This window comes from Shewanella sp. MBTL60-112-B2, assembly GCF_019655055.1.
Taxonomy (GTDB): Bacteria; Pseudomonadota; Gammaproteobacteria; order Enterobacterales; family Shewanellaceae; genus Shewanella.
Window position 1 is genome coordinate 57,672 of record NZ_BPFA01000006.1, and the last position, 57,671, is coordinate 115,342.

Genomic DNA, 57,671 nt, shown 5'->3' on the forward strand with positions numbered 1-57,671 from the left:
TAAAAAGATAAAATCAGTTAAAGCTAACTAAATGTAGTATTACTTGTCAGTAAATGCTGCTGGATAACGGCAAAACTTGCAGTTTACACTGATGGGGATGACTGGAGATGAGATGGATATTAAAACAATAGCGATTGTTGGTGGTGGTACAGCGGGCTGGCTAGCGGCAAACCATCTTGGTAAAGCGTTGCTCGAAAATGAGCAGTTATCAATTACGCTAATCGAGTCTCCGGATATTCCAACTATTGGGGTCGGAGAGGGTACGGTACCGGCAATACGTCAGTCGCTGCAAAGCTTTGGCATTAGTGAGACCGAGTTTATTCGTCGCTGTGATGTCACCTTCAAGCAATCAATAAAGTTCGTTAACTGGCTTGATAAAGACACCCATGGCCAGCAGAACTTTTATCACCACCTATTTGATATGCCAGGCTCAGCGCTGCAAGATTTAACTGCTCGTTGGTTAGCGAACAAAAATAGTTATTACGCTGGTGCAGTATCGCCGCAGCATGAAGTTTGCGAAGGTTTTAGGGCACCAAAGAATATAAGCGATCCGGAATATGCCGGAAAGCTTGGCTATGCCTATCACCTTAATGCGGCTAAGTTTGCAGAGTTGCTCAGCGAGAATGCTAAACAGCGATTTCGAGTTGAGCATGTTCGGGCTAATGTGCAGGAAGTGATTCTTGGGCAAAACGATGAGATAGAATCTCTAGTTACAGATAGTGCTGGCAAACTGGATTTCGATTTCTACATCGATTGCAGTGGCTTTGCTGCGTTACTTATAGATAAGGCGCTTAAGGTTCCTTTTATTAGTAAGGCTGAGCAGTTGTTCGTCGACAAAGCTGTTGTCGTACAAGTTCCCACAGCCAATGACGCTGTTATTCCCCCCTTTACTATTTCTACCGCCCATCAGGCTGGATGGATTTGGGATATCGCTTTGAGCAACCGTCGTGGTGTAGGCTTTGTCTATTCTTCTAAATATATGGATGATGAGACCGCAATCAGTAAACTCGATACTTATCTAGGCGGCAGGCTTACTGAGCATCAGCATAGGGTCATTCCAATGACTGTCGGCTACCGTGAGCGCTCATGGGAGAAGAACTGCGTGGCATTGGGTTTGGCGCAAGGATTTTTAGAGCCATTAGAGGCTACATCAATTCTTTTGACCGACTTTGCCGCTGAGTTTTTAGCTCAACGCTTCCCAAGTTCAACAGCTCAAGTAGCCGCAATACAGCAGCGTTTTAACCATGTGATGGATTATGCCTGGGAGCGAGTCGTAGACTTTATTAAGCTACATTATTGTCTGTCAGATCGCGACGATTCACCATTTTGGACCGATAACCGGGATCCGGAAACTATGTCTGAAGAGCTAAAAAGGCGGTTAGGCCAATGGCAGGATTTTGTGCCCAGCAGAGAAGACTTCTTTAGTAAGTTTGAGGTATTTGATTTAGAAAATTACCTCTATGTTCTGTACGGTATGCAGCATACCCCGAAGCAGAAGCAAACGAGCATTGATTTAGAGCCTCAATCGAGTGCATTACAACAGCGGCTCAATATTGTCGCCAAACAGCTTGCAGGCGAGTTACCGCAGCATAGAGACTTGTTAGATAAAATAAAGCGTTACGGTTTACAGAAGGTATAGCTAATAGGTTTAGCCAAGTTCGGTAATCATGAACCTGGCTATTACTATGATTTATGCTGATTGCTATTAATGAGTCAAATCATAGTTATTTTGCTTTTCAATTAGGCGTGAGATCTGCTGTAGTGATAGCAGGTGAGCATAGATGAGTGGCAGTAAGCCGTTTTCTTTTAAAGATAAGAACTCTTCATTGCTTAGCTGATTTAATGCCTGCTCATCAACCACATATATACCGTCGATATTAATGGGCTGCTGGCTTTCGGCTAGCTTAATTGTTAGCTGTTTTGCGGTGAATAAACTTTTCGATGCTAACAACTGACAAATGTTGCCTGTTTGCTCATTAAATGCGGCGATTTCAAGCAGTGCTTGAGTACGCTTCTTAAGGTACTCACTCTGTTCTTTGTCATCGTTAAATAAGCGCTGTGCATTCTCGCTGACTTCAGTCACTAATGGACTCGCGGTATCGACGCAGATAAGCACATTATCACTTTCCTGACTGGTTTTAACTAAAGATAACGGCGCATTGTTAAAGCCTTTAGGCTTTACCATTGCTGGCCAATTACTCGTTTGGCAGTAGAGGTTTAAGTCGTTTTTAACGCCCATCATAGCAACAGGAATAAACTGGCCTGTTTCACTGTTCTTAACAAACACCAACGGAAACTCGGTCGCTAATTGATGAAATTCGTGGAAAACAACAGGAATAAGTTGTTGAGCGGCAAAGCGACGATAGTCTTGAGACTCGCTAACGCACATTTGAAGGTGGCTATCAGAGTTAAGTGGGACGATATTATTTTTCATTGTTATAGGGTCCTTGAGCGTAATCTTATTTGAGCATTAATAAGCGAGCACTTGTATGTTGCTATGAGTGAGGCTTGTTGTGTTTAGGTATACTTTTATGTGACAACGTTGTCAATTAAACCCTTGAGGGGGAAATTGCCTTAGAGCTAAGTACTGCTAATGAGAACGGCAGCTAGTTAATGCCAAGCTTGTTAACTAATTGTTTTGTCTGGGTTGTAGTTTGATGCTCAATACACTTTAAATTGAAATGTAAAAATAGGGACAAGTAAAGATGGGCAAATAGGTAAATTATATTTATGCCACCAGCTCACTGCTCTCACTTTCAATGTGTTGTTTTAATTATCATTTACCCGCTATTATCTAGGTGGGTAAATATAAACAAAGCCAAATGTCAGATAAATGTAGCTGTTTTGTACTTATTTATGTATATTCTTAATGACAGCGTTGTCATCTGCTTGTGTGACAAGGTGTTTGTAAGGTCAGCATGAACGGGAAGAGGTCTCCCGACTCATGCTTTTGGCAAACAGTTATGTTTGTTACTCCTATATAGTCTCTCCCCAGAAACTAGCGTGGGCCGAGTACTTTTAGAGTACTCGGCCATTTTTTTATCTGGCACAATAGGACTGTCTAAATCTAGGCATTGAGAGGCAAGCGTATTGAAACACAAGCGCATTAAGAGACAAGCGTATTAGAACCTAACAAAGGTTAAGCTCTCGTTTATTTCCATCAGGGGGAGAAATAACGGGGCAAGTTAAAGCTCTTCACCTTAAAAACAATATAAATCAAAGGGAATATAATGAAGATTAAAGTGATAGCCTCAGCTGTATCGTTAGCATTAACTCTGGGGGCTTGCTCAGATGAAGACCAGGCTAAAGAGGTGGTGAGCGCCATATCCCCCACAGAACAAACCTCACAAACTGCGACTCCAATAGCCACCGAAACAGACTTGGCTCAAGCTCCACTGACACAAGCTTTGCTAAACCAGATTGGCGAAACTCTTGATATTCGTTACCGGGTGGTGACCAATGTTCCCGATGAGCACTGTGACAAAGACGCGGCAGATGCTCGCTGTTTTCTCGCTGAAATCGACCTGACACCTCAAGTTGATATCGACAATAAAGACTGGTCTATCTACTACTCTCAAATGCGACCAATTCAAAGCATAGTGGGTGATGAATTTAGTATTTCTCGTATTCAGGGAGACTTACATAAAATCGAACCCGCAGCGGGATTTAGCGGCATTAAAAAGGGCGAAACTAAAACGATTCAGTTTCGTGGTGAGCTGTGGCAGTTATCTGAAATTGACGCCATGCCAAATTACTACATAGTTGCAGACGGTCTCGAACCTGTTGTTATCCGCAGTACACAGTTATCGCTTGATCCGGAAACGGGGATGGAGCTACGTCCCTATGTCAGCGCGTTTACCGACGGCGAAACTCAATATAAGCGACGTGAGACCGATAAGCTTGAGTGGGCGACAACCCAAGTCTTATATCGCAGCAACTTAGATACACCTAATGATGCAAAGTTAGCCGAAAATGCGATTTTGCCAACACCTAGCAAGGTTTCCCTTAAGAGCGATGCACAGCCTATCTCACTAAAAGCTGGGTTAAATCTAAGCCTCAACGGAGTAGGGCCAGAGGTAGTCGATGCCGCGCTACAGCGCCTAGCACGACTAGGTGTAGGGCAAAGTATCAAGGGAGTCAAAACGCGACTATTACCTTTATCAGCCCCCGGAGTCGTGGGCGAGTATCGTCTCGATATCGCTAGCGATGAGATTAAGGTTTTTGCGGCGGATGATGCTGGGTTTTCCTATGGTTTAGCATCACTGGCAGCACTTATTGATAGCAACACTTTGCAAGTTAATCCTATGCTGGTGGAAGATGCGCCTCGCTATGATTTTCGTGGTATGCATATCGATGTATCGCGTAACTTCCATAGTAAACAGCTTATTTTAGACCTGTTAGATCAGATGGCAGCTTATAAGTTAAATAAATTACACCTGCATATGGCCGACGATGAAGGCTGGCGCTTAGAGATAGCAGGATTGCCTGAATTGACAGAGGTTGGCAGCAAGCGTTGCCATGATCTCAATGAAGATACTTGCCTGCTACCTCAGTTAGGAAGTGGCCCTTTTAGCGATGCTAAGGTCAATGGTTACTACAGCAAAGCGGATTATATTGAAATCCTGCAATATGCCAATGCCAGACAAATTCAGGTGATCCCATCGATGGATATGCCGGGGCATTCTCGCGCCGCAATTAAATCAATGGAAGCGAGATATCGCAGCTTAATGGCTGCCGATAAAGCCGAAGAAGCTAAACAATATCTATTGTCTGACAGCGAAGATAAAACGGTTTACTCATCAATCCAGTACTACAGCGACAACACGTTGAACGTGTGTATGGAATCAACCTTTACCTTTATAGATAAGGTTATCGATGAAATCGCAGCCCTGCATAAGCAAGCCGGTGTACCGCTGGATCTATATCATATCGGTGCCGATGAAACTGCAGGTGCTTGGATAGAGTCACCCGCATGCAAAGCCTTTATTGCTAACAATGATAAAGGTGTAACTAACATGGAAGAGCTTGGCGCTTACTTTATTGAAAGGACTTCTAAGCTGCTTGCAGACAAAGGCATTGAAGCCGCTGGCTGGAGTGACGGTATGAGTCATACCCGTCCAGAGAACATGCCAAAGCAGGTCCAGTCAAATATTTGGGATGTAGTGGCGCATGGTGGGCACGTACGTGCGCATCAGCAAGCTAACCTTGGTTGGCAGGCGGTGCTAGGTCAGCCAGAAGTACTGTATTTTGATTTTCCCCATGAGGCCGACCCTAAAGAACACGGTTATTATTGGGCTAGCCGCAATACCAACTCTAAGAAAATCCATAGCTTTATGCCTGGTAACTTGCCCGCTAATGCTGAGCAGTGGACCGATATCGAAAATTTACCTTTTGAAGCCGATGACACATTAAAAACAGATGCAGCTGGCAAGGTTATCAGTGGGCCTTTAAAAACATCTTATAGCTTTGCAGGGATCCAAGGTCAGCTATGGAGTGAAACGGTACGCAGTGATGAGGTGGCTGAGTATATGATGTTTCCTCGACTAATGATGCTGGCCGAGCGTGCATGGCACCAGCCAAGCTGGGAGGTGCCATACCAGCATCAAGGCGCTGTCTATAATCAAAATAGTGGCTATTTCACCAAAGAGATGCGCCAAGCCCAAGCCAATGATTGGCACCGAGTAGCTAACACTTTAGGAGCGAAAGAGTTACTAAAACTCGATAAGGCCAACATTGCCTATCGGGTGCCAACGCCAGGAGCAGTCATTAAAGAAGGTAAGCTGTTTGCCAATGTTATTTTTCCTGGGCTGGAAATTGAGTATCGCGATGCTGGGGGGCAGTGGCTGGCATACGCTGAGGGCGTAAAGGTGACTACGCCAGTAGAGGTACGAATTATTGCCGCTGATGGTAAGCGTAAAGGACGGACTTTAGTTGTTAACTAACAAATGCTTAACAGGTGCAAACGCTGGAAATCTAAGTAGCAACTAACTCAGAACGTAGTAATACTCATGGTGTTGCTGCGTTTTGTCAATTTAATTGGCGAGTTTAAAAAATAAATGACAACGCTGTCATTCTTGTTGTAACATGCAGTTAACTTAGTGGGCTTTAATCGCGAATTCACGCATAAAGTCCAGACCCATTCCGAATCAATAGAATGTGAACCATAAAGAGGTCTGTCATGGGCATGAGCCAGACGAAAGAAGAGTCCCTATATATTGGAATCGATGGTGGCGGCAGTAAGTGTCGAGCAACAATCTACACTCACGATTATTGCATTCTAGGCACTGGAGTTGCTGGTCGTGCAAATCCACTTCATGGTTTAGCTCAAACATTTCAATCAATTGAAGAGTCGACTCAATTGGCTCTAGCTGACGCGGGTCTTAAGCCTTCTGATAGTAGGCGTTTAATCGCCGGTCTAGGCCTCGCTGGGGTCAACGTACCTCGTCTTTATCAAGATATTGCAAAGTGGCAGCATCCTTTTGCCTGTATGCACTTAACCACAGATCTGCATACGGCTTGTATTGGCGCCCATCAAGGCGAAGAGGGCGCAGTGACCATTACTGGTACAGGCTCTTGCGGCTATGCTCGAGTGGGTGATAAAGAGTTATTTCTCGGTGGGCACGGTTTCGCATTAGGTGATAAGGGCAGTGGTGCCTGGCTGGGGTTAAAGGCGAGTGAGTCGGCATTATTGGACTTAGATGGCTTCGGTGAGAAGACTTTGCTGACCCAGAGATTACTGCAACACTTTGAAGTCAGTAATGCCCTTGGCATTGTTGAGAATTTAGCTGGCCAGTCTTCTAGCTCCTATGCCAAGCTCGCTCATATAGTGTTTGAGTGTGCTCGACTTGATGATGGCGTAGCATTGGATATTGTTCGAGAAGGTGCTAACTATATCAGCGAGTTGGTGAGAAAGTTATTTGAAATTAATCCGCCTCGATTCTCTATGATAGGTGGCTTAGCTGAACCATTAGCCCCTTGGTTAGCTGAAGATATACTTGCGAAAGTATCTCCAAGCTTACAGCCACCAGAGTGGGGCGCTGCATTCTTTGCTCAGCAGCAGTATACAAGAGCATAGCTGGGTCACTATTTTACTAAGTGGGAACAAGATGAAGCAGACGATAATTGCCGAGCGCGTATTTGATGGACAAACTTTTCATTCAGATTTAGCCATCACTTTTGAAGATGGTCATATCCTTGCATTTGATACCGCTCAAGGCGCGCGTGAATCTCGCGTTAGCGGGCTAATTGCACCGGGATTTATTGATGTGCAGGTCAATGGTGGTGGTGGAGTCTTGTTTAACTCTTCACCGAATGTTGAGGGCATCGAAGCGATAGGTAAAGCCCATGCTAAGTTTGGCACAACAGCTTACTTGCCTACACTCATCACCGATGCTGTCGATGTGATGCATAAAGCCGCCGATGCAGTAGCATTAGCGCTAGAGTCAAACAGCGCTGGTGTGGTTGGAGTTCATTTTGAAGGGCCACACCTTAGCGTGCCTAAAAAAGGGGTACATCCGCAACCCTATATCAGACGGATCTCCGATGCAGAACTTGCCATTTTTAGCCGTCAAGACATAGGCATAAAAGTGGTGACCCTTGCGCCTGAAAATGTCTCTGCAGATGTCATCAAAGCCTTAGTTAAGGCGGGGGTGAAAGTGTGCTTAGGTCATTCGAATGCTGATTATGACACGGTCAAAGCCGCTCTTGCTGCTGGGGCGATAGGCTTTACCCATCTTTATAATGCGATGTCAGCACTAGATTCTAGAAATCCAGGCATGGTAGGTGCAGCGCTTGAAAGTGCTGATGCTTGGTGTGGCTTGATTGTCGATGGTCATCATGTTCATCCAGCTTCTGCACGGGTTGCGATTAATGCCAAGCCTAAGGGGAAAGTCATGTTAGTGACTGACGCTATGCCTCCAGTTGGTGTTGATGAGGAAGTGAGCTTTGAGTTATTTGGCACACAGGTATTAAGGGTGGGTGATAGACTCAATGCGGTAACTGGCGAGCTTGCTGGTTGCGTACTGGATATGGCTGGAGCCGTGGCAAATACCGTCAATATGCTAGGGATTGAAGCGGATGAGGCATTAAGAATGGCCTCCTTGTATCCTGCGGAGTTTCTTGGCTTAAGTGATAAAATGGGGATGCTACAAGTTGGAGGGCGTGCCGACATGGTGCTACTCGATAACAAATACCGTGTTGAGCAAACCTACATTGGCGGTGAGTTGGTTTTTCAAGGCTAATCAATAGTGTTTGTTCAACTCAATCTGAGCCTCTGCAGTGATTACTAAATTAAATGACTGCGGAGGCTTTGCTTTATATAGCTGTAGTAAAAAGTGATAGAAAGGGCTGTTTAGATGACAATAATAATAGATAAACCCCAATCCAGCATAGAAAAAACTAACATAGCGAAAATCGCTCCGGGTTCGGGAGCCCAATCTGCAGTTGCTGTTGAATCCACAGCAAAAGAGGAAGAAAAACCACTCGCAAAACCACTCGTAAAAGCTAGGCTAAAGTCATTAGATGCGCTGCGTGGCTTCGATATGTTTTGGATCTTGGGTGGTGAAGCTATATTTGCAGCTTTGCTACTTATATCTGGCTGGGCGGGGTTTAAGTGGCTCGATGGGCAAATGCATCATAGTGTTTGGCATGGCTTTACTTTTTACGATCTAATTTTCCCTTTGTTTATTTTCCTTTCTGGCGTAGCGCTAGGCTTATCACCCAAACGCTTGGATAAGTTACCTTTGCCTCAGCGCATGCCGTTATACCAACATGCAATTAAACGATTGTTTCTATTACTGCTATTTGGGGTTATCTATAACCATGGTTGGGGCACTGGAGCACCGTTTGCTTTAGGTGAAGTACGTTATGCCAGCGTGCTAGGTAGAATTGCCTTTGCATGGTTTTTCTGCGCCTTGTTAGTGTGGCACACCAGTCTAAGAACTCAGATAGTTACTGCCATAGTGATATTAGTCGGTTACGCCTTACTACAAACTTTCCCTTTTATGACGCTAGATAATAGTGGCGCTTTTAGTGCTACAGGATCAATTAATGCCGCGGTCGATACACTATTATTACCCGGCATTACTTATCAAAATGCTGCTGTAGATCCAGAGGGGATACTGTCGACTATTCCTGCCGTTGTAAATGGCTTATTTGGTGTGTTTGTCGGACATTTCATTGTAAAGCCACAAGTAAAAGGGGAGTGGTTTAAAGTTGCGATTTTGGCATTGTCGGGCTTAGGTTTATTGCTATTAGGTTGGGCGGTTTCCCCTTGGAATCCCGTGAATAAAACCCTGTGGACCAGTAGCTTTACCTTAGTGACTTCAGGTTGGAGCATACTTTTCTTAGCCTTGTTTTACAGCATTATCGATGTGTTAAAAGTGCAGCGGTGGGCGTTTTTCTTTACGGTTATTGGCTGTAATTCAATCGTTATCTACATTGCGAGTAGCATAGTCAATTGGAAGTACACAGCAACGAGTTTATTTGGTGCAGGCATATCAAGTTTACCTAATCATGTTCAGGCACTTGGCAGCGTTATCGCCTTGTTGTTAGTGCAGTGGCTTGTGTTGTACTGGATGTATAAGCGAAACATCTTCATTAAGGTTTAAGCTGGCCAGTTTACACTTGGGTTTTATTTGACTCTGTTACCTCAGTTGTTCAGCTGGAGGATAATGTGAGCTCAATTGAGCCGTAAAAGTAAAAAATGACAGCGTTGTCTTTTTTGCCATAATGTTTTAACATCGGTGAAACATTAGGCTTGAAATGAGCCAGAGATAGAAAGTGAAGGTCGAGAATATAAGCAGACAGTTGTCTGCATAAGCTAAGTGGTAACAATGAAGGATGGGGTAGCAGTTTAATCTGGTATCATAAAATTAATTACTATAAGAAGCAGGTTTAATACATGACAGCAACGACTCAGGCTCAAGCTAGCCCCAAGAGCAGTTTACTGCCTATGACCATTATTGGTGTGTTATTTTTCATCTTCGGATTTGTGACTTGGCTTAACGGCTCGCTGATCCCTTTCCTTAAAATCATTTGTGAGCTAAACGAATTCCAAGCTTTATTTGTGACGTTTGCTTTCTATATTGCCTATACGGTGATGGCGCTGCCGATGTCATCGATATTAAAGAAAACAGGCTATAAGAATGGCATGGCAATTGGCCTAGCGATTATGGTGGTTGGTTCTTTACTATTTATCCCTGCGGCACAAAGCGCCAATTATACTCTGTTCTTAGGTGCCTTGTTTGTTCTCGGTACCGGTCTAACTATTTTACAAACTGCATCTAATCCCTATGTTGTGCATATTGGCCCTAAAGAAAGTGCCGCTATGCGTATTAGTATCATGGGGCTTATCAATAAAGGCGCAGGCGTGATTGTGCCTATCTTGTTTACTGCATTGGTACTTTCAGGCTTTGAAAACTTCACTGCAGATCATTTAGCAGCATTAAGTGAAGCTGACCGATTAGCGCAGATCAATGAGCTATCTTCAAGACTGGTTATGCCATACATCTATATGGCTGTCGCGCTGACTTTCCTTATCGGTTTAGTTAAGTTTTCATCGCTTCCAGAATTAGAGTTTGAAGCTGCTGAAGATCATCAAGAAAAGGGTAGCATTACTCATTTTCCACAGGTAGTACTAGGCGCGGTAGCCCTGTTTGCCTACGTTGGTGTTGAGGTTATTGCTGGTGACACTATTGGTTTATATGGCGAAAGTTTAGGGGTGAACAACTTTGCTTCGCTGACCTCTTATACAATGGTGTTTATGGTATTTGGCTACATTATTGGTGTGACTTGTATTCCTAGGTTTATCAGCCAAGAAAAGGCGTTGCTTGGATCCGCGCTTGCTGGTATCGCCTGTATTATTGGTGCGGCGCTAGGCTCACGTGAAAGTACTATGATTGCCGACGTGCTTTGGGGCTGGAGTGGTATTCCAGTGATCCCTGATACGGTCACTTTTGTGGCTATGATGGGGCTGGCACACGCACTTGTATGGCCATCAATTTGGCCATTAGCACTAGAAGGTTTAGGTAAGTATACGGCTCAAGGTTCAGCATTGTTAATTATGGGGATCTCGGGTGGTGCAATATTACCTTTGGTGTTTGGTAAGGTAGCACACTTTGCTGATAACACTCAGGTTGCTTATTGGGTTGGCCTACCTTGCTATCTATTCATCTTATTCTACGCCCTCAAAGGCCATAAGATGCGTAGCTGGTAAACAGATTATTAATTAGCTCCTTATAGAATGGAGCTGCTAAGAAGGAGCCTAAGGGCTCCTTTTTTGTTTTCGTATTTACAGCGGAAAAATCTAAGACGGTAAAGGCCGGAAAAAGCGAAGATGGAAAAGATAAGATCTCTGTCGGTCGGCATTTATGCCGTCGTTGGTCTTAAAAAGGTGATGGGTAGCTAACAAGTGGTGAGACGGTAAAAGCCGGATAAGAGTCGGGTAGAAGCCGAAAAAGCACAGATAGAAAACCGGAAGAGCACAGACGAAAAGATAAGAGCTTTGTAGGTCGGCATTTATGCCGTCATTGGTTTATAAAAAAGAGACTAGGTACGAGTAAATTGAAGATACAAAAAAGCCACTCATTGAGTGGCTTTTTTGTTTTTATGGTGCCGGCACCAAGAGTCGAACTCGGGACCTACTGATTACAAGTCAGTTGCTCTACCAACTGAGCTATGCCGGCTTATTTGTTTAACAAGTTACCTAATCAAGTTAGTGAACTCATTAATAAATGTTGGTGCCCGAACCCGGAATCGAACCAGGGACACGAGGATTTTCAATCCTCTGCTCTACCGACTGAGCTATTCGGGCAACTAATCGCTACTAATCGTATGCGTTAGGTTTGCTACTTCAAACTAAGCTTTAAAAGCCCGTCTCGTTTGGAGTGCGCGTATCTTATAGCGGTGTAAAAAATCTCGCAAGGGCTTTTTTAATTAATATTGGTTGTTCGCTTAGTTTGTGTGCATAGCGATAAAAAATGAACAATCATTGTCATAGTAGTGACTGAAAAACTAGCTATAACCTCTGGTGTAGGGCGCTTATCGCTCTTGGCTGGAAGAATAACCCTAGTTTTTTACACATAAAAAGAGATGGGGCTTTGTTACTAACTCATTTTATCAAGGTTATGACTCTAGAAGTGTCTATGAGTGCTTGTTTTTAAACTGGCGCAGCGCGTAAAACAGAAAGGCGTCGCTTAAATTAAGTTTAAGCGACGCCTTTATCGGTTCATTTTAGACGTTTGGAATATTACTCGTCATCTTTTTGAGGCACGTAACCCTCAATCTCAACGTCTTTGCCTTCAAACAGAAAGTTTACCATCTGCTCTTCAAGAAATTTACGGTCATCAACATTCATCATGTTAAGTTTCTTTTCGTTGATCAACATGGTTTGCTTTGACTGCCAAAGTGCCCAGGCTTCTTTACTTACATTGTCGAAAATACGCTTTCCCAAATCGCCAGGATAAAGCTGAAAACCTAGGCCTTCTGCTTCTTTGTTTAAATACACGCAGTTTACTGTGCGAGCCATGATTACTCCTTATTTAATACGGAACCTAAGTCGGCCAAAATTCGCTCGGTGGCCGATGCTAAACCAACTTTAGGTGGATGAGTTAAGTTATACCAGACAGTGGATGTTTGTTCCATGATCTGGTTATCGCTATGCCCTGTTGCCCGGATGAGTACCGGCTGGACATCAAGGTGAAAGTGGCTAAAGGTGTGTCTAAAGCCTGTTAGTTCACGCTCAGAGATCACCTTTAGCTGCTTGTCTTTTATATAAGTATCTAATTCTTGGCGTTGACTAAACTGCGGGAAGCACCATAGCCCGCCCCAAATCCCCGCCGGAGGACGCTTTTCTAGGTGCACTTGATGATTTTCTTCAATAACGAGTAACCAAGCAGATTTTTCTGGAATGGTTTTCTTTGGTTTTTTACCAGGAAACTCGCTCTGACGACCGCTTAATTGAGCCTTACAATCAATGGCGACAGGACATTGAGCACAGTTAGGTTTTGAGCGGGTACACACAGTCGCACCGATATCCATCATGGCCTGATTATATTTTTGAATATCTTTTGCTGGCGTTAGCTTTTCAGTTAATAGCCAAAGTTGTTGCTCTACAGGTTTTTTACCCGGCCAACCTTCGATTGCGCCGTGGCGAGCCAAAACACGCTTAACGTTACCGTCGAGAATGGGGAAATTAAGCCCAAGAGATAAAGACAATACCGCGCCGGCCGTAGAACGACCTATACCGGGTAGCGCTAAAACGTCATCAAAGTCGGTTGGAAACTCACTTTTATATTGTGATTTTATTGTTTGGGCGGCTTTATGTAGGTTTCTTGCACGGGCGTAATACCCAAGCCCCGTCCAATAATGCAGCACTTCATCTTGCTCGGCGCTAGCGAGAGTATCGATATCAGGAAATCGCGCGATGAACTTTTCGAAATAGGGAATAACAGTAGCAACCTGAGTTTGTTGCAGCATGATCTCTGAAATCCATACTTTATATGGGGTTTTAGCGATTTGCCAAGGAAGCTGTTTACGACCGAAGTTGTCGTACCAAGTAATAATTCGTGTTGAAAATGAGGCGGTAGTTTTCATCGGCGCAGTGTAACTTTAGCCTTGGCGATTAACAAGCCAACACTTGTGCTTTATTAAGGTAAAAATGATGTAAATTTCTAATGTGTAACTCTAGTGTTTGAAGGCTAAAGCAAGTTATTTGCGGGCAAACTAAAGCTGTCGCTCGCACAAACTGAGATTCTTGGTATAATTTCGCCACAATAAGGCTTGCACTGAAGGTTTAACTTTGGATAATGCCTTTCTTTTTTAAATAATAGCTGTCTAATGCTAGCGCAGCCTTAAGCGAGGGCGAAAATGAGCGACGTAACAACCGCTGAATTCAATGAAGAAGGTAAATACCTTCGCAAAGTCAGAAGCTTTGTATTGAGAGAGGGCCGCCTAACTAAAGGCCAAGCTCAAGCAATGGAGCAGCAGTGGCCTATCATAGGTCTTGATTATACTCCTGAGTCAATCGACTTAGTTGAAGTATTCGGCCGTGAAGCGGATACCGTTCTAGAGATCGGTTTTGGTATGGGTGCGTCATTAGTTGAAATGGCTAAAGCCTCTCCAGAGCTTAACTTCATTGGTATTGAAGTACATAAACCTGGTGTTGGTGCATGTTTAGCGGAAGCTGCAGAAGCTGGCGTGACTAATCTACGTGTTTATCACCATGATGCAATAGAAGTACTTGAGAACAGCATTGCCGAAGGCAGCTTGTCTCGTGTACAACTATTCTTCCCAGATCCTTGGCATAAGAAGCGTCACCATAAGCGCCGTATCGTTCAAGCTCCTTTTGCTGAATTGATCCGTAGCAAACTTAAGGTTGGCGGTGTATTCCATTTGGCAACAGATTGGGAAAACTACAGCGAACATATGCTGGAAGTGATGACTGCAGCACCTGGTTATAAAAATCAGTCTGCTACAGGTGACGTTGTAGAACGTCCTGATCACCGTCCACTAACTAAATTCGAAGCGCGTGGCCACCGTTTAGGTCATGGTGTTTGGGATCTTATGTTTGAGCGCGTTTAATCGCCGAACAAAACATATACTTTAAAAATAAGTTATCTAGGAGAACAACCATGGCAGCAAACCGTAGCCGTCGCTTACGTAAAAAATTACGCGTTGATGAGTTCCAAGAGTTTGGATTTGACGTTAACTGGACATTCAATGAGTCAGTAACTGAAGAGCAAATTGATGCAATCGTTGATCAGTTTATCGATGAAGTCATTGAGCCAGCAGGTCTTGGCTATCATGGTGGCGGACATAAAGAGTGGGAAGGTATTATTGCCACTCAAGATATTGGTAAGTGTACTGAAGAGAACCGTGCTGCAGTTAAAGCATTCTTCGATGCTCAGCCTGTATCAGATCTAGAAATTGGTGAGCTTTTCGATATTTGGTGGGGCTAATGCCTGAATTGGCATTACTTGAAGAGATTGTCGAAAAAGTTCGGCCTCTTCTTGGACAGGGCAAGGTTGCTGATTATATTCCAGCACTTGCCCAGGTTGATGCTAATAAATTAGGTATTGCGGTGACAACCTCTGACGGTGTCACAATAGGGGCTGGAGATTATCTCGAGCCCTTTTCAATTCAGAGTATCTCTAAGGTGTTCAGCCTTACCTTAGCGCTTATGCTGTATGAAGAAGATGAGATTTGGTGTCGAGTCGGCAAAGAGCCGTCCGGCCACTCTTTTAACTCTTTAGTACAGGTAGAATTGGAAAAAGGCGTTCCTAGAAATCCATTCATCAACGCTGGCGCGCTTGTCATCGCCGATCTCTTACAGAGTCGACTCGGTGCACCAAAGCATCGTATGCTGGAGATTGTTCGCGATTTGAGTGAAAACCATCGCATCGGTTACGATAAAGTGGTTGCAGCATCTGAGTACCAACACAGTGCAAGAAACGCCGCGATTGCTTACCTGATGAAATCATTTGGTAACTTTAATAACGACGTCGATACCGTACTGCACAGTTACTTTCACTATTGCTCACTTCGCATGAGCTGCGCTGATCTGTCCCGTGCTATGTTTTACTTAGCAAATTCAGGAAAGAGTCTTGCGGGTAAGCAACTTATTACCCCTGTGCAAAATCGGCAGTTAAATGCCTTATTGGCTACGTCAGGTCTTTATGATGGTGCTGGCGAGTTTGCCTATCGTGTTGGTATGCCGGGCAAGAGTGGTGTCGGCGGCGGCATCATTGCTGTTATTCCTGGTGATATGTCTGTGTGCGTATGGTCTCCAGAGCTAGACGCTAACGGGAACTCCTTGGCTGGCACGGCAGTGCTTGAGGCATTAAGCCAAACTCTAGGCCGATCAATTTTCTAGTTTCCTTATCGATTTATATCAATATCAGCGATTTGTGATATTTGGCCAATAGTTAGTTTAATTGGCCAAATATATTATCGCTATACATCTTCGACATCCTGCTTAATAGCTATAACCCTTTCAAAACAGTTGTTTATATGTGTTGGCACAGTCTGTGCTTTATCTCAGTCAATATAAAGATTTAGATAATAGCGATAAAGGATTGAAGCGATGAAAAAATTACTTACCTCAGTTGGGATCTCAGCAGTATTACTTTCAGCAACTAGCCTACAAACGGTTTCAGCTCATAGTGACCATGATATGGCCAATGAGTGTGAAGTCTCACTTAATTATGATGTTACCGTTGAGCCTAAGAAACTTATCGTGAGCGAGGTTGGCGACGAAAAGTATCGCATCGAAATGAATAAGCTGTTTGTTAATGGCAAGCAAGTTTCACTCAATAGTGAACAGCAAGCATTAGTAAATCAGTATTCGCAGGAGGTTTCAACGCAGGTCCCTGAAGTTATTTCACTGGTTAACGATGCTGTAGAGATGGCATCAACGGCAGTGAGCTTAGCCTTGACGCCACTATTAGGTGATAGCGCGGGCGCTAAGATTGACAAGATGATGGCAGGCCTTGAGGAGCGTATCGAAACTGTGGCTTATCAGCATGGTGATACATTTTACCTGGGCTCAACTGAGTCTTCTTTAGAAGATGCTTTTGGTGATGAGTTTGAGCAAGAGATGGAAGAGTTAGTACAAAACTCACTAGGCAGCATGATGATGACTCTTGGGGCGCAGATGATGTCAGGTGACGGTGATAGCTTTGAACAAAAGATGGACTCATTCTCACATAAAATGGATTCAATCGGCGAAGAGATAGAGCTGCAGATGGAGCAACAAGCCGAAGATCTGGAGGCTCGTGGTGAGAAGCTATGTGAAAGATTTAAAACCTTATTAGTGCTTGAGCAGCAATTGCGTAGTGAAATTCCTGAACTTGCTAATTATCCCCTAGTTGAATCAGCAAATACGACTTTGTTGGAGTAAATACTGTTTCACTGGACTCTTTGACTGATCAAATATAATCAGTACTTCCGTTGCTTCTGACTGTCTTGCAACATCCCCTGCATCCCACCTTTATGCAGGGGCTTTTCCGTTTTAAGCCCCGCTAGACTTTTGTACTATCTCTGAGCTGAGAAGTTAGCCCAAACTACATATTTGATGAGTTATGGGGATTTTTTGGTATACTTCTAAAAATAAAAGCAAAAACCAAATATTGGTAAATAATAAAAACTCTACTCTAGCGTACGCATATTCACTTAAGATATTGTTTTTATACTAAATAACATGTCTTAGCGATGGAAGTACTATTACTGTCGTAAACACCTTAAGGCGATTTACATGTTAGAACTTTTAGAACCAATCGCAATTTTTACTCATGTGGCTCGAGCGGGGAGTTTTAGCTCTGCGGCGAGAAAGTTAGGCATATCAAAGTCTAAAGTAAGTACCCAAGTGGCCGATCTGGAGCACAAACTTGGTGTTCAATTAATTCAACGTACCACTAGAAGCTTGAGTTTAACTGAGGCAGGCCAGCTACTATATACCCAAGGTGAAGAGCTATTAAGGGATGCCGACCAAGCTGTTGCTAGCGTTCATAATCTTAATGATGCTACCCGCGGCGTATTAAAAGTGGGTATTTCTCAGTCGTTCGGAACCATGCATATCATTCCTGCTTTACCCGAGTTTATGGCTAAGCATCCGGAACTTGAACTTCAAGTTAGCCTACTAGACCATAAAGTCGACGTGGTTAGCGAAGGTTTAGATCTGCTGCTAACTATGTCTGAGCAATTGCCTCTAGGTATGGTTGCCAGACCTTTGATGAAGTGTCAGTTCTTGTTAGCCGCATCTCCCTCATACGTAGCCAAGCATGGCGTTCCTAGCCGTCCTGAGCAGCTGGTGGATCATAATTGCTTGGTTTACCAAGGTGAGTGGCATGAGCATAGCGTATGGCAATTTAAACAGGGTGAAGACTACTGTGAAATTGGTGTAACGGGTAATTTCAGAGTCGATAATGCCCCAGCACTTAAGTCTGCTGCAGTTAGCGGTTTAGGTGTGGTTTATCTTGCGAGCTATCTGCTTGAAGATGAGCTTGAGAAGGGCACATTAGTTCCTATTCTTGAAGACTGGCAGTTGACTCATAATTTACCTTTGCAGGCCGTTTACCCAAGACGTAAACATTTAGCTCCTAAGGTGAGCGCCTTTATTGATTTTATAAAGGATCATATTGGCACCCCGCCATATTGGGACGCTCCATTAAAAGAACTATATGCAAAACGAAAGTAAAATGGGGAAACATTGTTCTATATTTTGGACGATGTAAGCCTAATTGGGTGTGGCTGATTATTGTCTCTTTGAATTCAAATACTTAAGCTGTATTCGAAAGTTGTTTAGTCAAGCTGTATAAGGTTGTGGCTAAACAACTTTAAATCATTTCATTTGCAGTTTGTTTTCATTTCAATACAATTAGAACCAGTTGATTCGAAATGTTCTGAGTCCTATAGCATAATCGAGAATGACCCCTCTCAATTGTGCTATACAGAGCCGCTATAAGCAGTTTTGTTTCAATGCTGGTAGACTTTATAACTAAAACAATACCAGCCTTAAAACCATCATCCTAGTTTGGTTTACCCCGGTTATTTATAGCCGGGGTATTTTTCTTTTCGGCTTTGCTCAAACTTCAAACCTCATAGATTGTTATTGGCTGTTCTATTGATGAAACAGTTCATGGTTAACTCTAGTTATCATTAAAGAGCTTACAGCGGCGTACTTGCTGCGTCCTTAACAAGTGGGACTTTCAGTTAAAGTCAGTTACACCAGTTACATCTGCAACAAGCCGAGCTAGGTCAGTGTTCTGGAGTAAAACACTTGAAAGTAGGGGCTAAACCACCTTAAGCTGCCGATTATATTAAACAAATCCCCCTCTGCGTCGTAGCGCCATTTATTTTATGAGACATGTATTACATTGAATAAATTTATTAAGTCACTTTTTTCTCGCTCGGCTGATCCAAAAGCCGCTGCAGCTACCTCAAAACCAGCTTGCCAACATGAGTACTCTTTTCAGCATTATCGTTTGTATTACGATGGGCTTATTCAGCTACAAGTTGTTAAGCAGGGGGATTTCCATGTTGAGCTACACAGTCAATTTGAACTGCTTGGCAGCCATAATTGCGAACTAATATTGGCTCAATGGCTTGATGATGAGCGCTTTATCGCTGTGGACTCAACAGGGCAGATTTATAGTGCATTATTTAATGCCGCCGACTCGAGCAAGGTCAGCTTGTCAGCTATCACGTCGCTAGAACTCTACCCGACAGAGAGTGCTTGCATCAGCAATGGTCAACTATGGATTGTTGGCGCTAAGCAAGGCGGGCGACGCAGCGCAAAGTCATTATTTTGTGTCGATATTGCGTCAGCACTACTGCGAGCTAACAAGCGACTAGAAAAGAGTAACGATTTTGAGCTGAAGACGGCAGCTATCACGCGCTACGAAATGCCGTTTAACTTTGTTAAAGGCAGTATGGTGTGTGTCCAAGGTACTGAGTTTGTATTTTATCAGCGTGAAAAGCGCCGAATGCATCAGCTCGTGAGTTTTAACCCTATAACTGCTGAGACTCAGGTATATCCGCTTCAAGGTAAGCCTGCGCCCGAAGAGATCTCAGTGCGAAGTACCTTCTTCATGGATAAAAATCACGGCGTTGCATTACTTGCAAATACCGAGACACTTAGTTTACTAGAGGCTAGCGACGAAAATTACCAGTTTGATTTTGAGTTGCAGCTTATCGACTTTAATCAGAAAAAAATGATGTGGAGCCGTAAAGTTAGAGCGCTTGAACCATCACAAATCTGCGCGAATTACCAGGTTGAAGAACTGATAGAGTCATTGACTGCTATTGCTGCAGGTAGCACCAGTTCGAGTCATCATGATGAGCTGCAAACTTTCATAGAGTGTCTTACGTCAGCCACTATCTCTGCCGATGGCAACAGTATCTGGCTTGGTTGGCAAGATGGAGTGATACAGCAGCTGTCGTTAACCGGCGAGTCGATATTACCCTTATATAAATTGATGCAAGATAGCAGCAATGGCAAGCAGCGCTCCTTACAAGTTTTTGCTCATGAGCCCGTTGTGATTAAAGGTCAAGTTGATCAGCAATTAATAGTGGCTGTGGGTGAAGATGAAGATGCCCGTATTTGGCAGATGGAGCTGGCAGATAAACAGAGGGCTTGCTCTATAAAGCAGGCCGAGAGTCACCCTATCACCGCTAGCGAATATCAGAACTCGAATGAAAGCCTGAACGCAAGCCAAGAAGGTAGCCCTGCTAACAGTCTTGTTTCAGTGACCTGTCAACAGGTGGATTTCAGCTTAGTTATGCCTAGTAGGCTAACAGAAGTACCGACTTCGAATGGCCAGATCGATATCTGCCTGGAAGATGTAAACGATACTGCAGCAAAGGTTGGCTCGCTTGAAAAGCTCAATGCTCTAATGCCAAAACTTGAGGCCCACTACCTTAAAAGTGGCCAAACGTCGCTATTCTTTAGCTTTGTTAATCAGCAGCTTAATGACTGCGTAACTCAAAGTGAATATGATCTGTTTGCCTCGGCAGCTTACAACGAAAAAGGTGTAGAGCTATTAGCGAGTATTATTAAGCAGTTTGCGAGTTGGAAATGCGCCGCCGATTTGTCTGGATTGAAAGGCGCGCCAATAATGGCCGATGCGGTGCTTGGTTTAGCAGATAAGCGGCAGTATTTAGCGACTCTAGCCGAGTACTTTATTGCCATTGGTGCTCAAGAGCCGATTCATCCATTTCATGTAAACAGAACCATGAAGGTGATCCGTGAAGTGCATGCTGGTACACCTGAACTCGCAGACTTTATGGCAAAAGTGCCATGGCCTTGGAATGATGACAGCTTTACAGTACCGAATGTCGGTGACTATGACTAAATGCTAGCAGGGGGCAGGCTTTTAGTGACAGAAGTAAGGTTTTACGACCTTACTCCTGTCAGTTGATAGCTAGTGTTTGTAAGGCGTGATTAAAGCTGACCTTTCTTAGATATAACATGGGATGCTGTGGTCGGATTTTTGATAATATGGCCAGTTTTCAAGCCTTTTATTGTACCAATCGCAGCAATAATCCAAGTGCAAATTAAACCGGCAAATAACATAATCGCCGCCCACTCAAATGCGGGAAGCCCAGTATGTAATGCCAGCTGGCTTGTGCCTGTAACACAAGTGCCAACGGGGAACGTAAACGCCCACCAAGTCAGTGCGAACGGCATATTTTTACGCAGAGCACTTAAGGTCAGCAAGCTTGCTAATATTGACCAGAAAAAAGCAAAGCCCCAAACAGGTACACCATAGAGAATTGCCATCGTATTCATGGCTGTAGCTATCGGTTCGTCGACCACTAGTACAGCTACTGCCCCTAGAGCCCCTGCCGCGGTAATCGACTGACCTAAAGGCCCCAAGATTATCCATAGGGTGGGAACTCGCGCTCCCCCTGATGTTCCTGAGTGAACAAGGCGGCTCCATATCATGGTGATAATAATAAGGGCACTTAATAAGCTCACGCCAAACATGGCATAGCAGACATAAATTAGTGTCTGTTGCATAGCGATAGAGGGAGCATAGGGGATTAGCATGGCACCTATCGCGGCCGAGACCATAGGTGGGACGACAGGCATAAGCCAACCGCCAAAAGCCGCGTCACTACGGATTTTATAATGGGTGAAAAGGCGAAATGTGATAATCACGGCTGTTGCTATCCCGCCTAGAGTACCAATAAACCAGAGTGTCCAAGCTATGGTTATTGACGTCTCTGGAGCCATGATTTGCGGCCCAAACAAGATGGTTCCTCCTGCCACCGTAAGCATAGCCATTGGTGGTGCCCCGAAAAACTGAGCCATTACAGGATCATTAAACTGTCGCTTGATAATATGAGGTCTGATAATCGTTTGAATAATCTTTATCAGTAACATGGCTACAAGCATCAAGGCTGCGAGTAACCAAATAATCAAGCCTATGCTGCTTAGGTCTTTACCGACTAGAGGCAAACCTACTGCGGCGTTGGCTATGATCCCGGTGCCCATCACTGAAGCAAACCAGTTAGGTCCTATCTCTGTACTTAGCTCTGGAGTTAGCTCTGGATTTAGCTCTGGATCTGTACTGGGTTTGACTTGAGTATTGTCAGACATATGCCCCCTTAACTGCTAAGTTTTAACTAATGTTTAAACCTTAATGACAAAACCTTAACTATCTAAAAATATGTTGTTTGTGAGTATAAGTACAATTTTGAATGACTGCGGCTAAACATATTGAACTAACAACAGCTGCTAAATGTCTATTTATACTTTTTGACTCGTTTAAAGTGAGTGGCACTTTGAAAAGAAATATTTCAGATCTTAACCAAATCAAACTGTTACTGGATTTAGTTCATACAAAAAACATGAGCCGCACCGCACAGCGTCTAGGTAAAACGACCAGCGCTATATCTAAAAACTTACAGCGATTACGTGAGGAGCTTTGCGATCCGCTTTTTATCAGACAGTCATCAGGTCTGGAGCCGACGACATACGCTTTAACGCTTGCCGCCAAATTGACAAAGATTCAAAAGGATATAGACGCAGCCTTCGATTCTGAATCATTCGAGCCTAGGCTATTTAAAGGTAAAATAACTTTAGCCGCGAATGCGGCGTTAATACACCAGTATCAGGGCGAACTACTGTTAGCGTTAACAGAGCAAGCGCCGCTGGCCAATATTGAAATAGTTCAATGGCAAGAGGATAGTTACCAGAGAATACTCGATGGCAGTATCAATGCTGGGCTACATTTTTTGAATGAGAATTGCACTCAATCTATTATGCAGTATGTTTTCCAACGGCATGAGATTGTGTTAGTAGCACGTGCCAAGCACAGTGCATCAAGTGTAACAGAGGCATTATCCAGCCCTTTAGCAGTGCTTAAAATCCATGGTTGGAACACTGACACAGTTCGCTTTTCTCGCTACCTCTATCAGAAGGGGATTGAGCATAATGTTCGTTTGCAGTGCGAAGATTTTCCTAGCTTATTATCATGCCTCGAGCGCAGTAATTTTGTCTCTCCTTTACCGAGCTTCCTATGCTCAGACGGCTTAAAAGCGCTTCCCTTGGACGAGCCGGGTAATGAGATAAGCTCAGTGGTATGTATTCCCTCTACCCATAGAAACGAGCCATTGTATCAATGGCTCGTTGGACTCATAAAATCACTTATTCCCGTAAAGTCATGAATATAGAAAAGTTAGCTTATTGCCTAACAAGTTTATTAGCGATAAACGCCGCCGCGATAGCTACAAAAATGACAGAGAAATAGATCATAGTGACTCCGGTTTTATGCTTGTTGATGTAGCTGTAGATGCTGCTTTTGAAGACTCAACGTCTAAAGCTGCCGACTCAAAATTCTCTTCCTGTAAGCAGACTTCTTGAGCTGAAATTGCAGGCTTAGGACCTTGCTTTATCCAGCGAGCCAATATAGCTGCCAAGACCAGAAACAGAGCGGCATAGCTCACCAGTAAGGTCGGGATTTGAAACCCATGGGTTTGCCCTGTTGCAAACGAACCCGCGCCCTGTAATGTTGGCATTACTCCGTAAACTACCCAAGGTTGACGTCCATATTCTGACAATAACCAGCCCGATAAATAAGCGATGAATGGGAGCGGCAGGGCATAGGTGCTAAGCTTAAGTAATCTAGTGCTAACACTGTTAATTCTTCCTTTTAAGGCTAGATAAATCCAGTAACTACTCAGTAGTAAAATGAATATTCCAGAGCCGACCATCACACGGAAACTAAAAAATAGTACGCTCACATTGTTAACCGTATCATCGGCCGCAAGGCGGATCTGCTCTTCGGTGACATCGATTAATTCTGGATTGTATTTGCGAACTAGTTCGGCATAGCCAAGATCATGCTGGTGGGCTTGTATAAGCTCTCTATCGGCCTGTTTGTTTACCGAAGAAGAGTAAGCAGCAATGGCTTGGTGGGCTAATAAACCGCTGCGAATACGCTGCATATTTTCAGCTCTTAGCTGCTTGATCCCTTTCACTTCTGTTTCATCTGTCCCCGACAGCATCCAGCCAAGTACTTTAGGAATTTTAATCTCGAAGTGATTTCTCTCTGCCTGCTGATCCGGTAGTGCAAATAACACTAGATCTGCACCATCTTGCTCTGTCTCCCATAAGGCTTCGAGTTGCGCTAACTTCATCGGCTGCGCCTGATGAACGTCGCGGCCGTGAATATCTCCGCTAAACATAGCAAATAATGAGAAACATAAGCCGATACTGGCACCTACCACTACCCCAGCTTGGCCAAAGGCTTGCTGTCTATTTTTTTGCAGGTAATAGCAAGACAAAGAGATAAGTGTCACACCGCCGATTAAGAAGGCACCGGTAAACATATGGGCAAAGCGTGTACTTGCCATAGGTGTGTTAACTATCTCAAGTAGCGAGCTTGCCTGATACGTCATGGTGTTGATATCAAACTGCATTGCTGAGCTTGGATCATGCATCCAGCCATTGAGGACGATGACAGGTAGCTCGGTATAGGCACAGATAAAGGGGAGTAACCAAGTGATAAACAGGTGAAGCTTAGGAGGAAGGTGTCGCCAACCGACATAGAACAGGGTCACAGCGGTAAGCCAGATTAGCATGCCGGTAGACACTATAGTGCCAAGCAGTCCGACATATTCACTGAACACTGTGTTGATAAAGAGATCGAGCTTCTGCCAGTCTTCTGGCATAGGCGGGGTGAGTATTCCGGTGATAATGAGTATGAAGACAATTGGTAAGCATAGCTTGCCAATAAATTGGGCTGCCGATTTATATTCAGCATTTGATTTGGTGACGTATAAGGTTTCAAAAATTGCCGTGACTAGCATCAGGCCGATAAACAGAGGCACAAAAATTTGATGCACCATCATACTGAGCGCAAATTCGAGTCTGGCGCTATCGGTTAAAGCGTGTTCAATCATGAGTATTTACCTATCCATATAGTTGGCTAGACCATATCAGGATTGGCTTTCCTATAAGTTGAATCTGTTTTTCCTACGGGGATAGCTAGCGGAGAAATCAATGAGTCTGAAGTTGATTCGTTTACTTTAGGAACACATTGTCATGATGAGGGGTAAAATAAAAAATCGGCCACGTTAGCAGTGACCGATTTGTGGTTTCATTAAGGCCTAAGGTTCGGACTTATTTAACTGTTTTGCTCAATCCATAGGTCGATTTCGCTTTCTAGTACATCTAATGGTACCGGGCCATTTTTCAGCACTATGGTATGAAAATCGCGAATATCAAATTTATCGCCCAGGGCTTGCTGAGCCTTATCTCTAAGCGCTAATAACTTAAGCATGCCCACTTTATAAGCGGTGGCTTGTGATGGCATCACCACATGACGCTCAACCATCTTTATGGCATCAGACTTAGCATTTGGCGTATTCGTGACGTAGTACTCGATAGATTCTTCACGAGTCCACTTCTTGGCATGAATACCGGTATCGACCACTAAGCGACATGCACGCCACAGCTCCATGGCTAAGCGACCAAAGTCTGAATACGGATCAGAATACATGCCCATCTCTTTCGGGAAGTATTCGCTATATAGCCCCCAACCTTCAATGTAGGCAGTGTAACCGCCGAACTTACGAAACTTAGGTACAGCCTCAAGCTCCTGAGCAATCGCTATCTGCATATGGTGCCCCGGTGTGCCTTCATGGTAAGCCAGAGCTTCCATTTGATACTTTGGCATCGCCTTCATGTCATACAGGTTAGCGTAGTAAGTGCCTGGGCGGCTGCCATCGGGAGAAGGGTTACTATAAAATGCTTTACCGGCAGACTTTTCCCTAAAGGCCTCGACCTGTTTTACTATCATTGGCGCCTTAGGTTTAACCTTAAACACCTCGTCTAGGCGGCCACTCATGGTGTCGATAAGTGCAGTGGCTTCAGTTAAGTATGCTTGGCGTCCTTTATCGTCATTGGCATAGTAAAACTGCTCATCATCACGCATAAACTTAAAGAACTCAGCGAGTGAGCCTTCGAAGTTAACCTTTTTCATAATGGCGCGCATCTCACTGTGAATTCGGGCAACTTCCGATAAGCCAAGTTCATGGATTTCATTGGCACTCATATCGGTTGTCGTCGTGCGCGCCAGAGCGTTGTTGTAGTAAGTGTCACCTTGAGGGAACTTCCAGGCGCCATCACGGGTATCGGCTTTAGTTTCAAGCTTAGTCATATAGGCAATTAGCTTGTCATAAGCCGGTTTTACATTGTTAATTAATGCTGTTTTGGCTTCTCTAAGTAAGCTCTCTTTGTCGCTATCGCTTATTTCAAGTTTGGATACTTTACGTTTAAAGTCGCTCCATAGTGCACTGTCGTCACTGTTTGGACTTGTGCTAAATGGCGCGCCAGCCACGATGTTCTTGCTGTCGTTTATCACGTAAGGAAACACGAATTTAGGCGCGATAATCCCTTTGCTTGCACGCACTTCTAAGGCTGTTTGTAGCTGAGATAAACGCTTAGGCACGCCTTGTAAGCGGCTTATATAAGCTTTGGCATCTTCGACACTGCCAATTTGGTGCTGATTAATTAGAAACGAGGCTATTTGCGAATGGCCGCCATACATTTGGTTAACTGGGTAGCTATGGTATCGCCATTTATCATCTTTAATGGCTTGCTCAAGCTTTTGCGTTAGTAGTTGGTAGCTAAGTAGAGTCTGCCTATCCAGCTTACTCGAATTGATTGTTTGAAGTTGAGCCAAATGTTTTTTGTCACGGGCAAGGGCGGCATCATCAGCGTCATCACCCATTTCATCCCATTTATCGTAATCGGTTTTAATGCCAAGGTGGGTTTGGGAGATAGGGCTTGCCATGACATTTTCCATGAAAATGCTTTCGAATAAGGCATTGGCTTTTTCTGACTCAGTCTCAGCCTTATGGACAACGGGCTCACTTGGACTCGATAGTGAAGCAGAAGCAGAAGCAGAAGCAGAAGCAGGGGCAGGGGCGGCAACGGCGGAGGCGCCAATCATAGTGCTGGCGCTGAGCCCAAATGAGAGCGAGAGGGCTATAAGGCTAACTTTTGTTTTTATAGGCATTTTTAGGCTTCCTTAGAATTATGATTGTTATCCTAAAGAAGCCGGCGGTTAATTTTTTGATCTAAGTGTTAGCAAATATTTCTAAATAAATAGATGGTATGATGTTAATCAATCAATTCAATTGCTTAATCAGCATTAGCAAATAGTTATGCTGACTATAGGAATTGTGACAGCAGCTCATTGACGAACATGTGGCCTTTGCTAGTCAGCTGCCAGTGTTCATCCGATTCAGTCATTAAGCCTTTAGCACAGCCTTGCTTAACTCCGTCACTAATGGTGTCTCTACTTAGGCCTGTTCGCTGCTCAAATTCCAGCTTAGGAATGGGGCTCATTAGGCGCAAGCGGTTCATCAGATACTCTAAGGCTCTGTCTTCCTCTACCACCTCTGTAGTTTCATAGGTGTAGTTATCCGCCGCTAAATAGCCTTTAGGGTGTTTAATCTTGACGGTACGGACAATTTTATTGTCATCAAGTTGGGTTATTTTGCCATGAGCGCCACAACCTATCCCTAAGTAGTCACCAAACTGCCAATAGTTAAGGTTATGTCGGCACTGAAAACCTTCTTTGGCATACGCCGAGATCTCATACTGCTGGTAACCCAGTGCAGCTAAACGCTTTTGCCCTTGCTCGTAGATCTGCCAGAGGTTTTCATCATCAGGAAGCTGTGGCGGCTTTGAGTGAAACAGAGTATTAGGCTCAATAGTTAGCTGATACCAAGACAGGTGAGGCGGAGCAAGCTCTGCGGCGGTCTCAATGTCGCTAAGGGCTTCATCAAAACTTTGGTTTGGCAGGCCGTGCATCAAGTCTAAGTTAAAGCTCTGGTAGCCAGAGGTTTTAGCCTTTTGAGCGGCAATATGAGCTTCATCTTTATTGTGAATACGCCCGAGTAGGTTGAGCTTATCACTTGAGAAACTCTGAACTCCGATTGAAAGACGGGTCACACCCGCCAGGCAATAGGCCTCGAAATCATCATGCTCTAGAGTGCCAGGGTTGGCCTCCATGGTGATTTCGATATTGTCGCTAAAGGGAATAAGTTTATCGACTTCAGCTAATAAGCGGCCAATCTGCGCTGCATCGAACAGAGAAGGTGTACCGCCACCGATAAAAATCGTATGTAAACGTCTACCTTGCACATAAGCGAGATCTTGCTTGAGATCTTTTATCAGTGCATCGACATATTCTGTTTGCGGCAATTCACCATGTTGGCCATGGGAATTGAAGTCACAATAAGGGCACTTTTGGACGCACCAAGGAATATGAATATAAAGGCTTAACGGTGGCATGGTTAGCATTAGTTAAAGATACCTTGTTGCTTCATAGCTTCGATTAACATTACCAACGCCTTGCCGCGATGGCTTAGCTTATTCTTCTCATCACTGCTTAACTCGGCTGCTGCGCATTCGTGCTCTGCAGGGATAAAAATAGGGTCGTAACCGTGGCCATTGTCGCCTTGCGCTGCAAAACCAATAGTGCCTTCCCATGACGCTTGGCAGATGATTGGAGTTGGATCTTTAGCATGACGCATATAAACCAATACACATTGAAAACGAGCACTACGCTCAGCTTGGCCTTCAAGTGCTGTTAAAAGTTTAGTGTAGTTCTGCTCATCTTTAGCACCTTCGCCGGCATAACGCGCCGAGTAAATGCCAGGCGCGCCTTGCAAGAAGTCAACTTCTAGGCCTGAGTCATCGGCAATGGCTGCATGGCCAGTAACTTCAGCTGCATTTCTCGCTTTAATAATGGCATTTTCAACAAATGTGGTGCCTGTTTCTGGTACTTCAGCTACGTTCAATTCGCTTTGAGCCAAAATCTCAACGCCGTAATCGGCCATCAATTCAGAAAATTCTTTGAGTTTACCTTTGTTGCCGCTAGCAAGGACGATTTGATTCATGGGATGCCTGTAGATGAGTCAGAAAATTATGGCGGCAATAATAGCCGAGATACGGGGTTTTCGATAGAGTTAACGTCACAAAAAAATAGGGGCGCTAGGCCCCTGTATGTTCGATTTTACTTAAGATTATTCGACGTAGAACTTCTGTTTAAACTTAAGTGTGGTGTTGAGCTTTTTACCGTATTTAACTGCGATTTTAAAGTTGATCTCTTGATCGTCACGGTAAGGGACTTCGGCGATATAATAGATTGAGTCACCTTCACGAATTTCTCTAAACTTTAAGTCGATTCTGGCATCGAGTAAATTATTGGCAACGCCTGAAATTTCCACCGGTACGGCAGGATTTCCCTTAACGCTAGTATCGAGCACGGCGATATTAATTATACCCGTGTAGCTACTACGCTTGATGCCATAAGACTTGGCAATACTTGGGGTTAAAAAGGTGCTGCTAAGGGCAACATAGTGGATATCGTAGTTACCCACTTTTTCTTTCTGTTCGGCAAATGCGTTGCTGCTTAGGCAAAAACAGAGCATTAGCATCATGGTTAAAGAACGGACCATATTCGTTTTCCTTAGGAAGATATCTTGTTAACAGTATAGAACTTAGTTGAGCTTAACGCCTTAAACTTCTTATAACTATAAGGTTACAAAAGGTTTTGTACTTCATCGGGGATCAACTTAGGAGCCGTGACTCTAACTTGCTTGTGGCGTCCCATCTGTCCTTTGGTAATTTCGATGTCCCCTTTAGGGACTTTAAAGGCTTTCGATAGGTACTTAGTCAGATGGGCGTTGGCCTTACCGTCTACGGGGGGGGCTGTAATGGCTATTTTTATCTCTTCGCCATGTAGGCCAACTATTTGGTCGCGACTGGCTTTAGGCTGAATATAGAGTTGAAGCAGCAGGTCGCCCTGCTGCATTATCGCCGGATTCACTATACGTTAGCCCAGAATGGGATGTATTGCGCTAGCAAGATATTAACGAAGTTAAGAATAATCATCATCACTAGCAGTGATAAGTCTAGTCCGCCCATTGGTGGCAAAATACGGCGGATTGGCGCAAGTAACGGCTCAGTTAACTGGCCCATGACCATTTCGATTGGGTTACTACCTTGGCTTACCCAGCTTAAAATCGCACGCAGGATCAGCATCCAGAATAGCAATACGCCAGCTTCTTTAATCACAGAGACTAAAGAGACAAGTAGTAAGGTAGGTACATCAATTGCTGCACCAGCCATCAGACTTAAGATAACAAACTTAAGCACCACAACCGATATCGCCAGTACAAAAGAGGCGGTATCAAAGCTACCAAATGAGGGTAATACTCGGCGCATAGGACCCACAATTGGGTGAGTGGCCTTAACAATAAACTGACTGAAAGGGTTATAAAAATCGGCTCTAGCGAGTTGTAGCCAGATCCGTAACACCACGACCATCAGGTATAGATCGAATACCGTACTTACTAGAAAACTAAATGCATTCATTTATTTACTCTACTTGTTCAAGTTAAATTTAAAAACTAGTACTGCTTAGCCATCTCTTCGGCGCGGGCGATACAGTTATTCATTGCATTATCGACCAGACCTCTTAAATCACCTTTTTCAAACGTCTCAACCGCCTGCGCCGTTGTGCCGCCTTTTGATGTTACGTTCGCTCTAAGCTGAGCAAGGCTCACATCTGGGTTTTGCTTGACCATCAAGGCCGCACCTAGTGCAGCTTGCTGTGCCATCTCTCTCGCGGTGACTTCAGACATACCGCCTTTGATTGCACTTTCTACCATAGATTCTAAAAATAGGAAGAAATAGGCCGGAGAGCTACCCGCCAGTGCGATCACTTGGTTTAACTCATCTTCCTTACTGACCCAGACGATTTCACCGCCAGTTGCCATTAAGGTTTCGCAAATGGCTTTTTGCTCAGCCGATATGTCATCGCCCGCATAAAGCCCTGTTAAGCCTACACCTATTTGGGTGGGAGTATTAGGCATAGTGCGTATTAGTTTGATCTCTTGCTTGAAATAATCGCTATAACGCTTGGCTGTTACGCCAGCGGCTATGGTGATGATAAGTTTTTTAGAAAGATCCAGACCGCTTAGCTCTTCGCCGACGACTTGCATCAGGTGTGGCTTTACGCCGAGTACGATAACATCGGCCGCTTGCGCCGCATCTAGGTTGTTATTCGATACTTTAATACCGAAGTCTTCTACCATGGCATCAAGCTTAGGTTGGCTAGGGTTGGTGGCTTCGATTAGCTCTGAGGGATAGCCGCTTTTGACTAAGCCACTAACGATACTGCGGGTCATATTGCCTGCGCCAATAAAGCATACTTTCTTTTGTGTCATGAAGATCTCTTTTTGTTTTAGTTAGCTGCGCCGAACATCTTTTGCACTTGCAGGGCTAAAGATTATTTAACTAAGTGCTATTTCAGTAAGCGCTATTTTACCTATTAATATCAGGCGGAGTAAGAGTAATACAGGTTTTATGCTATTAAACTATTTTCATATTGATACTCAATCCGCCTGATGACCTTTAGGGCTTGCTGTAATCACGCTCGCCAAAAATAGCGCTACCAATACGCACCATGGTTGAGCCATGGGCAACGGCAAGCTCTAGGTCATTACTCATGCCAACAGACAGAGTATCTATGCTAGCAAAACGTTGAGCTAATTGGTTATAGAGTGCCTGCAAGGCTGCCATTTCTTCAGTGGCCGTTTGTTCATCGACATCGGCAGATGGAATGGCCATTAAGCCGCGAAGAGTTAGGTTTGGCATCAAGGCTATCTTATCGGCAAGAGCCAATACTTGGCTGGCAGTCACACCTGACTTACTCGCTTCTTGGCTAATGTTGACCTGAATACACACATTCAGCGGCGACATCGACTCAGGGCGCTGCTCATTAAGCCTCTGGGCGATTTTTTCGCGCTCTACGGTATGCATCCAATCAAATAATGTCGCAACCACTTTGGTCTTGTTTGATTGCAGTGGTCCGATAAAGTGCCACTCGATATCCGCAAACTCTTGGCTCAGGGTATTTATCTTAGATTCACCCTCTTGCACATAGTTTTCGCCAAAGCAGCGTTGGCCTGCATGATAGGCTTCGATGATCTGGCTATTGGGTTTTGTTTTGCTCACGGCAAGGAGTTGTACATCTTCTGCTCGGCGAGAAGAATTTTGCGCCGCTTGTGCAATCCGGCTATGGGCGATTGCGAGTCTGTCTGTTATTGTTGTCATGTTGTAAGTTTTTGGTTGAATGGATATCCCAAACTATGGAAATCACAGAGTTACTTGCCTTTAGTGTAAAACACAATGCGTCAGATCTACACCTTTCAGCGGGTGTTTCTCCCATGATCCGTGTTGATGGTGAAGTGAGAAAGATAAATTTACCCGCTTTAGACCACCAAGGTGTACATAGCTTAGTCTACGACATCATGAACGATAAGCAGCGTAAGGATTATGAAGAGCATCTAGAGATAGATTTCTCGTTTGAAGTGCCGGGTCTTGCGCGCTTTCGTGTTAACGCCTTTAACCAGTCTCGTGGTGCTGCGGCGGTTTTCCGTACCATTCCAAGTGACATCTTGAGTCTTGAGCAATTAGGTGCGCCAGAGATCTTCAAGAAAATTTCAAGTTTTCCTCGTGGTCTAGTCTTAGTCACAGGTCCTACAGGCTCGGGTAAGAGTACTACCTTGGCGGCGATGATTGATTATGTGAACGAAAACCGTCACGACCACATTCTAACGATTGAAGATCCGATAGAATTTGTACATCAAAATAAGCAGTGTTTGATTAACCAACGTGAGGTGCATCGACATACTCACAGTTTTAATGCCGCACTGAGAAGTGCATTGCGTGAAGATCCAGACGTGATCCTCGTCGGTGAGATGCGAGATCTTGAAACGATTCGACTGGCGATGACCGCGGCGGAAACGGGTCACTTAGTGTTTGGTACCTTGCACACCACGTCAGCGGCTAAAACCATTGACCGTGTGGTCGACGTTTTCCCTGAAGGAGAGAAGGGCATGGTCAGAACCATGCTGTCAGAATCACTGCAGGCGGTTATTTCACAGACCCTGATTAAGAAAGTAGGTGGTGGCCGAGTGGCCGCGCACGAGATCATGATGGGAACGCCTGCTATTCGAAACCTTATTCGTGAAGATAAGGTCGCACAGATGTATTCGGCAATCCAAACCGGTATGGCTCACGGCATGCAGACGCTTGACCAGTGTCTACAGAATTTGGTTAATCGAGGCCAGATCACCCGCGAAGATGCCATGGCTAAGAGCTCGAATAAGCAAGCAAACTTTTAATAAGTCAAAGCAATAAGTAATAGGGATAGTTAGTCTATGGATGTTCGTCCTTTTCTAAAGGTGATGATTGAGCGTAAAGCCTCGGATCTATTTATTACCGCGGGTTTTCCGCCAAGTGCTAAGGTCGATGGTGAGTTGCGCCCCTTAGGTGAGAATGCTTTTACTCCTGCTCAGTCTTTAGATTTTGTTGAATCATTGATGACTGATGTGCAAAAGCAGGAGTTTCACGAGTCTCGTGAGTGTAACTTTGCGTTTTCGGCTAAAGATTTTGGCCGATTCCGTGTTAGCGCCTTTTGGCAGCGTGAATCTCCTGGTTGCGTTATGCGTCGTATCGAGACCAAAATCCCCGATGTCGATGACTTGATGTTGCCGCCCATCCTAAAAGATTTGGTGATGAGTAAGCGTGGTCTAGTGATTATGGTCGGTGGTACAGGTACGGGTAAATCGACTTCGCTTGCCGCATTAGTTGGTTATCGCAATAATCACGCCCGTGGTCATATTCTTACGATTGAAGATCCGGTGGAATTTGTTCACGACCATAGACAAAGCATTATCACTCAACGTGAAGTGGGTATTGATACCGAGTCTTTCGATGCCGCACTAAAAAGCTCTCTACGTCAGGCTCCCGATGTGATTTTGATTGGTGAAATCCGCAGTCAAGAGACCATGGAGTTTGCCTTGTCGTTTGCAGAAACCGGTCACCTCTGTATGGCGACCTTGCACGCTAACAACGCCAACCAAGCGCTCGACCGCATCATGCACTTAGTGCCAGAGAGCAAGCATCATCAGTTGCTGTTTGATTTGTCGTTAAACTTGCGCGGTATTGTGGCGCAGCAGCTTGTGCCTAAGAGCGATGGCAGCGGAAGGCGAGCTGCGATTGAGGTGTTGATTAATACCCCGCGTGTGGCCAGCTTGATTGCTAAGAATGAACTGCACTCTCTTAAAGATACCATGGCGAAATCCAATGAGCAGGGGATGCAGACTTTTGATCAGGCCTTATTAAAGCTTTATAGCGACGGCGAGATTAGTTACGCCGACGCATTGCATCACGCAGATTCTCCAAACGATCTGCGTTTGATGATCAAGCTACAAAGCTCTGATACGACTAGCACTAGTTCGATGGATGGAGTAACTCTAAATTTAGATTAGGTTAAGTGACCATGATAAAAGCTGGCAATATTTTTAATTGCCAGCTTTTTTGTTGTTATTGATCTTTACGCAATTTTAAACGTATCGGCAGATAATATTTTTAAATTAAGGAGTTATCTTGGCTAAGTATTCAGGATTAACCAAAGAGATTGGTCATAAGAAACGTGGCAAGACAGGCGTGTTATTAGTTAACCTAGGCACACCAGATGAGCCCACAGCACCAGCGGTTAGGCGTTATTTGGCGGAGTTTCTAGCTGACCCTCGTGTCGTTGAGATCCCCAAGTTGGTTTGGATGCTCATTTTACACGGCATCATTTTGCGAGTACGCCCGGCAAAGTCGGCGGCGCTTTACCAACAGGTGTGGACCGAGCAAGGTTCGCCTCTAATGGATATTACTCGTCGCCAAGCCCAAAAACTGGCGCAGCATTTTGACAAGACTGGCGAAGATGTTTCGGTAGATTTTTGCATGCGATATGGTCAGCCGTCCGTGTCATCTACGCTGCAAAGGATGCATAAAGAGGGCATCGACAAAATGGTGGTATTGCCTCTGTACCCTCAGTACTCGGCGCCAACAACTGCGTCGGCTTTCGATGCAATCGCCAAAGAGCTGGCTCAATGGCGTTACCTGCCAGCGCTACATTTTATCAATACCTATCATGACCATCCTGACTTTATCGATGCCTTAGCTGCATCGATTGCTAAAGATTTTGAGCTTAATGGTCAGCCGCAAAAGTTAGTGCTTTCATACCATGGCATGCCGGAGCGTAACTTGCACTTGGGCGATCCCTATTATTGTTTCTGTATGAAAACCACTAAGCTGGTGGTCGAGAAGCTTGGGTTAACTGAAGAGCAGTATATGACTACCTTCCAATCGCGTTTTGGTAAAGCCAAATGGTTAACGCCATACACAGACGCAACGATGGAGTCATTACCTGGTCAAGGGATTAAAGATATTGCCGTTGTGTGCCCGGCTTTTAGTGCTGATTGCCTAGAAACACTTGAAGAGATCGCGGGTGAGAATCGTGAGATTTTTGAACAGGCGGGTGGTGAAAACTATCGCTATATTGCCGCGCTTAATGACGATGATGCACATATTCAAATGATGGCGAATATCGTTAAGCCACATATTTAGGATTGCTTACTTCGCGTCCTTCGTGTAGCAAACGAAGTGAGCGCTCGTGGTAAGTAGCTTTTAGAGCAAAGAACCCAGCTTGTGCTGGGTTCTTTGATTTTTTTTTGGTGAATCAGATTTAGTCTTAACTTACCAGTATTGAGGACAAGCCTCTTGTTATACTGGTTGGTATTAGTTGTATTAGTTGTATTAGTCGCCGTACTGATTTTCAAAGTAACTTTCAATAATCAGTACCGCAGACATGGCATCAACTTGGCCTTTGGTCAGCGCTTTATAACCCCCCATCTCAAACAGCCTTGCTTTAGCGTCAGCTGTGGTGAGGCGCTCGTCTTGAGTCTCGACTTTTACCCCAAAGCGGCCACTTAAGCGGTTAGCGAACTTACGTGCTCTTTGAGTCATCTCTTGCTCAGTGCCATCCATATTAAGAGGCAATCCAACGACCACAAGATCGGGCTTCCACTCGTTAATGAGTGCACCAATCTCTTCCCACTTAGGGATGCCATCTACAGCCTTTATCGACAGCAGTGGTCTAGCACTTGCGGTGATCTCTTGCCCAATGGCAATACCGATACTCTTGGTGCCGTAATCAAAGCCTAAGACGCTTTTATCGCCCATCTTTGTCTTTCCTATTTTATGCCGCTAAAAAGTGGTATTTATGCGTGACCAGCATGTTGAGATAGCTGCCAGATATCAAACCCTAGCGACTCGGTCGCTAGCTGCCAACGTTTATCATGCTCTATATCAAACAGTAACTCAGGGCTTGCTGGGATAGATAGCCAAGTGTTGTCTATGATCTCTTGTTCTAATTGGCCGCGAGTCCAACCCGCATAACCCAGTGCGATTACAAACTTTTCTGGCGCCTTATCTGAGCCTAAACAGGCTAAGATATCTTGCGATGTGGTCAGCATTATCTCAGGCGTAATCGCATCGCTATTACTCCAGCTGTCCTGTGTTGTATGCAGTACAAAGCCTCGCTCTGGATTGACGGGGCCGCCAGCAAGTACTTCTCTTGCGAGAGTATTAATAGGCTCAGGCTCTTCACTTAGCTCCATCTGCTCTAGAAGCTCGTCAACAATAATGCCACTGGGTTTATTGACCACTATGCCCATAGCGCCTTTCTCATCGTGTTCACAGATATAGATTAATGAACGTTCAAAATAAGTATCTTGCAAGGATGGCATAGCGATTAAAAAGTGATTTTGTAAACTGTCCATAGACTTTTCCATATAAGGCTAATAGCAATCAGTACTAGATTAGCCGCCAGCCAATTTGACAGTGTAATTGAGTTTTTCGAGCAGGGTCTTAATTTGCTCTCTATTGTCGGTTTGCACTTCGATTTCGAACTCTTTTACTGTACCGCCACAGCCGCACTGTTTTTTGAGCTTTTGCGCTAAGGCTTTAAGCTCTTTATCTTGTAAGCCAAGGCCTTTAATTACCGAAATGCCTTTACCTTTACGGCCTTTACTGTCTTTATGAATTCTGACAATGCCATCACCTTCCGGTGCCGATTGGATCTGTTTTTCAGGGGCTATTCTGCCGCCATCGGTGCTATAGACTAATGATACGTTTGGATCGGATTTCATTTGTGTGGTCGCTGGTGAACTAATGTGGCCAGTTTAGCAAAGATGCTAGCGTTACGGGAGAGGGGAAGAGAAACTTACCCGTTTACCAGACTAATGAAAGTCTGACAAACGGCTTTTATAGATATCGGTTTAGATCCTTGTAAAACAGATTAACAAGTAGATTATAGATACAGTGCTAGTTCAATTAATAATGAGGCAAAGGTCAAGGTTGCTAGCGGTGCCATATATTTGTGGGTACTAGGAAGCGCAATAGAGCATGAGGTCAGCACAAAGCCGATAGCGGTGCCAGCAAAGTGTGTCACAGGAGCGCTTGCAATCGCGATAATTAACCAGCTTAGCACTATGATAGGCAGAATTATCAGCGAGTGTTTACTGAGTTTGTCGGCTAAAGAGGCTTGATTGTCAGGTGCGCTAGAGACTTTTTCTGGAGTGACCAAAAACACCACGGTAGCGATGGCAAAAGCTGCGATAAACCAGAACATAGTAAAACTCATTAATAGTTGTTAATTGATAATCATTATCATTAAGCGCCGAGCTTAAGTCAAGATATCTGACAAGAGTATTTACCAAAATTGAGTTGTAGATTAATAAATAGCTCTGTAAGCTGGGCTAATAAGTGCTCAAAATGTAAAAGATTATTGTTGGAGAGAACATGAATAAGTTATTGGTTATCATTGCTGCGTTAGCATTAAGTGCATGTAGTTCGCTTAAGACCAGCTCGGATTATGATCCAGGTGTAAACTTTAATGAGGTGAAAACCTACGCTTGGGTAGAGAAGAAAACCTCTGATGCAACTTACCATCTTGACGGCCTAATGGATCAGCGCGTTCGTAAAGCGGTTGACGATCAACTGGAGCTAAAAGGTCTATCTAAAGCCGATGCTGCTAGCGCCGATGTATTAGTCAACTACCTGACTAAAGTCGATAAGAAAATTAATGTCGACACTTTCAACACCAACTATGGTTATAACCCTTATTACGGTCCAGGCTGGGGCTGGGGTGGTGGCGCCGGTCACTCGCAAACCACGGTACGTGAATATGAAGTGGGTACTCTGATCCTTGATTTGGTTAATGCCAAAACAGGTAAGCTTATTTGGAGAGGTTCGGTCGCAGATACGATGCGCGATAAAGATACTCCAGAAGAGCGTGTAGAAGTGGTTAATGAAGCAGTAGGTGCATTATTGCTTAGCTACCCACCAAAGCCTGAAGGTAAGTAAGCTTTTAGTTATTGAGCTTTAGTCACTGAGTATTAGTTACAGAGCTATCAGTAAACAAGAAACGGCCAAATGGCCGTTTTTTTATGTCTTATTGCTTCAGATGCAGATTGGTATTATTTCAGTAAGCCACGCAGTAAAACTCTGAGCTGACGATTAAAGGGGTTATCCAGTCGACTCTTATGCTGAATAACATCGACGTTAGCTTGCCAACCCAATTGCTCAAAATCAATCTTAAGTTTGCATAGCTGATTTGCGGCTATCGCATCCTCACATAAGTGTAGTGGTAGCAGTGTCCAGCCAAAGCCGGCTTTAGCGAGTTCCAAAAGCATATAGTAATTATCTGCATGCCATACATCCGGTGAATGTGGCGTGTTAAACCATCCCTTTTGTTTCTCTTTAGAGCCAATCACCAGTTGTCTGTGCAACTTGAGTACATCCAGATGGGATGAGGTCTCTTGCGCTAATGGATGGCTTGGACTGACGAGCAAATCAAATCTTACCGTTCCTAATGACTCAAAATCGAGACTCTCAGAATATGTTAGTTCGCTAAAGACAATACCTAGGTCGGCTCGTTTGGTATCAACTAGGTGAATAATATCGAGGCTGGATGCACAGAGAAGTTCAAGTTCACACTCAGGGTGCTGGCTAGCCAACTTAGTGATTAATGACGTAAACCTGTCGTAAGGGATCCCCTCATCAACAGCAAGAGTGAGCTTTAGATCATCTTGCTTTTCCAGCGCTTGTACCTGCTGATTAAGGCGCTGATGCTGGGCTATGACGGCTTTTGCTTGAGGCAGCAACTGTTCGCCTGCGCGCGTCAAAATAGGGTATCGATTACTTCTATCAAACAGGGTTTGGTTGGTATCGATTTCGAGATTAATAATGTGCTGGCTAATTGCTGACTGTACCTTGCCAAGCTTTCTGGCTGCCGCAGAAAACGAGCCAGTTTCGACTGTAGTGACAAATGAGTAGAGCTGCTCGATAGTTAACATATCAGTAAAGGTGATGGTATCTATTTTTTATGTATCGTAATTATAGATGATAATGGCTGTAAGTTAAATTTAGGACGCATCATCATGACAGTTAAAGACAGAATCATTCATGCAATTTTATTTGAAGCCGTAGCCTTAGCGATTATTGTACCAACAGCATCAATGCTGTCGGGCACCGAAGCGACTTCTATGTTGGCGGTAGGCGTGGGTTTGAGTCTCTACACGGTTATTTGGAACTATTTTTATAATATCTGGTTTGATAGGAAGTTTGGTAACGATAGAGTCAATCGAACGCTCAAGATGCGCATTGGCCACACTTGTGGTTTTGAAGGCGGGCTAATCTTTATTACTGTTCCTGCCATCGCTTGGTTCTTAGGCATCAGTTTATTACAGGCATTAGCATTGGAAGCTGCGTTCTTAGTATTCTTTTTCTTCTATGCGGTGGCATTTAACTGGTGCTACGACAATATTCGTATCAAATTAAAGTTAGCCCAGTAGCATTGTGACTTATTTCATTCTTTGAAAATAAATATCAACCCTTTGCCGTTGTGATTTAATTGCAGCGGCTTTTTTTTGTCTGTTATTTCATCTTTAGTGAGCTTGTGATAGGGGAAATTAGAGTGGTAATACTTTTTTAAAATTCGTCATACTTATGGCTTACGAATTGATCTTAATCAGGTATCTTTCAAAAGCGAGTATATATAGTCCGTGTTTAAAAAATGAGCTTAAACATTTGCTTATAACTATATGGACATACAAAGATGAATTACAAATTCAAATTGCTGGCCCTCACTTTATCCATCGTTTCCCCGTTCGCTTTTGCAGATGATATTGAGAAAATTACCGTTCATGGTGTGCGATATCATGAAGACGGCACCTATACCAATGTCTATCTAGGTAATGACGTGACGATTATCAGCAATGAGATGATCCACGCCGCTGGTGGGGTGGATATTAATAAGATTTTAAGCCAATTTGTGCCGGGTTTGTTTGCGAACGGACGGGCTGGGCGTCATACCGATACTGATTACTCGCTACAAGGGAGTCGGCCGCAAGATATCTTGTGGTTATTAGATGGTAATAGATTGAATAACCGCCTTTATGGTTCGACTTATACCGACAGCATTAATCCAATGTTGATTGAACGAATCGAAGTGATCAAAGGAGCGCAAAGTGTGCTATTTGGTTCTGAAGCGATTGCGGGCGTCATCAATATCATCACTAAAAGCTATCAAGGCAGTGACTCTGCAGAGCTAAGTCTTGCTGCTGATACTTTGCCAAGTTATGACCTTTCAGGTTTTGTCAGCAGTGAAATTGAATCTTTACAATTAAGCCTTGCAGCGAGTTCAAGTCAGTCAGAAGGCTACGCGCTTTGGCCTGATGAAGAGTATTCACCTACAGCCGCGCTAGATAAAGAGCGCGGTTACCAAATGAATAATTTGAATGCGAAGCTCCGTTGGGCACTAAGCGATAATCATCAGCTGACGGTTTTTGCCCAATACAGTGATGGCCTGCTTGAGCGGCCCTTAGCTTATGATGCGATTTTAAGTGAGAACCAGCGTAAACAAACAATTGCTTATGTTGATTGGCAACTGCAGGCGTCAGATCAGTTGCTGCTGCAAGCTAAAGTCAATTATCAGCATTGGGACTCTCGCTACAGTGAAATTACTCAAGATGAAAATGGCAATGCGGCAGTGACATATTGGCAGCAATACTGGGGCTTTAAAGAGCTTGGGGCGCAAGTTAGTGCTAATTATCAAACACAGGCGGGGAGTCAGTGGATTTTAGGTGGCCAGTATGAGGAATATGAGGGGGCTGACGAAGTGATGTTGTTCACTGCAGACAAAGATCATACTTATTCCTTGTTCAGTCAGTACCAGCCTCATATCGGTGCCTTGCCGGATACACAATTGTCGATTGGAGCTAGGGTCAATCGTTTAGCAAATGATGAAACCATCTGGGTGGGCAATTTCGCGCTAACTCATGATATCGCTCAAGACCTTCAGTTAAAAGGGAGCCTAGGCAATGCCTATCGTCAGCCTACAGCTTCAGAGTTGCATGCAAAAGTCGGTACTCTTGGCAACCCTGAACTCATGGCTGAAACGAGTCAAAGCATCAATTTAGGTCTTCAATATCAGGGTGATATTTCTATAACGCTTGATGGGTATTGGCGCAGTATTGATAACCTTATTGAGCCACGTGTTATTAGTGATGTTGAGTTTATCTATGACAACTTAGACGCCCGTGTTGAAAGTTACGGTATCGACTTACACCTTGTCAGTGAGTTATCAGCGCAGCTATTAATGGAGCTCAGTGGCAGTTACGCTTCAGCGGAAAGGCAAGACACTGGAGAGCAGATTGAACGGATCCCCGAATATACTGGGTTTGCAAAGCTTAGTTATGATCTCAATGACGATATCTCTATCTGGGCAAGCGGTCAATATGTGGGAGAGTTTGTTGATTACGGATTGATAGCTGGGGATTACATGCTTGCTAATGTGGGGATCCAAGCTTGGATCACGCCGATGCAAGAGCAACAAGTGTCGCTGACAATTGACAACCTATTTGATAGTGAAGTGACCCAAAGCATTTTTAAACATGGTCACAAAGCAGAATATCCCATTGCTAGCTTGGGCGCGCCGCGTACATTGCAGCTGCAGTATCGCTATCTTTTTTAGTCCAGCCGGTTGGCAGAATCAAGACTAACGCTAACTCTTTACTCTCAGGTTTTGCCTAACCTTAAGCGCTAAATAGCGGGTGTTTTTGTGGCTAAAATCGAAAAAGAGTAGATTTTAGCTATGCTTGTGTTGTTTGTGTTTTTTATGTTGTCGGTTTTGCTGTGTTTTTGCGTTAGTTGGGTTAATATGTTGCGGCTTGTTGCTTGGCTATTTGCCGTAGATTGTAGTTGTGACTATGAGTTTTTGGGTTAAACATGATGCTGATTAAAGAAATAGCAGCAGAGTGTAATGCTCATTAGCAGGTGAAAGTTTATGGCGAAGTTAGCACTTTTAGTACTGGTTGCCTCGTTTGCGTCGGCAAATATACTCGCTGAACCTTGGCAAGATAGCGATATGGACGGCGTGCCAGATCGTAAAGATGCATGTGCTGATACACAGCCTCAAGTCGTAGTCGATGCGCGTGGCTGTAGTAAGTCTGCCATGACTAAACAGGGCATAAAGGTGATGCCTCTATTATGCCTTAAAACAAGTAATGCTCAGCGGTATCCAGCAGGCTGCTCTGACACTGAATTGTCATCTGTGGCAGTTAGGTTTGAGTTTGCAAGGGCTGAGGTATTGTTATCACAATATCAAGCGCTTGAGCGATTAGCGCGTTGGCTTAGCTCAAATAATGTGGTGTTGCAGTTAATAGGCCATACCGATTCAGTTGGTGAGCCCAATGTTAATCTGCAACTATCACTTGAACGAGCAGAGCAAGTAAAAAAGTCATTAGTCGAGCAGTTTGGATTTGCTGCTGAAAGATTTCAGATTAAAGGCGTGGGAAGTATGTTTCCTGTTGCTAATAATCAAACCGCGTTGGGGCGTGCACAGAACCGACGTGTAGAGTTTGTTGTTATTGTTCAATAGTTATTTCTTAAATTTGATGGAGTATATAAATGGATAACTTGCAAGGGTTAATGGACCAAGCACCGGAGTTAATCGTCACTTATGGCATGAAGGTTGTTTTTGCCATTATCATTTTTATCATCGGTAAATTCTTATCGAATGTAGCCAAAAACCTCACCTCTAAGCTGCTTAAAAAGCGTAAAGTCGACAATACGGTTGTATCGTTTGTTGCCAATATGGCTTGGGCCTTGGTGTTTGTATTTACCATTGTCGCCACGCTTGGGCAAATCGGTGTTCAAACTGCATCTTTAGTTGCAGTGATTGGTGCCGCGGGTTTAGCTGTAGGTTTAGCGCTTCAAGGTTCGTTGTCTAACTTTGCTGCCGGCGTATTGATGGTGCTATTTAGACCATGCCGCGTCGGTGATTATGTTGAAGCCGCTGGTATTTCGGGCACTGTTGATGAAATTACTATTTTCTCGACTCGACTACTGACTCCTGACAATAAGGTGGTTATCGCACCAAACTCGGCCATGATGAATGGTAACATCGTCAACTATTCAGCCATGGAAACACGCCGTTTAGATCTAGTGATTGGCGTGTCATACGACGCAAACTTAGCTGAGACTAAAAAGGTTTTAACTAATATTCTTGAAAATAGTCAGTATGTGCTTAAAGACCCTGCTTACACAGTCGCCGTTGCTGAGCTGGCAGACTCTTCAGTTAACTTCGTGGTTCGCCCATGGGTAAAAGGTTCTGATTACTGGCCTGCTCATTTTGAAATTCTTGAGCAAATCAAAATTGCACTCGATGAAGCGGGCATTGGTATTCCATATCCGCAAATGGATCTTTATGTGAAAGAGACTCCAGCGGCTTAACGCTTACGAGTTAAATCACAGCTAATAAAAAGGTCGGCATATGCCGACCTTTTTATTAGAAATTTTCAGCCTAATGGGCGTTATCTGACTGATACTGATAATCAAACTTGGGCATTGACCACTTATAGCGAATGGCTAGCATTCTAAAACTAAAGCCAAAGATCAATGATATAGAAAGGTTAATCCATTCAGGCACACCATTAAACTTCATGGCGACGTAAGCTGAGGCTGTCAACAATGCGACTAGGGCGTAGAGCTCTTTCTTAAAGATAAGCGGTACTTGATTACACAGGATATCGCGGATCACGCCGCCAAATACGCCAGTTACCACGCCCATCACAATGGCAATTTCAGGACTAAAGCCTAGAGTTAAGGTTTTTTGTGCGCCGATAATCGAGAACACCGCTAAACCTATGGCGTCAATTGCGAGAAATAGTTTAGATAAGTGACGCATCACTGGAGCGATCATCACAGTAAGCAAAGAAGCCGCAGCAATTGCTATCAAATAGTGGACATTCTCAATCCAGATTAATGGGTAGTTACCGAGTAAGATATCACGCAATGTGCCACCACCAATCGCGGTAACACAACCTATGATGACTACACCAAATAGGTCCATCTGTTTTTTACCAGCAGCCAGTGCACCTGTCATTGCTTCGGCCAAAATACCGATTAACCATAAAAAGCTGATAACTTTAACTTCTAACATAATATGCACTAGCTCAATAAAAGGAGGAGGATTTTGCCTCTTTCTAGGCCAAAAATACAATGATAAAAGTTAAATTATCGCATTATATTTTCTAATGTTTAATTATTCTGATAATTGTCTGCCCCCTTTATTTGTGGGTTTGATCTAATTACTGCTATAAGTTATGCACTTGAACAGCTTTCATCTTTATAGAAATTGTTATTTATTTGTGTAATTTGCTCTGTAAGCTTTATTTTTCTCATTTGTAAACTTAAGTTTTTTTCTGGTAGTTGGCTGCAGGCTTCAGTAATATTGGCCAGTATTTGATAATTCCAGATCTAGAAACTTGAGGTTAACAATGATTGATTTTCGCAGTGATACGGTCACTAAGCCTACGGCTGCTATGCGCGCCGCTATTAGTCAGGCTGAAGTTGGGGATGATGTTTATGGCGATGATCCAAGTGTTAACTACCTTGAAGATATGGCCGCAGAGATGTTTGGTTATGATAATGCACTATTTACCTCTTCAGGGACTCAAGCAAATTTACTTGCCTTGATGGCACACTGTGAGCGCGGTGATGAATACTTATGTGGCCAGCAAGCCCATAACTATAAGTTTGAAGGTGGTGGAGCGGCGGTTCTGGGCAGTATTCAGCCTCAGCCGCTAACAAACCAAGCAGACGGCAGTATCTTATTGAGCGATATTGAGGGAGCAATTAAGCCTGATGATATTCATTTTGCACGTACTCGCTTATTAAGCTTAGAAAACACCATTGGCGGTAAGATTGTACCGCAGGAGTATCTCGCATCGGCGCAGGCATTAGCCTTCGAGCGTGGCTTAAAAATCCACTTAGATGGTGCTCGCGTCGCAAACGCTGCGGTAGCGCAAAATATTCCAATGACAGAGATCACTCAGTATTTCGACTCGGTTTCAATCTGCCTGTCTAAGGGATTATGTGCGCCAGTTGGCTCAATATTATTGGGTGATGAGCGATTAATTAATAAGGCGAGACGCTGGCGTAAAGTGCTCGGTGGCGGTATGCGTCAGGCTGGAATGATAGCCTCTGCAGCAACACTTGCCTTGACCGAACAGGTTGAACGTTTGGCAGAAGATCACGAGAATGCAGCCTATCTTGCCGCTGAGTTATCTCATATCGAAGGCTTTGAAGTTGATATGTCATTGGTGCAGACCAATATGGTGTTTGCTACGGTGAGTGACAAGATAGATCCTAAAGCTTTGGCATTCGAACTGAAGGCTAAAGGCATTTTATTGAGCCCAGGTAAAACGATTCGTTTGGTGACCCATGCCGATATATCAAGAGCCGATATCACACGCTTTATCAGTGAATTAAAGGGGCTGTTAAGCCGTAATTAATTGGATCGAAGTTGATAGGGCAGAAGTCAATCAGCTTTTAGTCATTTAATTAATAAAACCTAGGCCATCGCCTAGGTTTTTTGTTTTTGGGGGGAGTTCGATTGCTTTTAATGCTGGTGGCCCGACTCCCCCCCAGAGAGCTGATTACCTTGGCTGTCATAGAAGCCCGAGCTGCCATGTTGAATAAAGCCTTGATGGATCATCTTGGCGATAAAAGGGTCGGACTCATTATCACCTACATCGGCAAAGTCCATATCTCTATATCCTGAAATTAAGCTGGTAAAGTCGTCATTAGAAAGCGCTTTTAGCGCCACTAACTGATAACTGACTTTGTTGCTATCTTGCTCAATGTTCGTCGTGACGTCCATTGCGACTGGTAATGCTATTTGGTCAGACCAAACAAGTTTGAGTTGGCTATGCTGTAGTGCAGTCTGGTAGCGATGGGTACCGATAAATCCAAGTGCTGCAATTTGATTTTCTCTTTCATCAGCAAATGCTTGGCTTATTTGTTCACTCAAAGAGAGTTGATTGAGAACGTTTGTTGATACAAGGTGATTTAACTGCTCAAAATCAAAGTGGATATTTAATGACAGCAGATCGCCTTTACGGTAGGAAATTGAGCGTTGCTCGTTAGGGAAATAACGTACGTATTCGCCTTGTTTATTCCACATTTCAAAACTAACAGGACTACGCTGGTAGATCACTTGATGGTTATTTCTCAGTAGGGTCATAGTACTTTGTTGACCCGATGGATGTTTGACTGTGTAAGTGGCGCTCAGATGGTTGGCGTCAATATCATTGCAGCTAAGACTTGTGGCATTCACCATAGTGATGCTTGCTGCGCAAAGGACAATGAGGCTAGTGAATACGGCGGCTTTGGAACTCGATTTTTTGACTCGGCGAGTTTCGGCCAGAGGCTCAGCTGATTGCGAAAATAATGACAGCATATTTGTTCCTTTGAGGGGCTATTTTTGAGGTTTATCAAGGCATCAAACCTGAGATAAGCCCCAGATAATAAGGGGGAAAGTTTGCCTAAATAAAGCCACCGAGTGCTATGTCGGTGGCTACAGTTTGCTCTAGGCTGTTTTTAATTAGACTTTACTGAGCAGCTTCGGCTTTTTCGACTAAGCTGCCCGCATGGTTCATCACATGGAAAAGGTGGTTCTGTTCAACCGTGCCTTGCACTAAGTGAGCTCCGGGGCCGCTTGCAAAAATACCAACGTCTTCACCTGCGTGGGTTTCGCTGCCAAGGGGCACGAGTGCCTCTTGATGAAAACCTGCGCTTTGAGTATCGACATAATTTAGGTCAAATCGCCCAGGCGCTGCAGCGTAGCCATAACGCTCATCACCACCGGTTTCCAAGTTGGCGTAACCAAGACCGTTGGCATAGCCGACAGTCGTATAAGGTAAGCCATTGGCATCGGTTGCATTGGTTACCCCGGGGAGTCCATCAGAGCCATTACCTTTGACCAGCCCTAATATTGGGTTGCCACGGGTAGGGTAGCCAGCAATGGTAAATACATGGCTGTGATCTGCAGTGACAATTAACAGGGTGTCATTTTCAGAGGTTTTCTCCATGGCAACGCGCACCGCTTCAGACAGGGCGATAGTGTCGTGCAATGCGCGAGCAGCATTGCCAGCATGGTGAGCATGGTCGATGCGCCCAGCTTCCACAATCAGCACAAAGCCCTTATCGTTTTTCTGCAAGATATCGATAGACTTAGCGGTCATTTCAGCAAGCGAAGGTTCGCCTGTGACGCCATCTGTAGTGCGGTCTAGTTCATACTCCATATGAGATGAATTAAATAAGCCAAGAGCATGGTCGGTAGTGGCAGGATCAAGCGCTAAGAACTCATCTCGACTCGCTACATAAGCGGCGTTGGTATATTTTGTTAGCCACTCAGAAGTAAGATCGCGGCTATCTAAACGCTTACCGTTTTTACCTTCTGGGTCGGTGAGAGTGGTTGGAATAAAGGCGCGACGCCCGCCGCCCATGACCACATTTAAGCCTGCTCCGTAGTCAAAACTCAGTAGTTGCGATGCGATATCACTGCAACCGTTAGTAATAGCTTCATCGGGCAAGTCTGCGTCACTCTCCCAGTTACGTTCAGGTGCATGGGCATAGGTTGCAGCTGGTGTCGCGTGTGTAATACGCGCCGTAGAGACAACGCCAGTCGATAAGCCTGCCATCGCCGCCAGCTCAAGTGAAGTCACTAAGTTTTGCCCATCGGTCGAGGCGCAGTTACCGCGAATTACGCCCTCTGCCTGGCCAATAACACCGACATCAGTTTTAACGCCTGTCACCATAGCTGTCATGGTGCCAGCCGAGTCTGGTGTTTGGCCGTCGACGTTATAGGTTTTAGCTAGACCCACATAAGGTAAAGTTTCAAACGACAGTGAGTTTTCTTCACCAGTTTGGCCTTTTAACTGTCCTTCTAAAATGCGCGCCGCTGTTACAGTTGATACGCCCATGCCATCACCCACAAATAGAATGATGTTCTTTGCCGCGCCAGCCTCATTATTGACGTTGAGCTCTTGGGCTTTAGTCACCCGCGATTGACCGTCAACGAACCATTGGTTGACCGCAGTCCAATCTTGACCATCATTACCATCGGCCCCCTTATCACCATCATCGCCACAAGCGGCTAGGCCCAGCAGGGCGGAAATTGATAGTACCAGTAATTTCTTGTTCATTTTAAACTCCATAAATGGGTACTCGTGCTGACGGCTGTGTCAGTGAGAGTCAGTCGTTATTTCGTACTGCTAAGAATGAGTACTCATTAGTTAGTATTTGCTGCCACCGAGTGATTGGGCTTGGTTGATGATGTGGAAGATAACGTTTTGCTCCATTACGCCCTGAACGAGATCTGACCCGGGTCCAGTTGCGTGCAGAGTAATATCTTCGCCGGCATGAGTTTCACTGCCCATAGGCACAAGTGCTTGCTGCATAAATTCTTTGTCTTGGGTGTCGACAGAACTTAAGTCATCACGGCTTCCCACTACTGCACCTGGGCCATTGGTGTATCCAACAGTGGTATAGGGCTTGCCGTCTTTTGCGATAGTGACATTACCGTCGATGCCATGTACTAGGCCCAAGATTGGGTTACCACGCTTTGGGTAACCAGCGATGGTGAATACGTGACTATGATCTGCGGTAACCATAATCAAGGTTTCTTCAGGATTGGTGTTCTCAACTGCCGCGCGTACGGCATTTGAAAGCTCAACCGTATCCATCATGGCGCGATAAGCATTACCGGCATGGTGAGCGTGATCGATTCGCCCAGATTCCACTATTAATAAGTAACCTTGCTCATTTTTATTGAGCAACTCTATTGATTTAGTGGTCATCTCAGTAAGTGAAGGCTCGCCAGCGGTATCATCTAGGCGATCGGCTTCATACTGCATATGTGAAGAGTTGAATAAGCCCAGCAGGTGATCTGTTGAGGCGACATCTACAGCATCGAACCCGGTTTTATCCCAAACGTAAGCGGAGTTACTCAGGCTGTCAGTCCAAGACTGTGTCAGATCTAAGCCATCTTCACGGCGGCCTGTTTTACCTTCGCCATCGGTTGTATCCTGCGGAATAAAGTTACGACGTCCACCACCAAGCGCCACGGTTAACGCATCACTTTCATCGCGCATCACTAGCTGATAAGCAATATCCTTACAATCGTTGGCAACAGCTTCAGCCGGAAGGTTTGAGTCGGCTTCCCAGTTACGCTCAGGTGATCTAGCATAAGTCGCAGCAGGTGTTGCGTGAGTGATCCGTGCAGTACTTACCACACCGGTCGATAACCCTTTTGCATTAGCCAAGTCCACTAAGGTAATAAGCTCATTACCTTTTGAAGACAGGCAGTTTGCTCTTAAACTCGTATCAGACACTGATAACACCCCAGCTTTGGATTTAACGCCCGTCGCCATTGCTGTCATGGTGCCTGCAGAGTCTGGAGTTTGCTGATTGGTGTTGTAGGTTTTAACTAGGGCTGTCTTTGGAAACTCCTCAAAACTTAGGAAGTTTTCTTCCCCACCTTGGTTATCGGCTTGTTGTTGCCCCTCAAAAATACGTGCAGCGGTGAGTGTTGATACACCCATGCCATCACCAACAAATAGAATGACGTTTTTAGCTTTTGAAGCCGTAGTTTGCTGGGTTTTTTCACTGACCAGTTTGGCACTGTCTTTGTACCATTGGCTTTCAGTTTGGCTGCTGGGTAATACCGCAGCATTGGCAGCGATAGTTACCAGGCTAGATGAAATAATCACAGCTATTTTTTTGATATTATTCACTATTGTCACCGTAAATTAGTATGGTTTATATGTAAGTTCCCCTTGGATCCCAGTGATTGTCAGGCAAAAGTATGACGCTATTGAGACGAATTTATGTCGGTTTTATTGCGGCGTTAAATTGGGCGGATTGACTTGCTCATTAAGCGCATAAATAGCGCAAAGCAGCACCAAATGAGTGCGATGGTTTAAATGGTTGGGGTGGGTGTTAGTTGTAGGTGTCTGATTTTAATGGTAATGATTTGTTGGTATTTGATTTGCTACCACTAATTGAGTATTTAACTTTTGAGGTGTAGACAATGAAATATTACAGCCGCCGTTTTATAAAGCCGGAACATCTTAATCCTGCAAACTTTCTCTTTGGTGGTCAATTGCTTAGCTGGATTGATGAAGAGGCAGCCATCTTTGCCGGTTGCCAGATGAAGAGTCAGCGGCATGTTACTAAAATAATGTCAGAAATCAATTTTATGGCTCCAGCGAGACAAGGCGATGTTATCGAGTTTGGCCTTGAGTTGATAAGTGCAGGAGCAACGTCTATCACAGTGGGTTGTAAGGTGCGAAATAAGCTAACACATCTGCCGATTGTCAGTATCGACAAAATCGTATTTGTTCATGTGAACGAGGAAGGCCTGCCTGCAGAGCATGGAATGCGAGCAAATGCGGCTTAGAGAGTAGATTACGAAAAATGTTTATTAGGCAAATAACAAAGGCTCATTATGAGCCTTTGTTTTATATTTTGTTTTATATTTTGTTTTATATTTTGTGCTAGTAAAGTCTGCTCAACAGCTAGTCTTCGCTCAGGTCTTCTTTTACCGAGTTAACTGCATCTCTAGATGCATGGCCTATGGCACGGGTGGTATCTCGAGTCGCATGGCCGATATCTGTGGTAACTTCTTTAGTGGTGCTGCCGATTTGGCGACCTGCATCTTTGAGTTCTGCGCAACCGGTAATGGCCAAGCTGCACAATAGTGCGGCTGTTAAAGTTAATTGTTTCACTGAATGATATTCCATTTCTTATTAGATAGCGGGCATATTGCCAGCAATGTTAAAACTGCGCTAGGGCAGTGTGTCACATTATTGTTAACAGTGCTTCGCACTATTCCTCGATTTAACATATCAGGCTGCGCCTGACCAAAGTCGTGAGCTTCCTGCTCACACTCGGGCAAGAGGGAGACAACAGCTTCCCCCTCTTGTCTATTTCCGTCATAAAGAGTCCCAGCCGCCCCGACGAAGTTGTTAACCCTCATACTCCAATAAAAATCGCCTAACGGCTCAGATGGGACATCCATGTCCCGCCGAGCCTAAACCATCATCCATGATGTTTCCACGGCATTTTCATCTACGTATTTCGGCAACTTCGATGGGGAACTGGTGTTTTCTGTATGTACCGTAACTTACTTTTGCCCCTTTATGAGCTACAGCAATCACTTTGCTGAATACGTAATAGGTCTTTTTGCAATACTTTCTCTCATCGTTGGAAAGATCATTTTATCTGTTTAGCGATAACGTTTAGTGAATCAATACAGTATTAGTAGGTTTTGCGAATAGCTGAAAATTACACGAACCACTATTGAGTGAAAATAAAAAGCGGCGTAAATTCAAGTAACTAATGCAAGTGCACACTTTGTATGATCTAACTGAATAAATCAGTAAGATGTGTATACAAGTGTATGTTTAAGAGCTAGGAAATCATATGGATATTCGTGAAGCAACAAAACGTGCTACCAGTCTTTTCAAAGAAAGAAAGCTCGATGATGCTGTTGAACTGTTGAAATCCGTGGTTCCAGAAATGGCAAAAGTGGGTGGATTTACGAAAGGTGATTACACGAAAATAATCCCATATTTTCAAAAGGCAGGTCGCTATCAAGAAAGTGTTGAGTACTCTGAGAACGTCCTAGTTCCTGCCATCGAGGAAGATTGTCGGAGAACATTTAACCACAAGTGCCGAGAGATACAGCAAGCATTCCAAAGCCTCGGTATATCCGAAGTTTACGATAAGTTGCGGCTGTGTGCTAAACGCGAAAAAATACCTAGTGATGAGTCAAAGTATGGGAAGCTCAGTATTGAAGCCTATGAGAGGTATACAGAGCTTCTCGAAACTGGTGAAAAAATCGAGCTGAAAAAAGAATACAATGAAAATCTTACTATTTTTGGTTCAGTTACAGGCAAGTGGCCGCGTGGGCTATTAAAAAGGTTTGATAGTTTAATCAACACATAATAAATATGGATAGGCCGCGCGTAGCCGCGTCCAACAAATACATCAATACGATTTATTACACTCGGCGCTGTCAGTTTGCCGAGTATTTCTCGTTTAAAGGCGTTATGGGGCAAATAAATGTTAGTCGATGAGAATGGAGTTATTCATCAAGAAAGAGCTTCAGCTCTTGGTGAGCTAGTAAAAATTGTTATTTTACAGCAATACGATAAGTTAAATGACTTTAAACATCTTTATTGTAAATATGGCGGTAAGACTCTCCCCAAAGAGCAAATGGAAATAGAGTGTCCTAGTTGGGTTAGTCGATGGCTTGTTTCGCAAACATTTACAGCTATGTCGTTAGAAGCATTTTATTTTGATTATATACAAAACAATGCTTCTAAAACTCAAGCAGATAAGCGTCGTACTCCACCTCAGAGATTTCAGTATATTTGCCAAGACATTTTAAAAATCGACTCTGATAACGTTGACAAATTATTAAGTAAATTGGTACTTCTTGATAAAACAAGAACGCACTGGGCACACAATAAAAGTGCTGACTTCGATAATTATAAAAAAGTTCAGGAGTTTTTTAGTCCTGATGAGTGTATACGAATATTATTCGAGGTTTTTGATCTCATCAGTAGTCATGATAGTAGTTGTATTGTGGCACGGGAGACTAGCCTCATACTAAAGCAAGTACAAAATAATGTTGCAAATGAGGTCGCTGCACTAGCCCCATAACCAGCGCCTAAAATAAGGATAACATGGATGGCACCAATGATTTTTCAACGGGGAAAGCCGTGATAATATTCTTAAGCGTCTAATTTTCATACTTAAACTTAACCTAATATGACCATGGAGTGGATATGTCTATTTCAGAAGAAGCGTTACAACCAAAGTGTCCAATTTGTAGGGCTCAATCTGTTCATACAGACGAGCATCAGAAGTTCATGATATGTAAAGAGTGTGGTCATAAAGAGAACTTTAATGACTTCATGGAGGAATATAAGGCTAAGATGCTTGATAAGGTGACCAACTCTTTGACTAAATCATTTGAGAGTGCATTTAAGGGAAGCAAACACATTAAATTTACTAAGAAGTAAAGGATGTTAAATGGGATTAACTGTTAGTGATGTAGGCGCTATTGCCGCTGCTGTTTTTGCTGGTTGTTCTTTATTTCATAGTGTTAGAGTTCATAGTAAGCAGAAAGATTTAGCAAGAGAGTTGGATAATCTGCAAAGAGAACTTACAGCACTTGAGTTAAAAGATGCTAAAGAGCGTGAGATGAATAAGGAGAAGGCGGAGTTTACTGTTAGATTCGCAAGTCATCGTAGCAATAGTAAACAGCTAGTTATTACCAATATAGGTTCTGCTCAAGCCCGAGATGTAAGAATTGATTTTGGTGAGAGAATTGATTTTGTGATTTCATCGGAGATTGAAAATTATTTCCCATGTAACCTTGATAGCTCTGAGTCCGTAAAATTGCTCGCAACAGGCTCACTTGGTCATACGGCTGTTAGGGAGTCATTTACGTTATCGTGGATGGATAATTCTGGCGGTGGCCGAAAAGAGTTTAATGTCCAATACACATAATAGTTTCCAAAATATTTAAGAAATAATTTAAAACTACACGAGTCCAACTCTGCATGTGCCCCCGTGAAATTCGGGGCAGAGGTCAGAGTAAAATTTAACGAAACAGGATGCATAGTCTGGATCGAAGGGGCTTTCGAATAAACTAAGATACTTTTTCTCATCTGAATCATTCGCATTAGAGCAAATAACCTAGCACGCTTTTGTCCAGAAATGAGTTTGAAATATCTGAGAGAACTAATTCGGAAAGATGATGATTCAGATGTCGGTACGGCTGTGGGCTTCGGTTTCAAGGATGAAACCGCAGAGCGGCCAAGGACGGCTTTATAGCGTTCCACAGAAGTTGCGACAGCTGAGCTTACTGCGAACTGTAGCCTTTTTTTCGTGGTGAATAGCTTTTGTCCAAAAATGAGTTTGAAACATCTAAGAGAACTAATTTGGAGAGATGATGATTCAGATGTCGCTGCGGCTGTGGGCTTCGGTTTCAGGGTGAGGTATTTCAAAGAGATACTCTTCGAATGAGAGGCATGGATGCCGAACTGGCTGTTTAACAGGGATGTTATTGGAAACCGCAGAGCGGCCATGGATGGCTTTATAGCGTCCCACAGAAGTAGTGGCATGTGAGCGATTAACTACTCAAGTTGCATTCTTAATAACGAAGAGTTTCTATCTAGACATTGCGGAAGCTGAACAAGCCAACTCAAATTGGCGGAAAATGTTGCTGGTGCTAAAGCAAAATACCAGCAACATTCACAAAGCTAATTAGTGCAGTTTCAGGTGTGGGTGTACGATTCGGCTAATGCCTTTAGCGAACATCAATAGCGTACCTTTAATTGGGCCGTGTAGCTCAATCAAGTGTCTGCGATATAGTGAGGTATAGACGAAGCGAGCAATCTTACCTTCTACCATTACGCCGCCACCGATAAATGACATCAAGTTACCTACAGTGTGGAACTTAGATAGGTTAACCAAAGCACCTAAGTCTTTATAGACATAGTTATTTGAAGCAGGCTTGCCCGCTAACAATAACTTAATATTGTCGGCTGTCATCAGTGCCATTTGGCGTGCAGACTGACCGCGTGGTGGTACCCAGCTGCCATCTTCTTGTGGACAAGCCGCGCAGTCACCGATTGCAAAAATTGCTGGGTCGCGGGTGGTTTGCATATTTTGATTAACCATAACCTGGTTAATGTGATTGCTTTCTAAGCCGCCAATCTCTTTTAGAAAGTCTGGTGCTTTTACGCCGGTAGACCAAATCACCATATCAGATGGGATAAATTCACCTTCAGAGGTATGCAAGCCTTCTTCAGTCACTTGATTGATGCGGGTGTTAGTCATCACCTTTACACCAATTGCGGTAAGCTCTTTGGCAACAGAGGCTGAGATCTCTTCTTTTTCTACCTTAGGTAGGATGCGCTCATCAGCTTCAATAAGGGTGATTTCAAGTAGGCTGCTATCGATTTTATAGCCAAAACCGCGCAGCTGATCAACTGCGTGGTGCATCTCTGCAGACATCTCTACACCGGTGGCACCAGCGCCAACTACTGCAATTTTAATTTTGTCATCAAGCTGATGGTGACTGGCATAACGCATGAATTTGTTAAGCAGCATGGTACGAATTTCCATGGCTTGCTCAGTGCTATCTAAAAATACGCAGTGATCACGTACACCGGTAATATTAAAATCATTGGCAATACAGCCAATAGCAATAACCAAATAGTCATAATCGATGCGGCGCGCTGGTAAAAGTTCGTTACCTTTTTCATCATTGATCGGTGCAAGAATCACTTGTTTGGTTTCACGATCAAGGTCGGTCATCGCACCTTGTTGAAAGTGATAACCATGATTAGCAGCATGGCCACGATAGCTAATTGCATCAATACCAATATCTAAGGCACCTGTAGCGACCTCATGCAGAAGGGGTTTCCAAACATGGCTTTCAGCGCAATCAATTAATGTGACTCTGGCTTTGCCTTTTCGGCCTAGCTGGTGACCAAGTTTTGTTGCGATTTCCATACCACCAGCGCCGCCACCAACGATGACAATATTAGCCATTTCATGCATGAGTTTTAAAATCCTTAATTAGGTAAAACTGTAAATTAAATATAGGTTTAACTTGCCATTCCACGACTTTATCATGCAGTTTTGAGGCTGTTTTTAGTTGCTCAATGCTTGTACTGCAGGTAAAAAGTAGACAGCTAAGTTTGCTTGAAAAGTGTAGCAGTAGATGTGAAAAACGGCAATTAAGCCCTTGAATTGGCTTAAGGTGGTTTTTTATTTAACTATTTGATTTTAAGGTTATGAATTTTAACGGTTTAAAATTTTACCAAGATAACTTTTTACGTGTTGGTTGAGGCTGGGTGGTCATAAAGGAGGGGGCTAAACTTTGACTAGAATGTTAGAAGTGTGATCTAACTCGGTGTAACAGCAAGAGCTAAAATGCGGCATGCTTTAGTAAGATAAAACATGCCGGCAATTATTAGAGTTTGCTTAAGCGAGACTTATAATCGTCGATAACATGTTCCATGATTTCTTGTACTGAGGTGTCTTTGGTTTTGTTATCCATAAACACCTTGAATGTCACCAAAGCATGTTTGTCATCTTTGAGGCGATCATTTTGCATGGCGAAATAGGCTTGTTCCTGCTCACATTCTCTGACGACAAAGCCTTCATGTTCAAATAGTCGGTTGCCTGAATGGCCGTGCCACTTAGTAATTCTGTCTAGTGCGATTTCACAAGAGCGGTTTAGCTCAACATGGTTACGCCAGCTAGTTGGGTGTGCGGGATCCTTAACGTGCGGGCATCGGACTGTGTAGTTGTATACATGAGAGATTGCTGTCATAAATTACCTACCTGTTCGCTGTGACTGATGCTATCTTAGGCATCGTTTTTTATCTTGGTCAACCACTTGCGTGGTTTGAGCGTACTTTCTGTGTAGTTCGAGCAAGTTGAGCTAACTAAATATCGATTTTTTCTACCGCGCACATACATAACGCTTAGTTAACACTCTAGTTGCTGTACCTATTGTTTACCATGACATTTAACTTAATAACCTTGTTCCAGCTCTCACTTTTACCGATGAAAGCAAATAAGTAGCTGCTTTGGCTAATAAAGCATCAGTTTAATTGCTTTTGGGTTTCTGAGTTGGTAATTAGCGTCAATAAAACAGCTGAGTCTAGCTTAGGTGGTCGATGTTAATAAGTTTGCGATTTCATTATAAAAAGGTTTCTTTTGCTGGGTGGTGCAGCCTATAATTTCATAACAAAAATAAAGCACATTTCCTACCCTTCAGGAGGCTTCAATGGCCGAGTCATCAGTTTCAAAATTTAAGTTGTGGGTGTTCGCGGTTAGCGCCGTCGCAGTATCTGCGTGTGGCGATGCGCCTGCACCTCAGCAAGCTATGTCACCGAGTGTCATTGTTAACACTGCCCATACTGAAGAAATCACCCCAAAATCTGAAATTGTTGGCCGTACCCGCGCATCTGAAGATGTGATCATTAAATCGCAAATACAGGGCCAATTGCTGCAGCGCACTTTTATTGAAGGTGATGATGTTACCGCTGGTGATCTATTGTTTGAAATCGATCCCGCTACCTATAAAGCTGAGCTTGCCCAGCAACATGCAGTGCTAAAACAAGCGATTGCTTCACGAGATGTTGCGGTGATGAACTGGGAGCGTGGTCGTCGATTACTGCCTGACGGCATGATTAGTGCGCAGGATATGGATGAGCTGACTAGCCGTAAACTCACCACCGCAGCAGGTGTTGTGCAAGCAGAAGCGGCGGTGCAAGCCGCTGAGCTGCAGCTGAGCTATACC

The 57,671-nt window shown here is 44.0% G+C and carries 53 protein-coding genes and 2 tRNA genes (1 of these 55 only partly in view); 28 read left to right on the forward strand and 27 right to left on the reverse strand.

Annotation, left to right across the window (positions count from 1 at the left end; genetic code table 11):
- The first annotated feature begins 112 nt into the window (after positions 1-112).
- Positions 113-1,639 carry a tryptophan halogenase family protein gene (locus tag K5Q73_RS05305; RefSeq protein ID WP_220759732.1) on the forward strand — a complete coding sequence of 509 codons (1,527 nt, stop codon included), beginning with the start codon at positions 113-115 and terminating at the stop codon, positions 1,637-1,639.
- Between the two features lie 66 nt (positions 1,640-1,705).
- Here K5Q73_RS05305 and K5Q73_RS05310 read toward each other — a convergent pair whose 3' ends face one another.
- Positions 1,706-2,434, reverse strand: a complete 729-nt coding sequence (locus K5Q73_RS05310; protein WP_220759734.1) for a SapC family protein — start codon at positions 2,432-2,434, stop codon at positions 1,706-1,708.
- A 796-nt stretch (positions 2,435-3,230) separates the two neighbouring features.
- Here K5Q73_RS05310 and K5Q73_RS05315 point away from each other — a divergent pair.
- From K5Q73_RS05315 to K5Q73_RS05335, 5 genes are all read left to right on the forward strand, one after another.
- Positions 3,231-5,942, forward strand: a complete 2,712-nt coding sequence (locus K5Q73_RS05315; protein WP_220759736.1) for a family 20 glycosylhydrolase — start codon at positions 3,231-3,233, stop codon at positions 5,940-5,942.
- Positions 5,943-6,178: 236 nt separating this feature from the next.
- Positions 6,179-7,075, forward strand: a complete 897-nt coding sequence (gene nagK / locus K5Q73_RS05320) for an N-acetylglucosamine kinase (RefSeq protein ID WP_220759738.1) — start codon at positions 6,179-6,181, stop codon at positions 7,073-7,075.
- A 31-nt stretch (positions 7,076-7,106) separates the two neighbouring features.
- Positions 7,107-8,240 carry an N-acetylglucosamine-6-phosphate deacetylase gene (gene nagA, locus K5Q73_RS05325; RefSeq protein ID WP_220759740.1) on the forward strand — a complete coding sequence of 378 codons (1,134 nt, stop codon included), beginning with the start codon at positions 7,107-7,109 and terminating at the stop codon, positions 8,238-8,240.
- A 114-nt stretch (positions 8,241-8,354) separates the two neighbouring features.
- The gene (gene nagX / locus K5Q73_RS05330) at positions 8,355-9,608 is read left to right on the forward strand and encodes a transmembrane glucosamine N-acetyltransferase NagX (protein WP_220759742.1); all 1,254 of its coding nucleotides are present in this window, start codon (positions 8,355-8,357) and stop codon (positions 9,606-9,608) included.
- A 293-nt stretch (positions 9,609-9,901) separates the two neighbouring features.
- Complete coding sequence (locus K5Q73_RS05335) at positions 9,902-11,215, forward strand: sugar MFS transporter (protein WP_220759744.1); 1,314 nt, start codon at positions 9,902-9,904, stop codon at positions 11,213-11,215.
- 393 nt (positions 11,216-11,608) lie between these two features.
- Here K5Q73_RS05335 and K5Q73_RS05340 read toward each other — a convergent pair.
- The 4 genes from K5Q73_RS05340 to mutY form a co-directional block, all read right to left on the reverse strand.
- Positions 11,609-11,684: transfer RNA gene (locus tag K5Q73_RS05340), tRNA-Thr, on the reverse strand.
- Positions 11,685-11,736: 52 nt separating this feature from the next.
- Positions 11,737-11,812: transfer RNA gene (locus K5Q73_RS05345), tRNA-Phe, on the reverse strand.
- A 435-nt stretch (positions 11,813-12,247) separates the two neighbouring features.
- Complete coding sequence (locus tag K5Q73_RS05350; RefSeq protein WP_012276265.1) at positions 12,248-12,526, reverse strand: oxidative damage protection protein; 279 nt, start codon at positions 12,524-12,526, stop codon at positions 12,248-12,250.
- 2 nt (positions 12,527-12,528) lie between these two features.
- Positions 12,529-13,593 (reverse strand): A/G-specific adenine glycosylase, encoded by a 1,065-nt coding sequence (mutY, locus tag K5Q73_RS05355; RefSeq protein ID WP_220759746.1) that lies wholly within the window; start codon positions 13,591-13,593, stop codon positions 12,529-12,531.
- A gap of 273 nt (positions 13,594-13,866) precedes the next feature.
- Between mutY and trmB the strand changes: the two genes are divergently transcribed.
- The 6 genes from trmB to K5Q73_RS05385 all read left to right on the forward strand — a co-directional run bounded on the left by trmB (position 13,867) and on the right by K5Q73_RS05385 (position 20,849).
- Positions 13,867-14,580 (forward strand): tRNA (guanosine(46)-N7)-methyltransferase TrmB, encoded by a 714-nt coding sequence (trmB, locus tag K5Q73_RS05360; RefSeq protein ID WP_220759748.1) that lies wholly within the window; start codon positions 13,867-13,869, stop codon positions 14,578-14,580.
- Positions 14,581-14,630: 50 nt separating this feature from the next.
- Entirely contained in the window at positions 14,631-14,957 is a 327-nt protein-coding gene (locus K5Q73_RS05365; RefSeq protein ID WP_012154366.1) for a YggL family protein, read from the forward strand.
- On the forward strand, positions 14,957-15,871 hold the full coding sequence (glsB, locus tag K5Q73_RS05370) for a glutaminase B (RefSeq protein WP_220759750.1): 915 nt from the start codon (positions 14,957-14,959) through the stop codon (positions 15,869-15,871). Before K5Q73_RS05365 ends, glsB begins: the two co-directional genes overlap by 1 nt.
- A 210-nt stretch (positions 15,872-16,081) precedes the next feature.
- A complete protein-coding gene (locus tag K5Q73_RS05375) occupies positions 16,082-16,897 on the forward strand; it encodes a YggN family protein (RefSeq protein WP_220759752.1) in 816 nt (271 codons plus the stop codon).
- Between the two features lie 354 nt (positions 16,898-17,251).
- Positions 17,252-18,193, forward strand: a complete 942-nt coding sequence (locus tag K5Q73_RS05380; RefSeq protein ID WP_220759754.1) for a LysR family transcriptional regulator — start codon at positions 17,252-17,254, stop codon at positions 18,191-18,193.
- A gap of 679 nt (positions 18,194-18,872) precedes the next feature.
- A complete protein-coding gene (locus K5Q73_RS05385; RefSeq protein WP_220759756.1) occupies positions 18,873-20,849 on the forward strand; it encodes a hypothetical protein in 1,977 nt (658 codons plus the stop codon).
- An 89-nt stretch (positions 20,850-20,938) separates the two neighbouring features.
- Here the strand turns inward: K5Q73_RS05385 and K5Q73_RS05390 are convergent, their stop codons facing one another.
- Positions 20,939-22,099 carry a TDT family transporter gene (locus K5Q73_RS05390; protein ID WP_220759758.1) on the reverse strand — a complete coding sequence of 387 codons (1,161 nt, stop codon included), beginning with the start codon at positions 22,097-22,099 and terminating at the stop codon, positions 20,939-20,941.
- A 185-nt stretch (positions 22,100-22,284) separates the two neighbouring features.
- Here K5Q73_RS05390 and K5Q73_RS05395 point away from each other — a divergent pair, with 185 nt between their 5' ends.
- Positions 22,285-23,169: a LysR family transcriptional regulator gene (locus K5Q73_RS05395; RefSeq protein ID WP_259650712.1), complete on the forward strand. Its 885-nt coding sequence runs from the start codon at positions 22,285-22,287 to the stop codon at positions 23,167-23,169.
- Positions 23,170-23,253: 84 nt separating this feature from the next.
- Here K5Q73_RS05395 and K5Q73_RS05400 read toward each other — a convergent pair whose 3' ends face one another.
- From K5Q73_RS05400 to K5Q73_RS05440, 9 genes are all read right to left on the reverse strand, one after another.
- A complete protein-coding gene (locus tag K5Q73_RS05400; protein ID WP_220759760.1) occupies positions 23,254-24,906 on the reverse strand; it encodes a cytochrome ubiquinol oxidase subunit I in 1,653 nt (550 codons plus the stop codon).
- A 224-nt stretch (positions 24,907-25,130) separates the two neighbouring features.
- Positions 25,131-27,026, reverse strand: coding sequence for a DUF885 family protein (locus K5Q73_RS05405; protein ID WP_220759761.1), 1,896 nt, complete (start codon positions 27,024-27,026; stop codon positions 25,131-25,133).
- Positions 27,027-27,181: 155 nt separating this feature from the next.
- Positions 27,182-28,318 carry a radical SAM family heme chaperone HemW gene (gene hemW, locus K5Q73_RS05410; protein ID WP_220759763.1) on the reverse strand — a complete coding sequence of 379 codons (1,137 nt, stop codon included), beginning with the start codon at positions 28,316-28,318 and terminating at the stop codon, positions 27,182-27,184.
- A complete protein-coding gene (gene rdgB / locus K5Q73_RS05415) occupies positions 28,318-28,917 on the reverse strand; it encodes an RdgB/HAM1 family non-canonical purine NTP pyrophosphatase (RefSeq protein ID WP_220759765.1) in 600 nt (199 codons plus the stop codon). Before rdgB ends, hemW begins: the two co-directional genes overlap by 1 nt.
- A 126-nt stretch (positions 28,918-29,043) precedes the next feature.
- A complete protein-coding gene (locus K5Q73_RS05420; RefSeq protein WP_220759767.1) occupies positions 29,044-29,478 on the reverse strand; it encodes a DUF4426 domain-containing protein in 435 nt (144 codons plus the stop codon).
- Positions 29,479-29,561: 83 nt separating this feature from the next.
- Positions 29,562-29,834, reverse strand: a complete 273-nt coding sequence (gene yggU / locus K5Q73_RS05425; protein ID WP_374706815.1) for a DUF167 family protein YggU — start codon at positions 29,832-29,834, stop codon at positions 29,562-29,564.
- Between the two features lie 14 nt (positions 29,835-29,848).
- Positions 29,849-30,397, reverse strand: coding sequence for a YggT family protein (locus tag K5Q73_RS05430; protein WP_220759771.1), 549 nt, complete (start codon positions 30,395-30,397; stop codon positions 29,849-29,851).
- Between the two features lie 35 nt (positions 30,398-30,432).
- A complete protein-coding gene (gene proC / locus K5Q73_RS05435; RefSeq protein ID WP_220759773.1) occupies positions 30,433-31,251 on the reverse strand; it encodes a pyrroline-5-carboxylate reductase in 819 nt (272 codons plus the stop codon).
- Positions 31,252-31,438: 187 nt separating this feature from the next.
- Entirely contained in the window at positions 31,439-32,140 is a 702-nt protein-coding gene (locus K5Q73_RS05440) for a YggS family pyridoxal phosphate-dependent enzyme (RefSeq protein WP_220759775.1), read from the reverse strand.
- Positions 32,141-32,175: 35 nt separating this feature from the next.
- On the opposite strand from K5Q73_RS05440, the gene K5Q73_RS05445 reads away from it, so the two are divergent.
- The 3 genes from K5Q73_RS05445 to hemH all read left to right on the forward strand — a co-directional run bounded on the left by K5Q73_RS05445 (position 32,176) and on the right by hemH (position 35,494).
- A complete protein-coding gene (locus K5Q73_RS05445) occupies positions 32,176-33,213 on the forward strand; it encodes a type IV pilus twitching motility protein PilT (RefSeq protein ID WP_220759776.1) in 1,038 nt (345 codons plus the stop codon).
- A gap of 36 nt (positions 33,214-33,249) precedes the next feature.
- On the forward strand, positions 33,250-34,362 hold the full coding sequence (locus K5Q73_RS05450; RefSeq protein ID WP_220759778.1) for a PilT/PilU family type 4a pilus ATPase: 1,113 nt from the start codon (positions 33,250-33,252) through the stop codon (positions 34,360-34,362).
- A 118-nt stretch (positions 34,363-34,480) separates the two neighbouring features.
- The gene (hemH, locus tag K5Q73_RS05455) at positions 34,481-35,494 is read left to right on the forward strand and encodes a ferrochelatase (protein ID WP_220759780.1); all 1,014 of its coding nucleotides are present in this window, start codon (positions 34,481-34,483) and stop codon (positions 35,492-35,494) included.
- A gap of 189 nt (positions 35,495-35,683) precedes the next feature.
- Here hemH and ruvX read toward each other — a convergent pair whose 3' ends face one another.
- From ruvX to K5Q73_RS05475, 4 genes are all read right to left on the reverse strand, one after another.
- Positions 35,684-36,109, reverse strand: coding sequence for a Holliday junction resolvase RuvX (ruvX, locus tag K5Q73_RS05460; RefSeq protein WP_220759782.1), 426 nt, complete (start codon positions 36,107-36,109; stop codon positions 35,684-35,686).
- 38 nt (positions 36,110-36,147) lie between these two features.
- Positions 36,148-36,708 (reverse strand): YqgE/AlgH family protein, encoded by a 561-nt coding sequence (locus tag K5Q73_RS05465; RefSeq protein WP_220759783.1) that lies wholly within the window; start codon positions 36,706-36,708, stop codon positions 36,148-36,150.
- 39 nt (positions 36,709-36,747) lie between these two features.
- Positions 36,748-37,077, reverse strand: coding sequence for a stress response translation initiation inhibitor YciH (gene yciH, locus K5Q73_RS05470; RefSeq protein WP_220759785.1), 330 nt, complete (start codon positions 37,075-37,077; stop codon positions 36,748-36,750).
- A 161-nt stretch (positions 37,078-37,238) separates the two neighbouring features.
- Positions 37,239-37,559: a hypothetical protein gene (locus K5Q73_RS05475; RefSeq protein WP_259655221.1), complete on the reverse strand. Its 321-nt coding sequence runs from the start codon at positions 37,557-37,559 to the stop codon at positions 37,239-37,241.
- 170 nt (positions 37,560-37,729) lie between these two features.
- Between K5Q73_RS05475 and K5Q73_RS05480 the strand changes: the two genes are divergently transcribed.
- Positions 37,730-38,293, forward strand: coding sequence for a DUF4136 domain-containing protein (locus tag K5Q73_RS05480; RefSeq protein WP_220759789.1), 564 nt, complete (start codon positions 37,730-37,732; stop codon positions 38,291-38,293).
- 113 nt (positions 38,294-38,406) lie between these two features.
- Here the strand turns inward: K5Q73_RS05480 and K5Q73_RS05485 are convergent, their stop codons facing one another.
- Complete coding sequence (locus tag K5Q73_RS05485; RefSeq protein WP_220759791.1) at positions 38,407-39,285, reverse strand: LysR family transcriptional regulator; 879 nt, start codon at positions 39,283-39,285, stop codon at positions 38,407-38,409.
- Positions 39,286-39,369: 84 nt separating this feature from the next.
- Here K5Q73_RS05485 and K5Q73_RS05490 point away from each other — a divergent pair, with 84 nt between their 5' ends.
- From K5Q73_RS05490 to K5Q73_RS05505, 4 genes are all read left to right on the forward strand, one after another.
- Positions 39,370-39,783, forward strand: coding sequence for a PACE efflux transporter (locus K5Q73_RS05490; RefSeq protein WP_220759793.1), 414 nt, complete (start codon positions 39,370-39,372; stop codon positions 39,781-39,783).
- A gap of 263 nt (positions 39,784-40,046) precedes the next feature.
- On the forward strand, positions 40,047-41,963 hold the full coding sequence (locus K5Q73_RS05495; protein ID WP_220759795.1) for a TonB-dependent siderophore receptor: 1,917 nt from the start codon (positions 40,047-40,049) through the stop codon (positions 41,961-41,963).
- A gap of 312 nt (positions 41,964-42,275) precedes the next feature.
- Positions 42,276-42,869 carry an OmpA family protein gene (locus tag K5Q73_RS05500; RefSeq protein ID WP_220759797.1) on the forward strand — a complete coding sequence of 198 codons (594 nt, stop codon included), beginning with the start codon at positions 42,276-42,278 and terminating at the stop codon, positions 42,867-42,869.
- A gap of 29 nt (positions 42,870-42,898) precedes the next feature.
- Positions 42,899-43,723, forward strand: coding sequence for a mechanosensitive ion channel family protein (locus K5Q73_RS05505; RefSeq protein ID WP_220759799.1), 825 nt, complete (start codon positions 42,899-42,901; stop codon positions 43,721-43,723).
- Between the two features lie 70 nt (positions 43,724-43,793).
- Here the strand turns inward: K5Q73_RS05505 and K5Q73_RS05510 are convergent, their stop codons facing one another.
- Entirely contained in the window at positions 43,794-44,432 is a 639-nt protein-coding gene (locus tag K5Q73_RS05510) for a trimeric intracellular cation channel family protein (protein WP_220759801.1), read from the reverse strand.
- Positions 44,433-44,769: 337 nt separating this feature from the next.
- Here K5Q73_RS05510 and ltaE point away from each other — a divergent pair, with 337 nt between their 5' ends.
- Positions 44,770-45,786, forward strand: coding sequence for a low-specificity L-threonine aldolase (gene ltaE, locus K5Q73_RS05515; protein ID WP_220759803.1), 1,017 nt, complete (start codon positions 44,770-44,772; stop codon positions 45,784-45,786).
- Between the two features lie 107 nt (positions 45,787-45,893).
- Here ltaE and K5Q73_RS05520 read toward each other — a convergent pair whose 3' ends face one another.
- From K5Q73_RS05520 to K5Q73_RS05530, 3 genes are all read right to left on the reverse strand, one after another.
- Positions 45,894-46,733: a hypothetical protein gene (locus tag K5Q73_RS05520; RefSeq protein WP_220759805.1), complete on the reverse strand. Its 840-nt coding sequence runs from the start codon at positions 46,731-46,733 to the stop codon at positions 45,894-45,896.
- A gap of 151 nt (positions 46,734-46,884) precedes the next feature.
- Entirely contained in the window at positions 46,885-48,480 is a 1,596-nt protein-coding gene (locus tag K5Q73_RS05525; protein ID WP_220759807.1) for an alkaline phosphatase, read from the reverse strand.
- Positions 48,481-48,570: 90 nt separating this feature from the next.
- Positions 48,571-50,070, reverse strand: a complete 1,500-nt coding sequence (locus K5Q73_RS05530) for an alkaline phosphatase (protein ID WP_220759809.1) — start codon at positions 50,068-50,070, stop codon at positions 48,571-48,573.
- A gap of 296 nt (positions 50,071-50,366) precedes the next feature.
- Here K5Q73_RS05530 and K5Q73_RS05535 point away from each other — a divergent pair, with 296 nt between their 5' ends.
- Positions 50,367-50,735: an acyl-CoA thioesterase gene (locus tag K5Q73_RS05535; protein ID WP_220759811.1), complete on the forward strand. Its 369-nt coding sequence runs from the start codon at positions 50,367-50,369 to the stop codon at positions 50,733-50,735.
- A 118-nt stretch (positions 50,736-50,853) separates the two neighbouring features.
- Here K5Q73_RS05535 and K5Q73_RS05540 read toward each other — a convergent pair whose 3' ends face one another.
- Positions 50,854-51,063 (reverse strand): hypothetical protein, encoded by a 210-nt coding sequence (locus tag K5Q73_RS05540; RefSeq protein ID WP_259650713.1) that lies wholly within the window; start codon positions 51,061-51,063, stop codon positions 50,854-50,856.
- A 697-nt stretch (positions 51,064-51,760) separates the two neighbouring features.
- Here K5Q73_RS05540 and K5Q73_RS05545 point away from each other — a divergent pair.
- The 4 genes from K5Q73_RS05545 to K5Q73_RS05560 all read left to right on the forward strand — a co-directional run bounded on the left by K5Q73_RS05545 (position 51,761) and on the right by K5Q73_RS05560 (position 53,857).
- Positions 51,761-52,285: a hypothetical protein gene (locus K5Q73_RS05545; protein ID WP_220759815.1), complete on the forward strand. Its 525-nt coding sequence runs from the start codon at positions 51,761-51,763 to the stop codon at positions 52,283-52,285.
- A 117-nt stretch (positions 52,286-52,402) separates the two neighbouring features.
- The gene (locus tag K5Q73_RS05550) at positions 52,403-53,005 is read left to right on the forward strand and encodes a hypothetical protein (RefSeq protein WP_220766133.1); all 603 of its coding nucleotides are present in this window, start codon (positions 52,403-52,405) and stop codon (positions 53,003-53,005) included.
- A 125-nt stretch (positions 53,006-53,130) separates the two neighbouring features.
- The gene (locus K5Q73_RS05555) at positions 53,131-53,367 is read left to right on the forward strand and encodes a hypothetical protein (RefSeq protein WP_220759819.1); all 237 of its coding nucleotides are present in this window, start codon (positions 53,131-53,133) and stop codon (positions 53,365-53,367) included.
- A gap of 10 nt (positions 53,368-53,377) precedes the next feature.
- Complete coding sequence (locus K5Q73_RS05560; protein WP_220759821.1) at positions 53,378-53,857, forward strand: hypothetical protein; 480 nt, start codon at positions 53,378-53,380, stop codon at positions 53,855-53,857.
- Between the two features lie 759 nt (positions 53,858-54,616).
- Here the strand turns inward: K5Q73_RS05560 and K5Q73_RS05565 are convergent.
- Entirely contained in the window at positions 54,617-55,918 is a 1,302-nt protein-coding gene (locus tag K5Q73_RS05565) for an NAD(P)/FAD-dependent oxidoreductase (RefSeq protein WP_220759823.1), read from the reverse strand.
- 415 nt (positions 55,919-56,333) lie between these two features.
- Positions 56,334-56,696 (reverse strand): cytoplasmic protein, encoded by a 363-nt coding sequence (locus tag K5Q73_RS05570; RefSeq protein ID WP_220759825.1) that lies wholly within the window; start codon positions 56,694-56,696, stop codon positions 56,334-56,336.
- A gap of 459 nt (positions 56,697-57,155) precedes the next feature.
- On the opposite strand from K5Q73_RS05570, the gene K5Q73_RS05575 reads away from it, so the two are divergent.
- On the forward strand, positions 57,156-57,671 hold the 5' end (the start) of the coding sequence (locus K5Q73_RS05575; RefSeq protein WP_220759828.1) for an efflux RND transporter periplasmic adaptor subunit. The gene runs 642 nt beyond the window's last position; the window shows 516 of its 1,158 coding nt (coding positions 1-516); its start codon is at positions 57,156-57,158; the stop codon falls past the right edge of the window.

Excerpts from the sequence above, each read along its gene's own strand:
- K5Q73_RS05305 (WP_220759732.1), top strand. The coding sequence starts at position 113 with ATGGATATTAAAACAATAGCGATTGTTGGTGGTGGTACAGCGGGCTGG.
- K5Q73_RS05310 (WP_220759734.1), bottom strand. The coding sequence starts at position 2,434 with ATGAAAAATAATATCGTCCCACTTAACTCTGATAGCCACCTTCAAATG.
- K5Q73_RS05315 (WP_220759736.1), top strand. The coding sequence starts at position 3,231 with ATGAAGATTAAAGTGATAGCCTCAGCTGTATCGTTAGCATTAACTCTG.
- nagK (WP_220759738.1), top strand. The coding sequence starts at position 6,179 with ATGGGCATGAGCCAGACGAAAGAAGAGTCCCTATATATTGGAATCGAT.
- nagA (WP_220759740.1), top strand. The coding sequence starts at position 7,107 with ATGAAGCAGACGATAATTGCCGAGCGCGTATTTGATGGACAAACTTTT.
- nagX (WP_220759742.1), top strand. The coding sequence starts at position 8,355 with ATGACAATAATAATAGATAAACCCCAATCCAGCATAGAAAAAACTAAC.
- K5Q73_RS05335 (WP_220759744.1), top strand. The coding sequence starts at position 9,902 with ATGACAGCAACGACTCAGGCTCAAGCTAGCCCCAAGAGCAGTTTACTG.
- K5Q73_RS05350 (WP_012276265.1), bottom strand. The coding sequence starts at position 12,526 with ATGGCTCGCACAGTAAACTGCGTGTATTTAAACAAAGAAGCAGAAGGC.
- mutY (WP_220759746.1), bottom strand. The coding sequence starts at position 13,593 with ATGAAAACTACCGCCTCATTTTCAACACGAATTATTACTTGGTACGAC.
- trmB (WP_220759748.1), top strand. The coding sequence starts at position 13,867 with ATGAGCGACGTAACAACCGCTGAATTCAATGAAGAAGGTAAATACCTT.
- K5Q73_RS05365 (WP_012154366.1), top strand. The coding sequence starts at position 14,631 with ATGGCAGCAAACCGTAGCCGTCGCTTACGTAAAAAATTACGCGTTGAT.
- glsB (WP_220759750.1), top strand. The coding sequence starts at position 14,957 with ATGCCTGAATTGGCATTACTTGAAGAGATTGTCGAAAAAGTTCGGCCT.
- K5Q73_RS05375 (WP_220759752.1), top strand. The coding sequence starts at position 16,082 with ATGAAAAAATTACTTACCTCAGTTGGGATCTCAGCAGTATTACTTTCA.
- K5Q73_RS05380 (WP_220759754.1), top strand. The coding sequence starts at position 17,252 with ATGTTAGAACTTTTAGAACCAATCGCAATTTTTACTCATGTGGCTCGA.
- K5Q73_RS05390 (WP_220759758.1), bottom strand. The coding sequence starts at position 22,099 with ATGTCTGACAATACTCAAGTCAAACCCAGTACAGATCCAGAGCTAAAT.
- K5Q73_RS05400 (WP_220759760.1), bottom strand. The coding sequence starts at position 24,906 with ATGATTGAACACGCTTTAACCGATAGCGCCAGACTCGAATTTGCGCTC.
- K5Q73_RS05405 (WP_220759761.1), bottom strand. The coding sequence starts at position 27,026 with ATGCCTATAAAAACAAAAGTTAGCCTTATAGCCCTCTCGCTCTCATTT.
- hemW (WP_220759763.1), bottom strand. The coding sequence starts at position 28,318 with ATGCTAACCATGCCACCGTTAAGCCTTTATATTCATATTCCTTGGTGC.
- rdgB (WP_220759765.1), bottom strand. The coding sequence starts at position 28,917 with ATGAATCAAATCGTCCTTGCTAGCGGCAACAAAGGTAAACTCAAAGAA.
- K5Q73_RS05420 (WP_220759767.1), bottom strand. The coding sequence starts at position 29,478 with ATGGTCCGTTCTTTAACCATGATGCTAATGCTCTGTTTTTGCCTAAGC.
- yggU (WP_374706815.1), bottom strand. The coding sequence starts at position 29,834 with ATGCAGCAGGGCGACCTGCTGCTTCAACTCTATATTCAGCCTAAAGCC.
- K5Q73_RS05430 (WP_220759771.1), bottom strand. The coding sequence starts at position 30,397 with ATGAATGCATTTAGTTTTCTAGTAAGTACGGTATTCGATCTATACCTG.
- proC (WP_220759773.1), bottom strand. The coding sequence starts at position 31,251 with ATGACACAAAAGAAAGTATGCTTTATTGGCGCAGGCAATATGACCCGC.
- K5Q73_RS05440 (WP_220759775.1), bottom strand. The coding sequence starts at position 32,140 with ATGACAACAATAACAGACAGACTCGCAATCGCCCATAGCCGGATTGCA.
- K5Q73_RS05445 (WP_220759776.1), top strand. The coding sequence starts at position 32,176 with ATGGAAATCACAGAGTTACTTGCCTTTAGTGTAAAACACAATGCGTCA.
- K5Q73_RS05450 (WP_220759778.1), top strand. The coding sequence starts at position 33,250 with ATGGATGTTCGTCCTTTTCTAAAGGTGATGATTGAGCGTAAAGCCTCG.
- ruvX (WP_220759782.1), bottom strand. The coding sequence starts at position 36,109 with ATGGGCGATAAAAGCGTCTTAGGCTTTGATTACGGCACCAAGAGTATC.
- K5Q73_RS05465 (WP_220759783.1), bottom strand. The coding sequence starts at position 36,708 with ATGGACAGTTTACAAAATCACTTTTTAATCGCTATGCCATCCTTGCAA.
- yciH (WP_220759785.1), bottom strand. The coding sequence starts at position 37,077 with ATGAAATCCGATCCAAACGTATCATTAGTCTATAGCACCGATGGCGGC.
- K5Q73_RS05475 (WP_259655221.1), bottom strand. The coding sequence starts at position 37,559 with ATGTTCTGGTTTATCGCAGCTTTTGCCATCGCTACCGTGGTGTTTTTG.
- K5Q73_RS05480 (WP_220759789.1), top strand. The coding sequence starts at position 37,730 with ATGAATAAGTTATTGGTTATCATTGCTGCGTTAGCATTAAGTGCATGT.
- K5Q73_RS05485 (WP_220759791.1), bottom strand. The coding sequence starts at position 39,285 with ATGTTAACTATCGAGCAGCTCTACTCATTTGTCACTACAGTCGAAACT.
- K5Q73_RS05490 (WP_220759793.1), top strand. The coding sequence starts at position 39,370 with ATGACAGTTAAAGACAGAATCATTCATGCAATTTTATTTGAAGCCGTA.
- K5Q73_RS05495 (WP_220759795.1), top strand. The coding sequence starts at position 40,047 with ATGAATTACAAATTCAAATTGCTGGCCCTCACTTTATCCATCGTTTCC.
- K5Q73_RS05500 (WP_220759797.1), top strand. The coding sequence starts at position 42,276 with ATGGCGAAGTTAGCACTTTTAGTACTGGTTGCCTCGTTTGCGTCGGCA.
- K5Q73_RS05505 (WP_220759799.1), top strand. The coding sequence starts at position 42,899 with ATGGATAACTTGCAAGGGTTAATGGACCAAGCACCGGAGTTAATCGTC.
- K5Q73_RS05510 (WP_220759801.1), bottom strand. The coding sequence starts at position 44,432 with ATGTTAGAAGTTAAAGTTATCAGCTTTTTATGGTTAATCGGTATTTTG.
- ltaE (WP_220759803.1), top strand. The coding sequence starts at position 44,770 with ATGATTGATTTTCGCAGTGATACGGTCACTAAGCCTACGGCTGCTATG.
- K5Q73_RS05520 (WP_220759805.1), bottom strand. The coding sequence starts at position 46,733 with ATGCTGTCATTATTTTCGCAATCAGCTGAGCCTCTGGCCGAAACTCGC.
- K5Q73_RS05525 (WP_220759807.1), bottom strand. The coding sequence starts at position 48,480 with ATGAACAAGAAATTACTGGTACTATCAATTTCCGCCCTGCTGGGCCTA.
- K5Q73_RS05535 (WP_220759811.1), top strand. The coding sequence starts at position 50,367 with ATGAAATATTACAGCCGCCGTTTTATAAAGCCGGAACATCTTAATCCT.
- K5Q73_RS05545 (WP_220759815.1), top strand. The coding sequence starts at position 51,761 with ATGGATATTCGTGAAGCAACAAAACGTGCTACCAGTCTTTTCAAAGAA.
- K5Q73_RS05550 (WP_220766133.1), top strand. The coding sequence starts at position 52,403 with ATGTTAGTCGATGAGAATGGAGTTATTCATCAAGAAAGAGCTTCAGCT.
- K5Q73_RS05555 (WP_220759819.1), top strand. The coding sequence starts at position 53,131 with ATGTCTATTTCAGAAGAAGCGTTACAACCAAAGTGTCCAATTTGTAGG.
- K5Q73_RS05560 (WP_220759821.1), top strand. The coding sequence starts at position 53,378 with ATGGGATTAACTGTTAGTGATGTAGGCGCTATTGCCGCTGCTGTTTTT.
- K5Q73_RS05565 (WP_220759823.1), bottom strand. The coding sequence starts at position 55,918 with ATGCATGAAATGGCTAATATTGTCATCGTTGGTGGCGGCGCTGGTGGT.
- K5Q73_RS05570 (WP_220759825.1), bottom strand. The coding sequence starts at position 56,696 with ATGACAGCAATCTCTCATGTATACAACTACACAGTCCGATGCCCGCAC.